This is a genomic window from Rhizobium pisi (assembly GCF_003938655.1).
Classification (GTDB): Bacteria; Pseudomonadota; Alphaproteobacteria; order Rhizobiales; family Rhizobiaceae; genus Rhizobium; species Rhizobium pisi.
The window spans coordinates 1-57,671 of sequence record NZ_RJJT01000031.1; the positions used below are offsets into that span (position 1 = coordinate 1).

Here is a 57,671-nt window from a genome sequence, read left to right on the forward strand (position 1 = left end):
TTCCGCCTGGCGCAACACAGCCATGATTTGGGCTTCGGTAAATCGGCTCTTCTTCATCAAAATCTCCTCGAGCATCTTGCCGAGAAAATTCTACTTTTGAAGCCCCTTATTCGCGGGGAGGACTACCGGGTAAGCTATCGATTAAATTTTGTATGGCGTCATCCATATGTATGAGCCAGACTTCGAACAGATCGTCTTTTTCCAAATTCTTCATTTTGTCATCCTTTACGGATGCCAGAAAAAGGAGCTTCATTCATCGAACTTGCCGCCCAAAACCGCAGTGCTACGTGACAATTTCTATGCCGATCAGCCTGCCATCTTCTCCGCAATCAAGGACAACGTCAGTCTCCCCGAACAGCTGAAGTAAATCCGCTCGATCGAGCTCGGCAGACAAATCTCTCAGCCTCATAGAACTGCGGACCACGCCGGGAATCTCTTTACCGGGGTGATTAGGTAGATAAACGTAGAAAACGTCCTGTTCATCGCCATCCAGGTGAACATAATTGTCTCTCATTTATTCCTCACCTTCTAGTCGATGTAAAACGAGCCTTCATAAAGGAACATCAGTAAAGGCGAAAAAATGTCCGAGAATTCGTCCGGCTTCATTCTCATCACATCGATGATCGCTGTTCCGCGAGCTTCTGCGGCATTCTCGATATAATTGATGACATCCGTCAGGGCGATTGGGAGTTGGTCACTTACGGCCGCTCCATGAAGATGTCGAGCGAGACTTTTAGCGTCATCATCCGACACAAGCTGGCCATCATTCGTATCGTATGCACCTTCCCATTCACCGGGACCATTCCAGCCGACCGGAGCTATCGTGCCAGCCGGCGACCATCCAAAGGTCTCGGCGAGCGTTAGCATCACGGTCCAATGACGTGTGGACAGGTTAATTGTTTTTCCTGATTGCTTTCTCAGATGAATAGCCATGTAGTGAAAACCTTTTAATCCACCTTTTCGCTAGACAAAATCCGGGCGTGGTACGTTTGGCATGTTGTCGTAGGCTTTGAGGATGGTCTCCAGCGGAGTGAGGGTCTGGTCACCGTCCCAATAGACAATTTTCAGCCAGGTCGCCGCCCGTAAGAATTGGCCGCCGCCCAACCAGATTTCTTCGAGGTTGGCCTGCAGCATCCGACAACCCGCCTCAAAGAGTTCATGTTTATCGAACTGGCCACGAGCGCTATGTAGGCAAAGGGCATAGCCGAACTCACGCGGTTTCAGAACCTTCTTGAGTGATAGAGGCTTTTCTCCAATCAAGTGCTCGTACATATCGACGGCGGCTTCAAAGCCGCCATCATGCTCGCCGCTCTGGTAGGCGAAGGCCATGTAGTCGTCCAAGCCTGATTTGATAATTTCGTTTCGCGGCCATGGTCGGCCCTCAAATCGCCAAGCTGCTTCCTCGCGGATGCGTGCGCACGCCCAATGACCTTCATCGTTCCAGCCGTCCTCAAGGAATGTTCCCATCGCACGCGCAGAATGGAGAAGTGCTCGATGAAAATCGTGGTTACTTCCCATTTTTTCATCTTTCTCGATGGCACGGTCCAGCCAAAGATTTGAACGATGCACGATAGGAGCGATTTCTTTATCGAGGCCGACGAGCCAATAACTTATGATGTCACCGATATGATACTGCGCGGCGTTGCCCATAGGCTTTTTTTCATCATATACGGCGTCCAACAGAAAACGGGTTCCAGCGCCGTCCTCCTTGAGTTTGTTATGCCTGCTACGAATGGGATCATATTTCATACTGTACCTTAGCATGGATTGCCGCCGCAGAATCGTACCTGCGTGGAGTTCCGGGCGCTTCCTGAGCCTGCCGTATTTGTTACGAAATTGCCTTCATCAAGGTTTTGGATCACGCGGTTTTTCAATGCAGCTGGGAGATCTTCCACAGCGTTTCTTGCCTGAACGAGCGCATTTCGCAGGGCGTCTGAATCCGGCTCAAAGGTGGGTGACGAGGGAACAGCCTGTGCGCTACTGCGGAACTTGTTATCCCATAGGAATATTTCCCCTGTGTTGATATCGACCGAAACGATGTCAGCTCCATGCGTTCCGACAGCGTCACCGTATCGCAATACCTGCTGCCCTGGCAATTTCGCGACTTGGTTAGCAAGCTCCAATTCGCCAACGTAACCATTAATTTGGGAGTTGGCGATGTTGGGGTTCGTGGAATTCAGCTGCTTGGGAACACAGTTCGTCCCCGCGATCGGCTCAGGCAAACGGGGATCAAGCGGCACCCCATTGCTCATGCGAATAGGCTGCGATTTCTCGACGGCCTGTTGCACTAAAGCCCGCTCCGAGGCGCTCAGGCTTCCGAGCTTTGATGTTGCCGCGAAGCGGAGAACAGCCTCTGTGCCGGCGACTCCGACGGTTACGACGATCACACCGGCGTCGAGATAGCGCTGAAACCGTTCGGCATCCGCTTCTGTATAGCCCGCTTCAATAAGCGACCAGACAAGGGCTGTCTTCGATTGTTTTCCGGTAACCGCCTGCTGAGCACTTGCAACGAGAGCATTGGCGCTTGCCGCGGCGCCGATCAAGCCGAGCGCACAAGCGACGCCGCCCGTTCCGACGCAGACAGCACCTCCGCCCACAACGCCCACCGTATCGAGGAAAGCCTTAATGCCCCCTTCCGTCTGGCCAATCTCAACAAGCGCGTCGGAGATTGCCTGATCGGCAGGCTCGCCGTCCGCCAGGTGTCTTGCCAGGATCGCATCGTAGTTGACGAGTGCGGATTCCTTGGCGGAAAATCCGAGCGCGCTTTGATAGATTCCAGCGCTGTCGAGGTCCTGCGTATTGGCAGCGTCCATCGCCGCGCTGAACTGCTGGAGATCCTTCATCATATCGTGGCATTGAGCGGACGAAGGCTCTCTTGAGCAGGTATCGATAATGGTGACCGTGTTGCTGCGCGACTTCTTCATAAAGCCGTCGTCAATGGCAGCGAGCTTGTTCAATTCCTCTCGCGTGCAGGTCGGATTATTCTGACACGCGACGAGCAGCTTTCTGTTTTCGATTGCAGCCTTCAGATCTCTGTCGTTCAGATAGTTGTACTGATAGTTTGCGGCTGCATAGGCAGCTCCCTCACCGCCGCCCGCGAATGCAGTGAGCCCTGCGACGAGGCTTGTCGCCACCAAATTTGCAAGTCTCTGGCTGTCAGCGCTATCGGACAGTCCTGCATCCTTCATGAGGCCAGCAACGAGTTGGTCGATATAGGGCGCTATGAGGGTTGATACCGCACCCCCGAACGCGCCACGAATCGCACCAGGCACATCGTTAACTCCGCCCAGGATGGCGCCACCGAGCGCGTGTAAGGCTGCGCGTCCGACGCCACCCTCAGCCCAAATCGCTGCATCTTCAGGATGGGGGCCGCTCGCGGCCTGCAACGCTAACCTGTTAGCGATATCAGCTACGAGGCCTGCCATCGTCTTCTGGGCCTCCTGCAGGTCGGCCTGGGTTTTGTATTGGTCACGCAGGATGTTCTGCAGATCCGGGAGGCCGGGCAGCGAGGTGTTGGTATTGTCGGTGTCACGCCGGATCGTGCCGATGTCCTGGGTCTGGTGCTCCGGATCGGTGATGGTGATGCCAATGTTCGGACCGATGGCCGAATACGTCTTACCGGTTTCCTTCTCGCCAGCCTTCACCGGCGGCGACAACGAGAGGCCGCTGGTGCCGATGGAGCCGCCATAGGTTTCGGCCTTCCAGGACGAATGTGTGTCGATGTCGGTGACTTCAAGCGTGCCAGTATTGAACGTGTTAAGGTCGGCTGCCGCCTCGCTGGTGATCAGGCCGCCGACAAGCGAGGTCTGACCACTAACATTAATGTCGAGACCACCTGTCCCGGCATGGATGCCAGATTGCTCGGAGACAACGACGGTATCGCCCTTGGCCTTCTGCGTCACACCGGAGATACCGGAGGAGCCGAAGCCGATCTGGCCCGAGACATCGAGCTGATTCGCGCGGGCCTTGGCGGTATCCACCTGACTTTCGATAGTCAGCGACTTCGCATCAACAGAGACCGAGTCGCCGGTGACCGTCGCGCCTCTCAGTGCCAAGTCATTAGTCACGATGGCGACGTCACCGGTGCCGTTGATATGAGTGTTGGTGTGGGTGAGTTCGCCGGTGTCGGAACCGCCCTTGCCGTACGAGCCGCTGGCGCCGACGCTGGCTTTGCAGCCAGTCTTCGTGGTGCAGCCAAGATTCACACCAACGCCAGCGCTCCAGGAGCTGTTCGAATCGGTTGAATCGGACGTGCCGGTCGCAGCATTGAGATTAATGTCGCCATTTTTTGCCGACAGGAAGATATCGCCTGCCTGAGGGTCGCCGGAGATGGTCGGAAGGCCGAACTTGTCATAACCGGCAATCATTTGCGCGCCGTCGCTGGTGATCGAGCCGTTCTCGGCCTCCATGGCGATAGATCGACCGGCACGAATGGCAGTAACGACAGGCGTCGAGGACGACGATGAGGAATTACTTTCCTGGTGGTTGATGCCGGCGTTGATGCCGATGGTGAAGGAAAGGCCTGTTCCGATTTTCGGATCGGTACTGGTCAGGCCATTATAAACGCCTTTCAGGCCTTGAATACCCTGATAAAAGCTGAGTCCGGCGATTGCACTGTTGGTCAGCCCATTGACTCCACCCGAGTCAGACAGGCGCTCTGCTCCTTTCATGATGCTCTGGGCTGCACTCCCCAACTGGCTGGAAACCGAGAGCGTTACACCGGCAAAGGTCTTTTCGTGCACCTCCTGATAATTGGTGACGTCGTTGGCCGACAATAGATTGATATCGTTGGCGGCGATCAAGCTTACGTCGCGCTCGGCCGAAGCCTGTGTCGCCTGGAGGTTGAGATTGTTACCCGCCGAAATGTTGAGATCGCGGCCGGCGGACAACGCCGACGCTGCGTTGGTGTCGGCGTGCTGCGCCGAGCTGTCCTTGCTCGTCTGCGCACCGATGCCGATGGAAAAGCCACCATTGCCGGCGGAGAAGGACAGACCGAAGCCGGACTTCTTCTCTTGCTCGGACTGCGAGAAGCTTTCCGCGCCGGGCGTGACGTTGACATCACGCTTGGCAGACAGGTTGATGTCGCGCTCGGCATCGAGGGACGAGCCCATGATGTTCAGATCGGTCGCCCGCGCCGTCAGGTTGACGTCCTCGCCGGCGGCGGAAAGCGCCGAGCCGATATTCAGCGTCGAGGCCTGGGCGCCCTTGTTCTGCTGGCTGCCATAGATCGAAATGAAGCCGCCACCGCCGCCGACGCCGAAGCCGGACTTCTTGCGCTGCTCCTCGAGCTCGTGCGTCTCCTGCGCTCCGATAATCGAAACGCTGTCGGCCGCTACATTGATCGAGCCATCGGCATCGACCTTCGAACCGGCAATGATTGCTGCCTTGCCTGCGTCGAGATTGATGTCACCGGTGGCGCTCAGTTGCGAGCCGACCGTCGTCTCATCGTAGCTCTTGTGGCTTGATGAGCCCTTGGACAGGAAGCCGCTGCGCGAGCCTTTGTCGTCCTTGGCGCTGGTGTCCATTCCGGAGGCGATGATGAGGTCGCCGCCCTTGGTGGTGATGTTCAGATCGGCATCGTGGTCCTCGTCGCCGGCTATCACCTTCGAGGCCGATATGACCGTGTCCTTGCCGGAGGTGATGTCGACGCCATCAGCGCCGCTAATCGATGAGCCGACGGCCGTCGTCGTTTCCAGATGGGTGGTCGTCTTCTCGCTCGTGCCGAGGAAACCGCCCTTGGTGCTGAGCTTGGTGTCGAGGGTCGCGGTGTCGGTAGCTTCGGCGATCGTCACGTCGCCGTCGGCCTTGAGAGCCACCTTACCGTCGGCGGCGAGTTTGCTGCCGACGATGTTGAGGTCATGATCGCCGCTGCCGTTGCCGCTGCCTGCGGTGACCGAGAGGTCGCCGACGGCTGATATCTCCGAGCCGACATGGGTGATCGACGAGGCGGACTTCTTGCCGAAAGTGGATGCGGAATGCTCCTGCGCGGCGGTGATGTTGATATCGTCGCCGGCGCTGAGTGCGACATTGCCGCCCGCCGTGACGGAGGAGCCGGAGAGCAGGATGTCGTCGCCTGATTTGATCGTCGCATTGGTGCCGGCGGAAAGCTGCGACCGCTGCTGATCGGTGGAGACGGTCCTGGTGTAGCCGGATTGGTTGTTGCGGGCGACGTCTGTCGACACCACGGCCACCGAGCCCTTGTCGGCGGTCACATCGAGCGTCGTGCCCGCCTTGGCAGAGCTGCCGATGACGTTGACATTGTCGGTTGCCTTGATCGTCAGAGCCTTGCCGCTGGCGACCTGGCTGCCGGTGGCATTCTGCTGGCCTGCATTGTCGACCTTGGCTGCAGCGAGCGTCACGTTTTTGCCGGTGAGCGTGGCGTCGCCTGTGGCATTGACCTTGACGCCCGTCAGCGCCAAATCGCCGCTGCCGCCGGCAAGCTGCAGAGCGCCGCCCGCCGTCACGCCTGCATTGGTATTGACGACGTTCTGGCCGCCGATCGTCATCGTCTGGGCGGCAAGCGTGATGCCGTTGGTGGCATTGAGCGCCGTGTCGCCACGCGACAGGAACGTGCCGCTGCCCTGGATGGAGCTGCCGGAGACGGTAAGGCTGCCATTGGATGCAATCAGGCCGGAATTGTCGAGATTGCTGACCGTCATGTTGACCGAGCCGCCCGCCATGGCGGCGCCGGCGCCGTTCAGCTTCTGCCGGTCGGCGGCGGCGACGTAGACGACGGGCGCGAGCACCTGCACGCCGTCGATCGTCTGCCACTGGTAGAGGACAATCGACTCTTTGAGGGCTGCCGCCTGCTCAGGTGTCAGGCCCTGGCCAACGGCCAGGCCCTTATCTTGGGCATATTTGACGCCATTGTCGAGCAGCGTCTTCATCTGCTTGATGGCGCTGTCGCCGGCGATGAAGGTGCTTCTGCCGAGCCCTTCGCCGACGAGCTGCCGCAGTTGCGTGTCGATTAACTGGTTCTCGAAATAGGCATCGCCCAGAAACGGAACCGTCGTCTCCGGCACGTAGCCGATTTTGTTCATGAAATAGCCGGAGCCATAGAATTGGCCGACATCGAGATAGGCTGCGCGGGTTTCGAACAGGAAGATCTGATGGGGTATGTTCCCGCCGACGCCGCCTGATTGCGGTTTGGCGGCGTCCTCAAGGGCTTTGCCGTCGACGCGGATGCGGTCGGCAATATTGCCGAGCCCGGCAAGCAGGCTGCCGCCATTGGCGGTGACGCCGCCGAGCGCCGAGTTGACGTTGAACAGCGCGCCGCCGGCGGTCAGGCCGGTGAGCGCCGAGAGCGGATCGCCGGGATTGCTGGATGCAGCGACGCTGGCGCCGCCGGCAACCGAGCCGGCTGCGGACGTGTTGTTGACGCTGCCGAAATTGATCGAGAGGGCACCGCCCGCCTTGATGTTGGCCGATACGCCGCCGATCGCCTGGACGGAGCTGACGATCGTCGAGCCGTTGGCGATGTTCTTCGAGGGATTGGCGGTGCCGTTGGCATTATAGGCCGTGCAGGCGCCCTGCGCCTGGCAGGTCGTCGTCGTCGTGCGAAACAGGGTGACGCCGGTATTGGTCAGCGTTGAGCCCTTCAGCGTCGCGTCGCCGCCGGCCTCGATCGAGCTGTAGGAATTGGTCAGATTCGTGGCGTCGATGTTGAGGTTGCCGCCTGCCCGGATCGTCGCTTCCGGGCTGAGCGTGCCGACCAGACGATCTTCGTAGACCGACTGGCTGAGGTGAGACGACCAGTCCCATGTGTAGGTGGTGCTTGTGTCCGAGCCGCTGAAATTCACCTCGTCGACGATGAAGTATCGCGACGGATTGTTGGGATCGACAACGGGATTGCCGTTCGCGTCCCTCGGCACCCGGTCCCTGATCCAGTCGATGATCGGCCCGACCTTTTCGGGTCCATCGGCCGAAATCCAGGTCCATGCATGATAGGTCGTGCCGTCTGCAAGCGTCGCCTTCGACCAGAGCAGCGGCTCATAATCCTGCCACAGCGCCGGATCGACGCCGGCATAGAGCTGGTACATGTTCTGATCTGCGGTCTCGAGATAGCCGAAAGGCAGGCCGGCGGCGACGGGGTTGAGCGTGAAGCCGCTGACGACACCTGAAGATACCAGCGTCCCGGTCGTCCATTGCGGCGTGGCGGCCCGCTTGTTGGTCAGATTGCTGGTCAGGATGGACATGTCGTTTCCGGCCTGGATGAGGCCGGAAATGTTGGTGACGGCGGCGTTCCTTTGTCCCGATGTCAGGCCGGCGATTTCGAGATCGTTGCCAGCTAAGATGGCGCCCTGATTGTTGGTGAGCGTTCCGCCGACGAAGAGGCTGGCATCGTGGCCGGCATAGGCGAGGCCCGTGGCGTTGTTGGTGAAATCCCCGGGAACATTGAATGTGAGATCATTGCCGGCGACCAATTGCCCGGCATTGATCAACGACGGCAGCGTCAGCGTCAGGTCATGGGCGGCCAGCAGCGCCGTGCTGTTCGACGTTGAGAGGCCGGCGGCGTTGATGGCGATGTCGCCCGAACCGCCGGCATTGGTGACGGCGTTGACCCGGGCGCCGCTGAGGTCGGCCGTGCCGGAGAGATTGAGAGCGAGACCGCCCAGAGTGAGGCTGCTGTTGGCAAGGTTGGCGCTATTGGCATTGAGCGTCAGCGTGCCGCCGGTGGCGATGTTGCTGCCCCTGCCGTTGGAAAGGTCGACGGTGGTTGTGGTCAGCGTCAGGTTGTTGGCGGTGCGGGTGGGATTGCCGTAGCTGATCTGGCCCGAAGCCGAAAGTGCGGCGCTATCGAGTGTCTGCAGCTGGGCATAAGCGATATTCTGGCTTGCGCTGGCTGAAAGAGCGCCGCTGCTCAGCAGGGCGTTGCCGGCGGTGATCGAACCACTTGTGGCCGCAAGGCTCATGCTGCCCGTCTGTTGCAGCCTCAACGTGCCATTGGCCGATTGGGCGGTGGCAGCGAAGTCGAGACCAGAGACGAGAGAGTCAAGGGTGATGGATTGCGCCGTGAGGCTGGCGTTGCCGGCGGCGAGCGACTGGCCGGCGAGATCGATCGTGCCGCCGGCAACGATCGTCATGTCCTGATGGGCGACGACATTGGCGCTGACATCACCGGCTGCGCTGGCATCGACGCTTCCGGCGGCAAGCAGGTTGCCGGCGCTGATATCGGTGCCTGTCGCCTTGAGCGTGAGATCGCCGGCCTGCCCAAGGGCGATGTCGCCATTGGCCGACTGGGCGGTGGCGGCAAAATCGACGCCGGAGACGATGGCGCCGGCCTGAATGGCCGGACCCGTGACCGAGACGTCGCCGGCGCCAAGGATTTGGCCGGTGACCGATGTATCGGCGTTGATGGTAACGGCGCCGTGGCCGCTGACATTGTCGGCCTGGAAACGACCGGCATCGATAAGGAGAGCGCCTGCGGCAAGCAGCGTGTCGATATCGACGCTCCCGCTGCTGCCGGCATCAAGCGTCAGGTCACCGGCCGTGCCGACGGCGATGGCGCCACCCGCAGCGGTGGCAGCAAAGTCCATGCCGGCGACGATCGTGCCCGCCGCAATCGAGCCGCCGCTGATCGACACATCGCCGGCGGCGAGAAGCTGTCCGGTGACGTCGGTATTGCCGGAAAGCGTGATCGCGCCATGGCCGGTTACGGTGGCGGCACCGATATTGGCGGCGAAAGCCGAGAGATTGCCGGCCGCAAGCAGGGTGCCGGTATCGATGGCGCCGCTGGAGGCAAGCGAGAGATCGCCGCTCTGCGTCAGCACGATATTACCGCCGGCCGCTTCCGTTCCCGCAAAGTCGATGCCGGCGATGATGGCGTCGGCCGAGATGGCCGAGCCGGTGATGTCGATGTTGCCGGCACTGAGGATCTGACCGCTGACATCTGTGGCCGCGTTGATCGCAATGGCGCCATGCGCGATGACGCTCTGGGCCGTCAGCACCGCTGATGTGACCGACGTATCGCCGGCCGACAGGAGTGCCTCGACATCGACGGCGCCGCTGCTTGCGGCAAGCTGGATGTCGCCGGCGCCTGATAGAACCGTGCTGCCGTTTGCCGCATTGGTCGCAGCGATGTCGAGGCCGGAAACGACCGTATCGGCCGAGATCGAGCGGCCTGACGCCGTGACGTTGCCCTGCGCCAGAATATCGCCGGAGATGCCGATATCGGCGCCGGCGGAAAGCGCGATATTGTTGCTGCTGACGAGCGAGGCAGCCGAGATCGCGCCTGATGTGGCGGTGATGGAGAGCGCGCCGGTGCCCTTGACCGCACCGACAACCGGGATGTCGCCCGACGTAGCGGACAAAGAGAGCGCATTGCCGGCGGTAATGCTGCCGGCGGCAATGCCGGCCGCCGACGACATCAGCACGTTGGCGGCGCTGTTCACCTCGCCGCCGACACTCAACAACCCGCTGCCGCTTGACAGCACGATGTCGCCATCGGCGGCGACCGTATCCAGCGTGATGCCCTGCCCCGCCTGAACGGCGACCTTGGCTTTCGAGGCCACTTTGGCGGCCGTCACCTTCGCCTTCGAGGAGATCGAAACGCCCTGCTGGCCGGAGACATTACCGAGCGAGATCTTGCCGTCGGCCGACAGTGACAGCTCGTTGGTGTTGGCGGCGAGATTGCCGCTCATGCGCACGCCGGCGCCCTTTTCGGTGACGACGATCTTGATGCGGTCGGCCTGCATGGCGCCGAGTGCTGTGCCGTCGATCGCATATTCCGGCGTGCCTGATGTCGCGGCAAGTGCCGTGGCGTTGCCGGTGGCATAATCGAATTGATTGCGGCCAGCCGTGACGCGAAGATCCTTGCCATAGACAGGACCGTTGACGTGGACCGCCCGAGAAACGATGTCGAAGAGGTCGACGGCGCCAGACCCGGCGGAGAAATTGCCGCCGTTCGGCCCGATGGTGACGTCGCCGCCATTGACGGTAAAGCCGTTGAGCTTGCCATCGGCGCCGATTTGAGGCGCGCCCGTCGTCAGCGTCGCATGCGGCGTGTTGATGAAGCCGCAGCCGTCGCAGGTGATGCCGTTCGGGTTGGCGATGATGACATCGGCGCGCCCGCCGAACACCTCGACCGCGCCGTTCAATGCCGAGCGATTGCCGCTGGTGACTTCGTTGAGGATGACCGATGCCGGCCCCGATGTGTTGAGATTGGGATTGCCCGGCGTCAGGCCGCCGAGATTGGAGGTGCCGACCTCGCCCTTGAAATTGTTGAGGATGAGGCCCGGCGTGCCGACGTTGAAATTGTCGTATTTGTTATGCGACAGGCCCTGGCTGTTCGGCGTGACGATGTCGATGAGCGGCACGCCGTTCGGCGCCGTGCCGACGCCCGGCTGATTGGCAACAGGCGCCGTCGTGCTTGCCGAGACCGACTGGGCATTGGCAAGCATCGGCTGAAGCACAAGCAGACCACTCAGCAGAAGAGCGAGGGATTGCCGGCCGAAACGTGCGATCCTGCAAGCAAGCATTCCATCCGCTCCGGCGACACCAATTGTTGCCGTCGTCGACTTACCCAACCCTGCGCCCATTACTGCCTTCCGCGACCTGAACCCATGCAGCGGATAAATCCCGCCGTGGTTGTAATTTTTCAGTAGGACCGAGACCACAATCGTTGGTCACGGTCAACTTCCGCCTGTGCTTGAGGTAAATGCAATCCAAAGAAAACACCGTCATTTATCGCGGTGCAGCAATCTTGGCTGGCTACTACTCCGAACCGCTCGATGCTAATGGAGAGGGGCATCTTCACTTCTTGATTCTCTACCAATGAGCGGATGCGCTGAAATAAAAGAGTCCGCCATCGACGTGGTCGAGGCTGCTTGCAACAATGTCGGAATAGCCGAGGTCGGCGCTGATATTGCCGCCGACGGTCCGGATGCCGGCCGTCCAGCTGGCGAGATCGCCGCCTGATATGTCGAAGTGTTTTTGCGTGTAGATGTGGCCGTAATCGAAGCCGAGATAGGGGCGGAGTTCGCCGAACAGCTTCGCGGTCGCGCCGCCGCTTTCGCTGGATTTGGTTCTCCAGACGATCTCGTTGTGAGTGAACATGCCGTTATTGCCGAAGAGCACGCTTTCGCGCGTGCCGCGGACATTGCTGTAGCCGCCAAGCGAGATCTGCTCGGCGCCGAGGAGATTGTCGGGGGAGTATTGACCGCTGAACAGCGAGGTCAGCTCGAACTGCCGGCCGGCGGCCTGGAATGGCTGCGTCACGCTGACAGTGGCGTTGAATTTCGAAAATCGCGGATCGGCGTTGCCGGCGCCGGGATCCCCCGGCTCCACCGCATCGAAGAGACCGAGCCCCTTGTCATAGCTGGCGTCGAACATCCAGACGCCGCCGAGCATGCGGCGGGAATGGGAAATGCCGATATCGCCGACAGTATAGCGGCGGCTGCCAACCTCGATCAGATTGCCGAGCAGGAAGTTGTTGGTCTGCTTGTAGGTCAGGCCGCTGCGGACGGTGGTGATCGAATCCTTGTCGCGGAAGACGACATGATCGATGCCGAGGCCCACCTGGCCGGAATTGCCCGAGGTTTCGAGCGACCGGAAGTTTCCTTCGACCGCACTTTCATATTGGTACCAGGAGCCGTTCAGCGAAACAGTGGAGTAACCGTAGGGAACGCTGACGCTGCCGGAATAGCTGTTGCCATATCCCCTGCCGTCATCGCTCCACGGATAGTTCGGGCCGCTATGCTCGTAGGAAAAATTCCACTGGTCGTTGATATCAAGCAGATCGTCATAGCCTAGGGATGCCGAGCTTCTGGAAAAGCCGGTGCTTTCCTGCCCCATATTGTTGTTGCCGAGGGAAACATGCCAGGGCCGGCCCGGATGGTTTTCGATGTTCAGGATCGATGTTCCGTCCTTGGGGCCGGGCAGCATGGCGGATTTGGCGTCATTGGCCTGCAGCCGGTTCATCTGGTCGAGCCCCTGCTCGATGTCGCGGATGTTGACGACCCGGCCGATCAGGCCGGGAAAGGCTGTCGCCAGCGACGCGTTGCCGGCGACTTTCTGGCCGTTGAGATAGATGTCCGAGAGCGTGCCCTCGACGACGAGCAGGCGGAGGACCCTGGTCTTGGCGATATCCTGTTGCGGCACGTAGGCACGTGAGGTCACATAGCCATGATCGATATAGAGGTGCGTCACATCCCTGAGAACGGCATTGATCTCCGCCAGGCCGACGCATCGGTTGTCGTAAGACGCCGTCACCTTGCCGATCTCCTGCGCCGATAGCAGATTTGCCCCATCGATCTCGACGCGAGTGATGTCGAAACAGGCCACATTTGCCTGGCTGGTCGGCAAAGAGCCGTCTTCCGTATCCGCACCTCCGCCCGGTGTGGCGCGGCGCAGGGCATCCAGCCGCTGCGTCTGCGACTGTTGCTCCTGGCGGCGGTTGAAATCATCGGCAGGCGACTGCGCGTAAGCGGGTGCAACACCCATCACGAGGACGGCGCCAGCGACCAGGGAGTATCGAATTTCTGTGGTCATGAGTGAAATTCGGCTACTTCGCGGGAATGGACTGAAGTTCGTCGAGGGCCGGTTTCAGCCCTTTCAGCGAGAAGCGGATATTGACATCCTGGCCGTTCATCAGCCGCACCAGCCCTTCGGCGGTCGCGCCCTTCTTCAGCGTCGCAGCCGTCTTGCTATCCAGCGCCAGCTGCGCCCAGCATCCGGTCTGGTTGCAATTGCGGTAATCGAGCCTGGCGACGGGCTTGCCGTCCGCCTTGATCGACAGGCCGGAGGGCAGGAAGACGTTGAGCGGCAGCAGAGCGGTCAGCACCAGCCGCGGCTTGCCCTGAGGCCCGGCCGGCGGCGCCGATATCGCCAGCGTCAGGACATTGACGGGCTTGCCATCTTTGGCAACTTGCGCGACCTGTGCGACTTCGCAGGCCTCGGCGCCTTCAGAACCGGTGCAGCGATAATACCAGTCGTCGAATTTCTGGGATTGTACGGTTGGCGCCGGCTGCACTGCCGGATCAGGAGATTGGGCAGGGGTAGGGTTGGCACCGGCCATCAATATCAGAGCGGGGGCGACGATCCGGAAGCCCCGCTTCATGCCGCCCTTCGAAAATTTGCTCATTGAAATTTCAAAAGTTTCAATCAAGTGGGAAGCCATTTCGCTCCAATTGGCCATTGGATCAGCCTTGACGTGTCGGTCGTCACGACCAACTTTTGCCTGTGCTTGTCGCACACCGCGCGGATTATCGATGTCATGAAAAAGGCTCAGAGAGCGAGGCCACTCATTGGCTTGACGGCTTCATAGCAGATCTCGGCGCGATACATCGACAGGTAGTGTTTACCTTAGCGCGATTCACGCTCGTTTTCGGAGAGTTGTGTAATTTGTGCAACACATGCGCTAACGTTTGTGATCGGCCGCGGCCATGGAAGAGCGTCGCCGTTCCGCAACGGTGGCGCTCAAAGGAGTGGCGCAAGCTGTTATTGCAGCGCCGGGCATCCTTCGGCCCGGTGTAGCATTAGCTTTGACAGCTCCCTGAGCATCCTTGGGATATGCTCGCGTACAATATTCCTCGTTCTACGCGCGTCTCGCGGTCATAGGCTTTCAGGTTGATCGGCTGCCATGAGTGGCGGCCTTCCTAAGCGAACAGCGTGTTCCTATCCATGCCCTGCCCGCTCCGGTCCGTGTTGGGCAGGACAGGTCCCCTCGTCCGCTTTCGTTCGGAATGCGCCATCGGCGCAATCAACCAGCGAAAGCAAAAACTATGACAACAAACCGCACAAAGACCATCCGGATACTGAACGACGCCTTCCGCAGGACCTGGCTCACGGGCGAGGTCCTGATGACCCCAGGCATCGGGAGCCTGTCCATCGAGTCTCAGTCCCGCATTGCGGAGGCCGTTCAGACCTTCGACGCCTTCACGGCCGACAACGACCCGCACGGCGAACATGATTTCGGCGCCGTGACCGTCGACGGGACCAAGGTCTTCTGGAAAATCGACTACTACGCCATGGATATGCTCCATGGCTCCGAAGATCCGGCCGACCCCAAGGTCACCAAACGGGTCCTCACGATCATGTTGGCCGAAGAATACTAGGCCTTGCCGCGGATGCGGGCGAAAGCCCGCATCTTCGCGTGTCGGGCTACCGCGCCCTCCTGCAAACAGAAAACGCACCGTCCCAAACGAACGGTGCGCCCCGGTTTCTACCCGTCCGGAATCTATCACCCCCACCCATTGAAGGAAAGCACCCTTGCCCCTGCGGCTGGCGGCCGGTTCGGCCTCCTCCGCGCGTCAGTAGCTCAAAGGCAGAGCGTCCGGCTTCTACCCGGAGGATGCGGGCTCGAAACCCGTCTGGCGCTCCAAGAGACCTCTCCCCTCGCTTCTGCCATTGTAACCGACCGCGCCTTGGCGCAAGGGATGCTTGATTTAGGAGTAGCGCACCCTTGGGTGATATTCTTCTGACCATCGCGGTTACGAATTGCCATTTAACCCCGCCAAACAGACGAGAAGTTCTCGAAACGCTGAAAATCCGTGACTCGCACTGAACGGTCCCCGGGCCGGGCCAATCTGTGCCGATAACCATTGACGGGCATGATTCGCATTATGAGCGCGATCGAGATTCTTCAGCTTCTTAAAATGCCGTGGCCGGGCGTCGCCGCCTTAGGCGTTTGGGGTGCGACCGAGGTGGTGAAAGCGTGGCTTGCATCCAGGCGCACCCGCCTGCGCATCGGCAACTGCGAAATCGACGCCCCCGAGCCGGCCGCCGCTTTGCGCCTTCTAAAGGAATGTGGGCGGATCGCAGCCTCACGCCCGCAAGCGCAGCTTCCTGCCGCGGATCCGCACAAACCATCGCGGTTGCCTTGACCCTGCTTTCTGCTTGATGGCGAACCTATCGCCACCGATTTGATTGGCAACGCAAGATCGTCGCTCCGGCAACGGCAAGCAGCCGCCGTCCTTGTTGGGCTTGCATTAGTCGGGACGGCGGCTGCAGTATGCACGCACGGCAATTGCGGCGGCGGCAACTGCAATACGATTGGCAGTACGACGCCGCAGGTCACAGGTGTGGCGGTAGAAGCGCGATGTCTCGCCCAGGCGGATGGTAATCCGAGATAGAAGGAGAATGAGTGATGATCGAGGAACCACGCTACGGCGCTCGGAAAGAGCGAGACGACACCTGGACGATATTCGATCGACGCACCGGCGAGATAGCTGAACGGTCGGGCCTCATCATGGCCCGCCTGAACAAGAATGTTGTTTTGGGGCTGGTCCAGATCCTTGAACAGATTGAGGACGCTCCGAAGCGGATCCACTGATGAGCCCGCCTGACACCGCCACCCTCCTCGAGGACGCCGCTGATCGGATTGCGGATATCTCGCGAGCGGACCTGCAGATTATGCTCCGTCGTGCAGCACTGCGGCTGCGCAATGCTGGCGCCGTGTCGATGGAGGATGATATCGAGGAAGCGTTGCGAGACCTCGCCGGCGAGTTCGGCATGACGCGCAACGACACGATCAGGTTTATCGTCCGGGAATGGATGGAGAAGAACACCTATCTGCCGGTGCATAACCTCGACGAAGATGGCGAAGTGGATGGGACGGCTTGATCCCAGCTGCGCCACCGCTTCTAGGCTCAAGCCTTATCACGATTGCGACCGTAGTGGTTGGACATTCAGCCTGATAAACCGCCCCGTTACCTTACCGGTGCAGGTACTTCACTATCTGGTCGAAGCCGCCGGCGCGAGACTGGCACCCAAACGTCGTGCCGCCCATCCACACGGAACGCACGGGCGGGGGCAGTCGGCCCCGCCTCCCTGCCGGCCGCTATGCTGAGGCTCCTGCGGCTGCTCTTGATTCCGCCCTTAGCGTGACGAGATTCCCGAAATCCCGCCTTGCGGCCGCTATGCTGATTTCTCCGATACTCTTCATTGTTTGGTTTGGAACCCGCCCTGCAGCGGATTCCGTTATCGCGTTTCCTTTTTTACCAACGTCCTTGATCACAAACAGCGATTGGTAGAAGCGCTTTGTCGGAGACAACTTTCCTGCCACGCGAACAATTCGCGGAGCTGACGCTCCATGAAAAAAACGCGTATTTGCAGGAAGTTACGCAGCAGTACATGGAGGCGCAGAAGCTTCCTTACATTGTTTTAATAGATATTAGTTTTAAGGGCCAAATCACGCTTATAAATCATGATGTTAACCTATGCTCGTGGCACCGACCATCTTCCCCATGACCTTTATCATGGATATAAAAACCGAGCGCCGAACGCACTTAACGACATGGTATTCCATTATCGTCCAGTTCGGAAACTCAGCGCCATGCAGAACAAAGCGCTAAGTCCCAACTGTCAGGATCAGACAAACGGAACGACAAGTTCGCGCTGAGCGCCCAGTCCATGTGAGATTCCGATCAGATCGGCCGCCCGCCCACCGATGACAACACAGGGCGCCATTGTGTTGCCCGTGGTGATGCGCGGCATAATCGAGGCGTCCGCTATACGAAGACCCTCGATGCCGTAGACCTTGAGCTCATTGTCGACGACCGACATGCTGTCGCGTCCCATCTTGGCGGTGGAGGTTTGATGCCAGTAGGTGACGGCGGAGCGCCGGATGAAATCGATCATGCCTGATCTGTCGCGCGCACCTGGAGCAGTTTCGCCTGTCACCAACGGGGAAAAGCCCTCGCTGTTGCCGAGTTCGCGACACAATTCGACCGCGGCCAATGCGGCAGCCATGTCTTCCGGCTCGCTAAGGGAGTTCGGGTCGATCAGGATAGGATCGTTTATGTTAGGGCCAGAGAGCCGCAAGCGGCCACGGCTTTTCGGCTGTGCGAGACCGTTGAACATTGTCCAGCCGTGCTCCGGCGATTCGAGACCCGTTTCGGCCGAAGAAGGAACTGCAAACTCCAACTGGCACTGGAGAATGTCCGGCTGGGACAGGCGCGCACCACTTCTCCAGTAAATGTTCGCCTCGCAACCGCTACCGCCGATTGCTTCTGGTTTCCGATAAGCCCAGGTACAGCCGAAAGCGAGGTGATCCTGATGATTGCGCCGCCGCGAAATTTCAGGCAGCGCCGGTACGTGCTGAGAGCAATTATAGCTCCTGCCGTTGCGCCTTGGGCTGTCCGATGGAGCCACATTGCAAAGACGCGACAGCGAAGTCGAGTCCGACGCAAATCCACAATCTTCTCGCCCACTATGGGTCGAACGGGGACAACGTCGGCGCCGCGCATCGCCGAAACCCGGCGCAAATCGAGCCGCAATTATTCGTCACCGCTGAGGAAGTGCCCGATGGCGGCAAGCGGCCGAATTCCATCGCAGACGATTTTGGTGATGGCGAGCATTGGCACCGCCAGGATCGCTCCAGGCACACCCCACATCCAAAACCAGAAGATCAGCGCTATAATTACAAGCACAGGATTGAGGGTGAATCGGCGGGCGAGCAGCACAGGCGTGATGATCTCGCCCTCGGCGACATGGATCACAAAATAAAGCGCCGCCGGCAGAAGGGCCAGCCACAACCTATCGATCACCAGTAGGCCGGCGAGCAGAAAAATTCCCACTCCGAGAAGCGGCCCCATGATCGGGACATAATTCAGCAGAAACGCCGCGACACCCCATAGAACCGGATCGCCTAACCCTGTCAGCCACATGGCAATGCCCGTAGCTAAACCAACCGCTCCATTCATGACCGTAATAGTGACCAGATAGGCAGAGATATTTTTCTCGACATCTTGGGACAGCTCGACAACCTGCCGCTTCTCCTTGAAATTGGGCAGTATTTCGACCATCCGTTTTAAGAACGTGCTTCCGGATACGAGCAAAAAGAACAATATGACGATGGTTTCGAAGAAACTGGCTGCAAAGTGGGTCGTTCCAGCGAAAAGCGTTGCGGCGATCGTCGAGCCGGACCCCCCGCTTGTTGCCGATCCTTGCTGCATGAAGCTATCGACCTGATGGAGGAATGTTTGAAGTGCTTTCACCGGTTCATTGAGAAACTTGAGACGCTCCTGCAATCTGGGAATCCCTTCGGGCAGCTTCGCAGCCCACTCTGTCGCTGGGCCAGAGATTGCACCGCCGATACCGACGATGGCGCCGAAAACAAACAAGATTAGCAATAGGGCTGCAAGGGTTCGCGGAAAATGGAGTTTCTCCAGCAATCGCATGGCCGGCTGAAACAGAAGCTTAAGAACGAGCGCCAACACAATCGGCAGCACGATCTCAGCCGCGACGTAGGCAAGGCATAATGTCGCGAGCGCCACCAATATCGAAAGCAGCACGACCACCGGGTTGGTGGGCAAATCCAGCGATTTGACTTGAACGCCGGGAGCGATTTTGGGCTCTGGCATTTTATCGACATTCAGTTCGGTTTTGTCGTCGGCCACCTTCATTTCCTTTGGCCCTGCCAAACTGCTCTGGCGAAGTGAGATAGAAGAGCCCGTTTGTGACGGACCCTTCGTGGTGCGTTTAAGACTTGGTGTTTTTGTGACTTTGCTCACCTGCCTTGACGTGCTGTTCGTGGGTGCCGCCCTGAGCGCTCGATGTTTTCGAGCCACTGCTACCCTTGGACGACGAAGCGCTCTTGCCGGTGCCGGACTTGACGCCCGGCTTTCTTTCGCTGGTTCCGCTTGACGATGGCATGTTTTACTCCTCCATTGACGAGACCGGGTTGGTCTCGATGAGAGAACCAGAATGCCGGTAAAGTGTTCCCGCCCGGTCTGACAGTTCCCAAAACAAGCTCGTGCGATTCCCATATCCGACGTGCGCCACCGCATTGGCGCTGTGGAGCAACACGAAAGGCGGCGTACTCATCCATTCAAGCCGGCGAGGCTAAAACACCGCGAGAATTGTCAGGGAAGCCTTGGTAGGGCGTCAGCCCCTTTTTCCACACAGAGACGACGTGTGATCCGGAAAAGCCGGAGCGATCTTGCCATTGACGATCTGGCTCGAACAGTGCCGGGACTATTGTCCCTGCATCAAGGGTCAAGTCCTTTTCGACAAGGCGCCGAGGTCGGCACCGTCGCGCCGACTACCGGTTGGCCCGCTGGATATTTCAGGCGGTTGCAGAGGAACTAATACCAGCTGCAGAGGTTCTGTCTTCACGGCCGAGTGAACACCGTCCGAGAAAGAGGACATCTCAATGATACATATGGCTCTCGCCGCGGCGTTGGTAGGAGCGTCGGCGCTCACTTCTGTCGCACGACGGACCCCGCGTCCTCTACCGATGCCGGAACTCCGGCGGTCGCGACGCTTGACACAAAGAACTCGGCTGCGCCGGTCGCAGGCGCCAACAGTTTCACCGAGACTCAGGCCAAAAACGGCGTCGAGAAGACCGGCATCGACGACACGCTCGCCCCGTATGGGTGGGTCAACAGGAAGGCGACCGCTACCGCCGCCCGGCGGCCTGATCGCAATGCACGCCTGGCTGTGGCCGTGAACATGACCGGGCATCTGGACCACGACAGAAATCTTTCGAACCCAAGGAGCTAACCATGGCCAAGGAAATCAAAACACTCGACGTTCTCTTTCACGACACTTTGAAGGACGTATATTTCGCCGAAAACAAGATCGTTGCGACGCTGCCGAAGATGCACGACGCGGCTAAGAACAGGCAGCTCAAGGACGCCTTCGTGAAGCACCTCGCCGAGACCAAGGTGCACGTCACCCGTCTCGAGGATGTCTTCAAGATCATCGGTAAGAAGCCGGAGCAGAAGACCTGTGACGCCCTCATGGGCATCGTCAAGGAAGGCGCCGAGATCATGGAAGAGTACGAGGGGATGCCGGCACTCGACGCCGGCCTTCTTGCCGCGGCCCAGGCGGTCGAGCACTACGAGATGTCGCGCTATGGCACCCTGCGGACATGGGCGCTCGAGTTGGGGATGAAGGACGCCGCCAAGCTCCTTCAGACGACGCTCGATGAGGAACAGGCGACCGATCTCGCGCTAACCTCCATTGCGACGAAGGTTGTCAATCAGAATGCCGAGAAAGCCGCCTGACACCGTTGACGTAGCCCGTCACAGCGCAGCCGCGCACGGTCATCGCTGCCATCTTAGCGATGACCAGCCAAGGCAGTCCAGGCCGCCAATGGAGGAGAATTATTCAATGACCGAATTTCAGGATATCAGGATCGTCGAGTTGAACGACAGTGCATCGGGGTCCGTAAAGGGACCGCTCACTTCAATGGTCCTGCAGCTTTCGGCAGATACCCCCACGGCTTGGTCCGATTCCTTTAACGAGACATGGAAAGGCCGCGCATCCGTCATGAGGCGGGCGGCTACTGCTTGCGGGAACAGGATAATGTCGGCATGCATGCCCTACGAGCTGCAGAGTCAGATCACGGAGTTGAACAAGGTTGTCGCCGAGACCAATGCTTCCTATCGAGAAATAGTCGAACAAGCGGCAGCTAGGCAGGAGGCCGAGCTCAAGCATTTGAAGGCCACGCTAAAATATGACTAGGATCACGAGGCGCACCAATTGAGGACACTCTCTGGTTTGGTGTCGTTACCTCATTGTCATTCGGCCTATTCCATATTGAAGTGACTTCCTCGCTCATCGCTGAAGACGGCTTCATGGGAAGCGTCGCCGTCCGATGGCACAGAGCCAGCAGTGTTTCGAAAAGACTCCGTGCGTTGAAGCAGGTGTTCGACAGCCACGGTGGGCTGACTCGCGTTTTTCGAAAATGGCCCGGATCGTGGTGGTATTTGTCATCCGTCATTGGACTGTCTCCTGCTCGAATTATGTCACAGGAAGAGCGCCCTGGAAGACACGAATTGGAAGTCGGTTAAGTCGACGGGCGATCGTTATCCACCTGATGCGACATGGACAAGCTAAGGCATTCTCCTTTCCAGGATTTCTGTATCATTCACAGGTCATGGGAGTAGGCGTCATGGTTGCAGCAAGTTTGGTTCCGGATGCGTTTTACTGGGCGAAGTCGTCGAAGTACTTCAACGGACGAACAACGATCGATCCCGACCGTTTGCATGGATAGCCCCTTTATTCCCCAAAATGCGACGCCCAACATGGATCGACAAAACTTCACCAGGGAGGTTCTGACTGGGAACGGCAACATTGCCAAAACCTCCCTGGTGTCCTTTCAACAAGGATCAGTAAAATTTAAGCCGGGTAGCGCCGAGGGGAAGACGGACCTAAGTCGGACTGGCGACTCCATAACCCGCTTCTCATATTAGGTTTTGTGGTAATCCGAGGGTTCGTGGAGGGCAACGACCCAGAGGACGATATGAAGTTCGGTTCCGACGATGCCAGCCACGAAGAGTGCTGCTTGCAGGGCCATAGTTCGGCCTCGACCATCGCGATGATCAAAGCGGCCCTTTCCGCCGCTCAGGATATAAACATCAGTGCCATCGAGATCAGGATGCTCGGCCCTGTGGTCCGCTCGAAGGCTACATAACGAACGCCGCGGACCGTGATAAAGCCATCTCCCTTGCGGCGATGATCGTCGGTCAGGAGAACGTGCAGGACCGGATGCTGAGCCGTTACCCCATGCAGTAGCCGACAGGGGGCTAGGACTAAGGTGCGATAGCGCGGTCTGAAGTCCTCAAACAGTTCCTCTGTTTTACGGTTTGGCCCCCCGCGGAACCAACCGCATCAAAGGAGGCAACAGATGAATATCAAAGGGGAATTGCCGTTGTTGGCATGACGTTGGCCTGCGCGCAGTCGTCGACGGTAACAGGAGCCGCAGGTGGTGCTGCAATGGGCGCAGTCGAATCCGGGGCCTGCTGACAGACCACGTAACCGTCGTCTTCGAGGACGTCGACCGTGACGAAGCGAATGAGCGGTTCAATCCTCCATTACCAGGACTGCTTTCTGCATGGAGCCGCCTCTCCCTACTTCTGTAAGCGACATGATTCACCGACAGCGAAAGTCAACGACGGATAGATGAGAAAGTGCTAAATTAAGCAGTGGATACCCACGAAGTTTTGATTGACGGCCGCTCCGGACGGATCTTCGGACTTCAGTCGGACGTGACAGGCACGGTCGTTTTCGATAATCTTGCGCTGCCCCAGAAGGGAAAATATGCCTACGATCCTTATCCTTGAAGACGAACCGTTCATCGCGCTCGATATCGAGACGGTTCTGGAGGGATGTGGCCAGCGCAGCTTCGTAACGCTTTCGACCGGTTCGGGCGCCATTTCCTGGCTGAAGGAAAACTCGCCGTCCGCCGCAATCGTCGACCCTCGCCTCTCGGATGGCGTCTGCACTGCCGTCGCGCGGCATCTCGTCGGCTGCGACATTCCATTCATTCTCTATTCGGGCGAGACCGAATCCGCTTCCGAGCTGGAACCCGCGTTCGCAGAAGGTCATCTTCTGATGAAGCCGGCCTCGCCTGAGCAGCTTGTGGAAGCCGTCGAGACGGTCTTGTACGGGTCCGACCGTCGGCGTAAGTCCGGGACATGACGACACGCCACCTCTGGACGCTGGAACGGGAAGGCCGGTCGACCCGCTAGTTCCGGGCGCATTCTATTGGGCCAGACCATTCAAGCAGAGTGACGGTCGCATCACCGTCGTCCAGGTATCGACGGTCTCGGCGCGGAACCGGACTATTGGACTCTGGCGGTGCTGGAGAGCGATCAGCGCCAGATGATCGGGGTTGGCGCGCATCCAATCTTGCAGCCGAGTAGCGGAATGGCGGTGGGTTTTGTTGCCTGCGCTATCCATCGCGACGCTTGGCGCGTGCCCAATCCGCAGGTCGCGGATCATCTCGCGGGTGCGCGATCCGGCGAACATACTCGGCGATAATAGGATCGTCGGTCAAATACCTCTGAAACTGCATCTCGTCCATTCGGCCGGCGCGGTAGGCCTTTACGATCTCTTCTTGTTGGGCGGTTAAGGTTGCCTGACCCTCACGCTCTGGCGGGACGACGCTTAGCCGGTTAGGCATAACGCCCGCAGTGCCTTCTTTTTTCTCACTATCGTCCATCGTACTATCCTCCAAGGCGTGATCGCTCGCAGCATCATCAAGCTAGTATTCTTGATGGAGCGCCCTTGTCGCGATGGAGCACGAATGGATAACATGACCATCGGCCGTTAGTTCCAGCGTCGCTTGCACAAACTTCTCCTCGAAAAGACAATGAATGGCGAAATTTCGTGGACGCCGGTGATAATCCTCACTCGCGGAAAAACTTGAAAATCGAGTTTTACCGAAAGTCTGCTCGGCGAGCCGGCGCGAAATTGTCACCCCGGTCGGCCCCTTCGGCTTGGCCGCCTCGATAGGACTCGAACCGCAGACCGGTGAATTGGTTGGTTTTCAAACTGCTGCGGGAAGAGGATCGGTGCCTTCACTAAGGATCGCGAGATACCGTCTATAGCTGAAAACGCGACCACGCTTGCGGCCGGTCACCTCCTCAACTATGCCGAACCGCTCCAGATCGGTGAGTGCCGCATTGACGGTAGGGGCCGATCGGCCCGTCTTTTGAACAAGCTGATTTGCCGTCAGGAACGGATTTTGCTGAAAAAGATCATGGATGCGAAGCGCTGAACCGGCTCGGTCGCTTTCAGTTGTGATGCGCTCGCGGTCTTCCTTGAACACCTCGACGATCCGAGTGGCGGCGTCAAATGCCTGGTTTGCGGTGTCGGCGACGCCGGCAAGGAAGAAGTCGAGCCAACCTTCCCAACTGCCGTGTTCGCGGACCTCCTGGAGCAGTCGATAGTATTCCGTTCGATGGGTCTTCAGGTAAAGATAGCTCGGAATCAGACATAGGCTGATTATGATTTTCAGCTACTATTTAAGCAAGTGGGCCTTCGCTTAAATAACGAAGCAGCTAAGGTAAGCGCTCTTAAATAAGCGTGCGCCCAGTCGAGCGCCTTGAAAGGATGCGACCCGAAGACCTCATCATGTGAGTTCATGCTGAGAGGCGACTTGCGACCGGCGCACTGGACGAATACCTTGAGAACAAGACCGTCGTGGCGCGGGACTGCTAGCTGTTGAGCGTCAGACAGCTTGAGGAGAAACAGAGCGATGGCAATTGAGAAAAAGACCCTCACCACCTTTCGAAACCGGGCCCGCCGTGTCGTGGAACCAGAAGCCTTAGTTCACACATTTGGCGACAAACGACAGCGACGCGATACCAGTCGTCTAGTAGTTCAGCGACTTCCACGGGACTTCCGTTTGGCGCCTGTACGATCGTCTTCGCATCCCCGTTGGCCGCAGATTTAATCGACGCTATTCCCTTGGGAGTCGCACGAAGCCACTCCGGGCTCGGGGAACTTCGAGCGACGCTTGAGCGGTGGCCGCATTGTCCGCCGGAAGGTTTACGGAGTTTGCGGGAAGCTGGGTTTGGAGAAGATTCGGCGTCTCAGGGGTGAAGGCTACGCTCGGCGACCGACGCGCGGATGGCGAAGTTCACGTTCTGAGCAGTGATACCGATCTCATCCGCAGTCCGCTTGGACAGAGTGGCGCTCGTGATGCCGAGAAGGAGAGTTCCCCGGCTGGATCGGTGTCGAGCTGTTACGTAGCTCGTGTCGTTGCAGATCCCCGCTAGAGAGTTCACGTTGCCTGTGGTGATCTTCAGGGAATCTGCGATCAGCGTGGCCAAAGGGTACCCCACCGCAACAATATCCTCGCCAAGCCTTGTTGCAGACTTTCGGAATGCTAGCGGTTTTAGTGCCTCGCCGGCCGTGATCTTCACGACCGCCAAATCATTGGTCTCAGTTTGTTCCAGGAGAGACGCTCCTTCTGGCCCGGCGGGTGCCGGACTGACGGGCGGTGCGGTGGTCCTGCGATTGATCCGGCGTTGCAGTAGCGCAGGCGCGCTATTGCCGGTTGGCTGGGCTGCGGCCGTAAAGCAAAAGCATGGCGATGATGACGACGCCGTAGATGATCTGCCGCCCTGCCTCCGGCATCTGCATGACGGAGAGGATCGATTGCAGCAGCGTAATCAGGATCACGCCGGCAACGGTGCCGAGATAGGAGCCCTTGCCGCCGAGGATAGAGGTTCCACCGAGGACGACGGCGGCGATCGAAGGCAGGAGATAAGCATCGCCCATGGACTGCGCCGCTTTCGAGGCATACCCAGAAAGCAGGGCACCGCCGAAGGCGCTCAGCGCCCCTGAGGCAATGAAGGCGGTCATGATGATCCGGCGGGTATTGATTCCGGAAAGATAGGCGGCACTCTCCCGATTGCCGATACCATAGACGGACCGGCCGAATGTCGTGCGGTTAAGGACGAAGACCGTTGCGGCGCCGACGACCGCCCAGATGAGAACGGCATTGGGTAGCCCGGGCAGAAGGAAGCCGGTTGCCAGATAGCGCATCGCAAATGTTGCCGAATCCTGCGGCGAGAAGCCGCCAGTATAGACGACCATCAGTCCTTGCGCGACGGCGTTGGTCGCCAGCGTGATGATCATCGAGGGGATGCGCAAATAGGCGACGCCGATCCCGTTGGCGAGCCCGATCGCCATGCCGCAGGCAATGCCGAAGGGAATGGCCAGAGCCTCGCCGAGTGGGCCGTAAGCGGCAGCCGCGCACGCCATCATTCCGCCGACGGCGACAGACCACGGTACGGAAAGATCGATCTGGCCGAGCAGCACGACGATCATCATGCCTGTGGCGATGACGCCAAGAAAGGATGCGACCTTCAACTGCTGCAGGAGATATTCCGGCGACAGGAAACTCGCCGAATAGAAACTGCCGATGATGAGCAGCAGGAAAATGCAGGCGAAGGCGGTGGCGATGGCCGGGTCCAGCCGATGCATGAACTTGGAAATCCGGGTCACTGAGTGTTCGCGCATTAGGTCGTTCATTCGAACCATTCCAGGCGATTGCGCACACGGAACAATGCGAACGCGCCAAGGCTCACCGCGACGAGCAGCACCACACCCTGGAACAGTGGCTGCCACAGCGGATCGAAATCGAAGACGAAGAGGAGGTCGCCGATGGTCCGGAAGGCGAGGGCTCCGAAGATTGCGCCGATCGCGCTGCCTTTGCCGCCGAACAGGGATACGCCGCCGAGCACCACCGAAGCGATTGAGAACAGTGTATAGGCATTGCCGCTCGCAAAGGCTGCCTCGCCGGTGAAGGTGAAGAAGGTGAGGAAGAGCCCGCCAATCGACGCAAGAAGACCGGCGAGCGCATAGGCGGTAAATTTCGCGCGGCGGATGGGCAGCCCGGACATATAAGCCGCGATCTCCGATGAACCGGAGGCATAGGCTGCCCGCCCGATCAGGGAGCGGCTGAACGGCACCCATATGACGAGAACGACGGCGATCAGAGCGACTAGGCTGGCCGGCAAGAGGTCGAAGACCTTGCCGGTCATGACGTCTGCCAGTTCCTCGTTGACCGATCCGCCGGGAAAGGGTCGCAGCAGGAGGGCGATGCCGAAGAACACAGCGCCAGTGGCGATCGTGGCAACGATCGGCTGCAACCGTCCATAGATGACGATCACGCCGTTGAGCGCGCCGCAGGCAAGACCGGTTGCCAGGACGGCCATCACGCCAAGAGCAGTTTCAAGCGGCGAGCCGAGCACGAGCCAGGAAGCCACCGCATTGGTCAGGATGAAGATCATGCCGACCGAGAGGTCGATGCCGGCGGTGATCACCACCAACGTCTGAGCCATTGCGACGAAGGCAAGCAGCACGCCCTTGTTCGCCGCGGTCTGGACGACATTGGCCGTCAGTCCAGCGGGATGATTGGAGACGTAGATTGCAAACATGACGACGAATATGCCGGCTGCCATCACCGCGCCGCGCCGTTCGCCCAACCGGTAACGCCACTCCTTCACGCCGCGCTCCCCACATTCTCGCTACCGACATTCAGTGCGCTCGCCACCAGCGCATGCTCGGTGATGCCGTCGCCCGTCAATTCGCGTCTGATGCTGCCGTTGTACAAGACGAGAACGCGATCACAGCAGCCGATCAACTCGCCGTAATCCGTCGAATAAAAGAGAATGGCTGCTCCTGCTTCGGCCAAGCGCCGCAGCAACTGATAGATCTCCTGCTTGGTGCCGACATCGATGCCGCGTGTCGGATCGTTGAGCAGAATGATCCGCGGCTTGCGCATCAGCCACTTGGCGATGACGACCTTCTGTTGGTTGCCGCCGGAGAGCGCTCCGACCGGAATGTCAAGTCCTGCCGTCTTGATCGCCAGTAGCTGTACCATCTCCTCGATCAGCCGTTCTTCCTTTTCCTGATCTATCACCCCCGCTCTGGACACCCGGTCCAGTACCGCAAAGGATAGATTTTCCCGGACCGTCATCGGCAGCATCAAGCCTTCCGTCTTGCGGTCCTCGGGGATGAGCGCCATGCCGATCTGTCCGGATTTTGCCGCTGCCGGGCTTGCGAGCGTAACCGCCTTGCCGTCGACAAGGACGGAACCTGTGGTCCCGCGCAGGACGCCGAAGAGCGCAAGCAGCAGCTCGCGCTGCCCTTGTCCATCCAGGCCTCCAAGGCCGACGACTTCACCACGACCGACGGTAAGCGAAATGTCGTGCAGCGTATCCGCCCAGCCGAGCTTGCGGCATTCCAGGACCGGACGGACTTCATCCTTCGCAACCCGTTCCGGTTTCGGCGGAAAGGCGCGGCTGTATTCCCGACCGATCATCATTTCGACGATCTCGCCATCGCTGTGCGTGGCTGCCGGGAAACTCGCCACATTGCGGCCGTTGCGCAAGACCGTGCATTGATCCGCCAATTCGGCGATCTCCTGCATGCGATGAGAAATGTAAATGAGTGCCAGCCCTTCGGACCTCAGCCGCCGCAAAACGGAGAAGACCTCGGCGACATCGGCTGCCGTCAGTGCCGACGTTCCTTCGTCAAGAATGAGAATGCGCGGTTTCCAGGCGAGCGCCTTGGCGATCTCCACCAGTTGTCGGCGCGAGAGCGGCAGGTCCTTGACCAGCTCGCGCGGATGAATGTCGCTGGCGCCTGCCCGCGCGAGCATCTCCTCGGCGATGACGCGTTGCGCCTTGCGGTCAATCAGGCCGAAACGGCGCGGCGGAGCGGCGATAGAGATGTTGTCGGCAACGCTGAGGTCCGGGATCAGCGAGAGTTCCTGAAATACGCAGGTGACGCCGGCGGCGGAAGCCTCGGCCGGGGAGCGGAAGGACACCGGATGCCCGTCGAGCAGCATGCGGCCTTCATCCGGCGCGACGACGCCGGCCATGATCTTGATCAGCGTGGATTTCCCCGCGCCGTTCTCGCCGAGAATGGCGTGGATATTCCCGGCTTCCACGGTGAGTTTGGCGTTTTCCAACGCATGCACGCCGCCGTAACGCTTCGATACACCGCTCATCTCAAAGAGCGGGGTTGCCGCCGGTTTTTCTGGTGCCGTCATGAATGTCCTCGGGGCAGGTGTTTCTCGCGCTCCGCGGGCAGAGCCGCGGCGCGCCGATCAAGCGATCCGGCGGGCTCGGCCTATTGGTTTTCCTTCGACTGCCCCATGATCTCCTGTGCGGTGAAATTGATGCCGCAGGTCGGAAAAGCGTTGCCGACGAAGAAATTGTCCGACTGATCCGGATAGAAGTCCTGGCCCTCCTTGAAGTTCGGGTCTTCGACGATTGCCAGCGGCAGCTTGATGGACTGCGGCACGACCTGTCCTTCAAGTGCCGCGATCGCCGTCTTGATGGCAACCGCCACCTGGGCAGGCCCGGTGCCGGCCGAGGAGCATTTCAGGCCTTCGCCAGCATATTTGGCGCAGAACTTGCGGAAGCCGTTTTCCGTTTCGCCACCGAAAGGCACGAACGGATGTTTGGCATCGATCATTGCCTGCACGACGCCGGTATCGCCGCCCTGCGCAGTGATGCCATCGAACTTCTTGTGCACGGCTATCGCGTCGGCGGTGGCTTTCTGTGCCGTCGGGTCGTCCCACTTGCCGAGCACTTCGACGACATCCCACTTCTTGCCGGTGGCATCCAAGGTTTCGTGTATGCCGTTGTGGCGGTCGGTATCGACTGACGTTCCGGCAACCCCGCGCACCTCGAGAACTTTGCCGCCGTCAGGCAGGTGCTTTGCCAGCCAGTTCGCCCACAACACGCCAAGGCCCTTCTGGTCGACGTTGACGTTGATTGCGTCTTGCGTATCCAGAATATTGTCGAAGGCGACCAGGACGACGCCGGCCTGCTTGGCGCGCTTGATGACCGGTCCGAATGCCGTCGGATTCTGGGCATTGACGACGATGGCGTCGTAACCGGAATCGATAAAGTTGTTGATCGCCGAAATCTGCGCCGGCACGTCCTCACCGGTGGAAACGACCTTGAACTCCTTGAGTTTGGCGGCGACATCCGGCTGAGCGGCATAGGCTTTCGCCGTCTGGATCATCTGAATGCGCCAGGTGTTGGCGATATAACCATTGGCGAGCGCGATGCGATAAGGCCCGTCTTTTTTCGGAAATTTGAAGAACTTGGTATCTGCCGTCCACGGCACGAAGCAGTCACCCTCGGCCGCAGGCCCGCTGACAATTTCCGGTTGGGCAAGAGCCATGGAGTGGGAAAGCGTAAATGCAGCCGCGGCGAGAAGGCCGCCGACCAATGTCTTGTACATCGAATCCTCCCATTTGTTGCCATGTTCGGATCGGCATCGAATGGGTGTCGGAATCATCGACTGTCCGCTGCAGTTTGTTCTGCAGTCGGTTGCCGGTCCGGCAGTGCATGTCGATACGCTATCCAAATGACGCCGGATGGGCTCCTCCCGAGGGCGTCACGCAGCCGATGTTAGCGCTGCCAATTATGATTGTAAAGAAGCACGCAATGACCTGATTAACGCGGATTCTCAGGCTCATCCGGAGCAGATAGGTCGCCGGGGCCCGTCTTAAAGCTGCTCTTTTGCCGCCACGAATTGACTTCACACGATGCCGTGGTGCACTGGAACTTGTCGTAGCAACGAAATTGCCCGATGCCCATGCCTCGAGCAGGCTCGAAGGCACCTAAGTCGCCCAAAGCTGCTAGCTTGCGGAATGGCTCGGTCGACTTGGGATACGTGGATTTAGGCTAGACGAACCGACTAAATCCGTTTCTTTTCATTCTCGCTGCAAAAGACTGTCGAGAGCTGAACGCGAGCGAGCTCGTGGAGACGGATTGTCTGGTTGTCGCACCCCAGGAGAACCCCGGCAGGGTGCGCGCCCGGCGCCAGACGGCGCGATAATGACCTGTGAAGTCCAAAAATTAAACGCCAGCCAACACAGATAAGCGACGCCGGCCCATTTGATCGCAATCAAAAGGAAACTAAACGTTTCCGCTATATGGGCGAGGCCTGCCAGCACACTTGCGAGGTAGAGCGCGTCGCCAACCACCATCCCCGCGGTAGCCCAGGCTGCCCGGCTGTATCCCCCCCTTCAGGGCATGAGCGACAATCGCGACGATTTGCGGACCGGGAATAATTGCTGCGACAGCCAGAGCCGTAGAATAGGCGATGAAACCGGATGCCATCATTTAATCAAGCCTTCGCACTTTGAGGTTCTCAGAATCCAATCTAACATTACGAACCCGACGATCCAATTGTTCCCACGGTAACCCCTGATGGGTGCACCCACACTTCGATAAGAACGCCTGTAAAGCGCGCTCATAGAGTGGTCTCCGATTAGGTCGCCACCGTGGTTAGATAAAAGAACTGGTAGCGTGGTTGCCGATGCCCCATGCAACCGTACCGGTCAGCGCAGGAAATCCTGTACCGCCCGCATGAACTCAGCTGGGTATTCGACGTTCGACAGATGAACCGCAGGCAAAACAACCAGCTTCGCGCCGGGGACCGTCGCGGCGATCAGCTCGCTATGGCTGGCCGCCGTCACCGTATCGTGCTCGCCGGCAATTACCAGTGTCGGCCGGTTGATTAGTGCCACGGTGCGGCGAAAGCGGAAAGGGCAACAAGTATCTGCCATCACGCAGAAGAAACAAAGCGCCATCGCGGTTCGACCCCGCTGAATGGATCGAGTTCATAAAGGCGCCAGCGCGCAATGGAGAGCGAAAAAGCCGCTTTCGGGCTCTTCGCTTCGCCTCTCATCTAGCTGCGAAGCAGTCCAAGCCGGATCAAGCTCTCGGCGCAGGAAAGGATTGCCTCCTCCGTTGATCGTGGAGCCCAGCCTAACAGCCGCTCGGCTTTTTTACCCGTCGCACTCATATCGTATCCGAGCAGCGGCACGATCCCCTTGAGCTGCTCGTTCGTCTCACCGGCGATGCGGACCTGTTCGTCGGTCAAAACTTGCGTCGAGACTTTCTCGGCGGCTTTCCCCAGGCGGAGCCGCAGCAGCTCTGCCACCTCGATCATCGGCATGCTTTCGCCAACGGTCGCGAGAAACCGCTCTCCTCTGGCGGCGGGATCGGTCATGGCGCGCAGATGCAGGTCCGCGACATCGCGCACGTCCACGCAGCAGGAGTTGACATTCAGGGATCCCATATGCCCATTCAGCATGTTGGCGATCAGCCGGATGGAATGGGAATAGTCCGCCCCCAAAACCGGCCCATAAACCGCGACCGGATTGACGGCTGCGAGCTCCAGCCCATTGCCTTCCCGCGCGACAAGATCCCAGGCGGCGCGCTCGGCGAGGGTTTTCGACTTTTGATAGGGCGCAACATTGCCGGCGAGGTTGCTCCAGTCGGTCTCGTCGAATGGTCGCCGATGGTCGGGTGCATGGCCGACGCCGATCGCGCCGAAGGCCGAGGTCAGCACGACGCGCCTGACCCCGGCATCCCGCGAAGCCTGCAACACCCTGAGGTTTCCGTTGACGGCGGGCTCGATCCAGTCTTCCTCGCGGGTCTGGTCGCCGGACGGCGTTGGCGAAGCGCCATGCATCACGTAGGCGCATCCGGCGACGGCTTCCGGCCATCCCGGATCAGCATTGAGATCGGCGGGGACAAACGACAGACGGTCCCCTGCATCCACGCCGCCGGTCCTCAGATGCTCGCGCACCTCCGCTTCCCGCTGTGGCGAACGAATTGTCGTGCGCACGCGGTAGCCGTTATTCAGCAGAGCCAGGATGCAATGTTGCGCAATGAAGCCGGTGCCGCCGGTCACGAGTACAAGTTCATCAGTCATATCGTTCCTCTCAGACATCGAGTCCCGCCGCATTCGATTGCGGAACGCGTGATGGCCAGAAGCTAAAACGAAGCTTCCGTACTGTGAATGCTTGAAAGTGCAGCTTACTTGCGCGAGAGTACGAGAATGCGCGTGGATCCCTTTTCCGAAATCCTGAAGCTCACGAATGCAGAGGCCGTGGTTACAGGTGGCTTCACCGCTGGCGGCCCATGGGCGATCCGTTTTCCGGGGCGCGATAAGATCAAGTTCTTTGCAGTGGTCAAGGGTAGCTGCTGGGTCAAGCTCGAGGGCGAAGCGGAGCCCAGGCACTTTGAAACCGGCGACGTGGGACTCCTGGCGGAACGTCGGAGCTTCGTTCTCGCCAGCGACCTGAGCGTTGCGCCGCTTGATGCCATGGACCTGTTTTCCGGCAGCGGCAGGACGATGGCGACGCTCGGCGATGGGGGAGATTTCGCGCATATCGGCGGCCATGTTCTGCTCGATCCGATCCGCGGCAGGATGTTGGCCGACATACTGCCGCCTTGGATTCACACGCGGGCGTCATCGCCCCATGCGACAATATTCCGGTGGCTTCTCGATCGGCTGATCGAAGAGAGGGACGTCGGGCAGCCGGGTGCCCAACTTGCGTCGGCACAGTTGACCCAACTGCTGTTCATCGAGATCCTTCGCTCCCATCTCAACACGTCGAACCGCCTGCCCGCCGGTCGGTTGCGCGCGCTGGCCGATCCGCGAATTGCGCCTGCGCTGCGCCTGATGCATGGCAACCCGGCTCGCGCCTGGCATCTGGAGGAGCTTGCGAAAGCATGCGCGATGTCACGGACATCTTTCGCATTCCACTTCAGAAAGGCAGCAGGTGTCGCACCGCTTGCTTATCTTACAGAGTGGCGGATGCGCCTGGCAGAACGCGCCCTGCGAGCGGAAAAGACGCCCGTATCGGTTGTTGCGCGCTCCCTTGGCTATACGTCCGAGAGCGCCTTCAGCAACGCATTCAAACGCGTGAGCGGCAGCTCTCCGATGGCCTACAGAAGTTCTCTGCACGTTGCGGACGGGGATGCGTCAGGAGAGGCGTTGCCCGGCAAGACTACGAACGCCGTCTAACGAGGTGGGCTTAGCAGGGCACAAGTCCGCTAATTGGCGCATTCCGGCCGACCAAGAAGATTCCAGTGATCTTGGAAGGCAAAAGCGGTATCAATACAACGAATTGGATTCCACTCGATCAGGCCGATCGACAAGCAAGAATCGGGGCAAAGCAGGCTGTCATGGCCGCTGATACCAACCATCTTGGAGCCTCCGTGGCCAAACCCAATACATCACTGACCGCAGTCGAGCGACGCGCCGAAGAGCTCGACACCATCGCCGCCGTCTTGCCGATGGAGCGCCGCGACGAGCTCGCCGAGCTTTTGACGGACAGTGATGTCGAGACGCTGCGCCATCTCGTCAACCAGGGCATGGGTGACAACACGCTGCGGGCACTGACCTCTGATCTTACCTATCTCGAAGCCTGGGGGCTTGCGGCCACCGGACGGTCCCTGCCCTGGCCGGCGCCCGAAGCCCTGCTCCTGAAGTTTGTCGCCCATCACCTGTGGGATCCAGACAAGCGTGCGGCCGATCCCGATCACGGCATGCCGGCCGATGTGGAAGACAACCTCCGGCGCCAAGGCTTCCTGAAATCTCCCGGTCCGCATGCGCCGGCGACCGTGCGCCGCCGGCTGACGAACTGGTCGACCCTGACGAAATGGCGCGGCCTCGATGGTGCTTTCGCCTCCCCTGCCCTCAAATCAGCCATCCGCCTTGCGGTTCGCGCAGACGCCACCGACCGATGCCAACTGTTCGTATTGGCAACCCGCGACGGCTTTATCCATCGGCAAGAGTAGACTATCTCCCGGCGTCCGCTCCCGCGCGAACGCCAGGAAGCACCCTCAGACGGTGCGGATAGTCCCGCCATCGATGATAAACTCGGCGCCGTGGATCGCAGCAGCACGGTCGGAGGCAAGGTAGGCGATAAGGTCGGCCACCTCCTCAGGCTCGGCTCCGCGCCCGATCGAGATCCCGCCCAAGGCATTGAGCACGGACTGCCGCGCGTCCTCGATCGTGCCGCCATTGGCGTTGCGAAGCATTTCGAGAAAGTCTCCAGTGGCGTCAGTCATAATCCAGCCGGGCGAGACGGAATTGACCCGCACGCCCTTGGGACCAAGCTCTTTCGAGATCGACTTGCTGTAGGTTCTCAGCGCGGCTTTCGCGGCGGCGTAGCCTGTCGTGGACTCGGGCAGCGGCAGGACGGACTGAATTGAGGTGATGTGCACCACAGTGCCCTTGCCCCGCTCAAGCATCTGCGGGATCAACAAGCGATCGAGCCGGACGGTCGCCAGCAGGTTAAGGTTCAGTTCGGCGAGCCAGTGGTCGTCCGTCAGCGCGGCGAAGCCACCCGCCGGCGAAGCCGAGCCTCCGATAACATGGGCAAGGATGTCGATGCCGCCGAGCCGCTCGAGCGCCGCCTTGGCGAACGCTTCACCACCTTCTGCCGTGGTCAGGTCTGCCTGGACATATTCAATGCCCTCGATGGGATCCTTGATCGTGCGGGCGGCCGTGACAACACGGGCTCCGCCGGCTAGGAAGCGCTCGACCGTGGCGCGGCCCAGACCCTTGGTGCCACCGCTAACGAGGACGCGCTTGCCAGCGAACTCGTTGGGATCTGCCTGGATGCTCATACCGTGGCCTCCAGAGTCTTGATGGCGTCGTTCGCCAGCGTGAAGCGATAGGTGAAGCGGAGCGGACTCCCTGGAAAATCACCATGCGCAGGACCTTCGACGATGACATCACCGCCTTCTTCCCGAACAGTATCGGGCACGAAGATGGCCTTCACCGGGATCACTTCCTCTTCGAACAGTTGCCGGATTGCCGGTTGCCCCTCGAAATGCTTGCCGTTGTCGATAAAGACGGCGTCGCGCAGGAAGGGCTTCATCATGCCGTCGATATCGAGACGGGCGTTTGCCTCGACATAGTCAGCGATTGGTTTGGGTAGGTCCATTGACATGTTCATCTCCTCGATGGTGACAAGACTTAAATAGCCATAGACTTCTCGCCTGATAATCGACACAAATCGGCATAGCGTGTTACGGAGATCGGGATAATGACTCGCCATTCGCTGATCGAACTTGAAGCGGTTCTCGCCATCGTCCGGTGCGGCTCGTTTCGAGCAGCGGCCCTCGATCTTGGCATGTCGACCACGGCCATCAGCAATGCGGTAGCCAAGCTCGAACGGGAGCTTGCCGTGCGATTATTCAATCGCACAACACGCAGCGTCTCCCTCACCTATGCGGGGCGGATTTTCGTCGCACAGATCAAATCAGCGCTCGAGGACATTCAAAAAGCGATGAACACGGCGCGCTCCCAGCAGGAGACGCCGTCCGGTACCTTGCGCATCAATGCCTTCGCGACCGCGGCGCGCGAGATCATGGCGCCGCTGGTTCTAAGCTATTTGCAGCGCTATCCGCAGGTTCATATCGACATCGTCACCGAGGGGCGGCTTGTTGATGTCGTGGCGGCCGGCTTCGATCTGGGCGTGCGCAGCGCGGATCTCGTGCCCAGCGACGCCATCGCCATACCGCTGGGTAAGATGCGACGCATGGCGGTTGCCGCATCTCCAGCCTTTTTCGAAAACAGGGCTATCCCCCAGGTGCCGCACGAGCTACTCACCTACCCCTGCGTTCGCGTGCGGCTACCGAATGGCGCATTGTTCCGATGGCGGTTCGAGAAGGGCGGCGAAGAATTGCAGCTAGACGTCGAGGGTCCGATAACCCTCGACGAGGCCTCCCTGGCCCGAACCGCGGTAACGAACGGCGTGGGGATCGGCTATTTCATGGAAACCGATGTCCGCGAAGATATCGCAGCGGGAAGGCTCGTGCGCATTCTCGAAGACTGGACGCCTCCGCTCGTGCCGCTGTGCCTCTATTATTCCAATCGGCGCAATTCCTCCGCCGCCTTCCAGGCCTTTATCGCGCTTGCTCGCGACTACGCGGCCGGACGGCTCGCGCAGCATTGAGCCTGCTGCTGCGCTTAACATCACGGTATTCCCAAATGAGACCGCCGATTTTGCCTCCGGTGGAGGGCATCCAACGCATGTAAGGAAAACGACCGTTTACCTGACATCCTTAAACGCTTCCCAAAGAGCGTTATCTTGGCTTGATATTGATGTCCGGTACCCGCGTGCGGTAATCAACTGTCCGGAAATCGCTGTGAAGAGAAATCTGATGACGAAGCTCTTGATGGGAATCGAACCGTAGACTCACTATTTCGATCCGTGAGATAACAGGCACTTGCGGAACCGTGGCTGTAGATGAGAACATTTGCGAAATAGAGTTCCGTCAGCTTTCCGCAGGAATGCCCCCGGCCGCGATGATGGCCTCGGGCGTATCGACGTCGATCTGCGCCGCGTCGCCAATCTCGACCTCAATCACCGACAGCCCGGAGGTTTCGATCAGGTCGCGGGCGCCGATGTCGCCCGTCAGTCGCAAAACGGCATCGTTCAGGGACCGCGGCAGGATGACGGGATTTCCGCGCTTGCCCTGCGAGATGGCACGGACGATCGATACATCCTTGCTATTTTGAAAGACCGTAATCAACCGGTTGAGATCGCTGGTGGTCACACCCGGCATGTCCGCGAGCATGACGAGGACACCGTCAGCACCATTCGCCTCGGCAGCGGCAAAGCCTATCACCAGCGAGCTTGCCATCCCCGACGCGTAATCCGGATTTGCGACGACGTTCAATTGCAGATCTGAGAGTGCCTTTCGGATGTCGTCCTGGCGATGGCCGACGACCACAGTCACGGATTCGGCATGGCTATTGCTCGCCGTCAACGCCGAACGGCGGACGAGCGGCATCCCGTCAAACTCGGCCAGCAGTTTGTGGCCGCCGCTCGAGCCCATGCGCGTCGCCATACCCGCAGCCAGGAGCACGATCGTCACTATTGGCTTCACCGACTTCTCCTCCACGGGCTCACATGGCATCGGCCGCGTCTGGATCTTCGAAGCAAGCCCCCCGACACCCATTCCAATAATATCATCTTCAGCGGGACTTTCACCCGCCAGAATGCGCTCCAATATCCAGTCGAAGCCGCTCGGGGCTGTTGGCACAGCCCGGAGCGCCAAGGACATGACAGGTGCCGATCTGGCCGAGAACCATGAGATTGCAGGGATCGACAGGCATGCCCACCCGTAGGACGTGGCCGCCCGTCTCACGAATGGCCTGCGGGATCAAGTCAGCATCATCGATTACGGCGGACGTACCAAAGACGAGTTGCGGCGCTTCATCCCTAGTCGCCACAACCTGTCGCAATGACGCCGCGAGAGCCCCGGTATTGTGTGTCGCGCGCCGTTCCCGCTTCAGCCGATTGCCACAAGACGGCTTCAAATGTGGAAGCTCCGTTGCAATCAGGCTGACGAACTAGTAGCGCGTTTTCGTGGTTTGAATCATATCAGGCGGCCTCGGCGAACTTGTCGGGCCAGCAGCATGGCTGCCCGCGATACCCGGCTCGCCGACTCGGTTCGAGACCGCGAAGTTGCCGTCAACGTTGCAGAACTGACCGAATTTCATGGTGCTCCATCCCCAGATAACGAAAGAGGGCGCGACCGCAGTGCTTGAATGACCTCGCCCAATATCGCCACAGCGATCTCGGCGGGATTGGAAGCCCCGATATCGAGCCCGACCGGAGCATGAATTGCTGAAAGCGCATCGGGGGTGAAACCTTCCGACGCAAGCCTGTCGATCCTCGCAGCATGCGTCTTTCTGCTGCCGAGCGCGCCGATGTAGAAGCAGCCCGTCCGCAACGCTTCGACCAAGGGAGGATCATCGATCTTCGGATCATGGGTGAGCGCAACCACGGCCGTGTAACGGTCGAGCGGATCGACCAGAAAAGCATCGGAAGGCCAGTCGGTGGAGAGAGGCACACCAGGGAAGCGTTCGATAGTCGCAAAGGCCGTGCGCGGATCAATGATACGCACATCGAAACCAGCAAGTCCTGCCATCGGCGTCAGGTACTGGCTAATGTGCACGGCGCCAATAATGGCGATTCGCGGCGCGGGTAAGTAGACGTTCAGGAACCCTCTGCCCTCGATTGAGTCGAACGCCATCGAGCGGCCGGAGCGAAAGGCATCTTCGATCAAATCTGCACTCGGCCCCTCAAGCGGATCACCCTCTAGAACGATGCGTTCGCCATGACTGTCAAGATCAGCCAGCAAAACCGCAGCGATCCGTTTGCGGCGCGCAGCGTTTAGGCGTTGCAGGCTGGCAAGCTGCATCAGTCGAGCCTCTCGACATAAACGCGGATACGACCGCCACAGGACAGTCCAAGGCGCCAGGCGGTCTCGTCCGTGACACCGAACTCTAGCATCTGCGCCATGCCACCGGCAATCACATCGACCGCGGCCGTGATGACCGCACCTTCGACACAGCCGCCGGAAACAGAGCCTTCGAAATTGCCATCTGCGTCGACGACCAGATGGCTGCCAACCGGACGTGGAGCCGAGCCCCAGGTTTCGATGACCGTTGCGATGGCGACGGATCGGTTTTCGCCAATCCATGCCTCGGCCACGAAAAGCGGATCGTTCGGATAGATGCCCGGCATCAACTTGACGGAGCCTCCCCGTGATGGTCGTTCAATCGCGCGAAGACCCCGGCGATATCGCTCTCCTTGACGCTATCGCCGACATACCAGCTGAGGGTGTCGTAGAAGCCGAGGAAGGACCCTTTCGTTTTGGCGACAAGTGCCGTGGCCTCGGCGCTGGAAATCGAAAGCGCCGCGAAGAAGAAGTCGACAAGGGCAGTCTCTGCTTTCGGATGAGCGAAGACGAGCGCCGTGGGAGAGTTGGGCGAGAGGACGGGCAGCGCGGAAGATTCCGGGCGGCACGACAGGGTGGCGGACAAGCGGATGTCTCGGGAGGATGCCGCGGCCTCGACCACGAAAGCTTCCGCATCCAAGACCCAGGCCGAGCGTGACGTGTCGAAATAGCGGAAATCGCGCTGCGTGAGCGTGAAACTCACCGTCCTTGCCTCGCCGGGCTGCAGATCCAGCTTGGCGAAAGACTTGAGCTCACGGATCGGCCGCTTCAGACCGGGCGCAAGCGGGCGCACGTAGAGCTGGACCACTTCCTTGCCGGCGACCGAGCCGCTGTTGCTGACGGTGACGCGCACCGTGCAACCCGCATCCGCGCCGATCTCGCCCTTGTCGACCTCGATCGTCTCATATGCGAATGTCGTGTAGCTAAGCCCATGCCCGAAGGGGAATGCCGGGGCGATCGCCTTGAGATCGTAGAACCGATAGCCGACGAAAACACCCTCGCTATAGACATGCCGCCCATGCTCGCCGGGATAGGTGTGCCAGCCTGGAATATCCTGCATGCGCGCTGGCATGCTGACGGAAAGCTTGCCGCAAGGGTTCTGTTCGCCGAATAGGATGCGCGCCAGAGCTTCGCCACCGCCCTGCCCGGCATAAAAGCTGGCCAGCACCGCGTCGACATCCCCGATCCACGGCATTTCGACCGTGTCCGGCATCGAGAGTACAACGACGAGCTTGCGACCGGCTGCCGCCAGCGCCGTGATAAGGGCGTCGTGGCTGGCGGCGAGCTTCAGTGTGTCGCGGTCGTTGCCCTCGCCGTGGCGGCTCTTTTCGTTTTCCGCGAACACCACGACAACATCGGCGCCCGATGTGGCCTGGACGATCGCTTTGATCGAGGCCGAGAGGCCCACTTGCGCGGCGGAGGAGAAGGGCAAATGCCGCACGTTGAAACGATCTCCCGCCCGTGCGGCGATCTGAACGAAGGGACTGTCGACGCGATACGGATTGGTGGTGGCCGACCCGGAGCCCTGGATGACCGGGATGACGGCTCCGTCGCCGACGATGAGAAGCTCGCGCAGGCGCTCCGGATCAAGCGGAAGCGTCTTGCCGTCGTTGCGCAGCAGCACGATCGATTCCGCCGCGATTTCACGTGACAGCGCGTGGTGCGCGTCGAGATCCGCCGGCGCGCCCCGCCGCTCGTGCATCTTGCATTTTCGCACTAAGGCCAGAACCCTGCCGCAGGCGGCATCGACCACCTCGGGCGCCAGATCACCAGCCTCGATCGCCGCCCGCAGGCGGGCCTTGCGTGGCTGGCTTTCCGGCATGTCGAGATCCGTCCCGGCAGCGAGCGCCGCACCACGGTCCTTAATCGCGTGCCAATCGGAGACGACCAGCCCGTCATAGCCCCATTCCTCGCGCAACACCGTGCTGAGCAACCAGTGATGTTCTGCTGCCTGGATGCCGTTCAGCCGGTTGTAAGCGCTCATTACAGTCCAGGGCGCGCTCTTTCCGATCACCCGTTCGAAGCCCGCCAGATAGATTTCGCGAAGAGCCCGCTCGTTGACATCGGAGCTGGTCGTGGTCCGTTCGATCTCGGAATTGTTGCAGGCAAAATGCTTCAACGAGGCGCCGACGCCATTGTCTTGTAGGCCCGAGATGACAGCTGCGGCAATGTCCCCGCTGATGAGAGGGTCCTCGGAGTAGTATTCATAGGCGCGGCCGGCAAGCGGTGTGCGGCGGATATTAATGCCTGGCCCAAGCAGGAGATGAACGCCAAAATCCTGGCATTCCGCCGCCAGCGCCTCACCCATGCGGTAGGCCAGATCGACGTCCCAGGAACAGCCAAGCAGATTGCCGTTTGGAAAGCAGGTTGCAGGACGTGTCGTGCCGAACATGCCGCCTGATGCATCGGCCTGTTGGCCGACAACCGCCAGAAACGCCTGGAGGCTGTCTTCGTCATTGTCGCCGGCGTCGATCTGGGTTGTGGAGTAGCGAACGCCATGGGCACCATCGGTCATGACAATCGATGGAATACCGAGCCGTTGGATCGATGCCGTCTTCCACAGCCCGCGCCCGCTCAGAAGATCGACCTTCTCAGCAACCGTCATCTGGCCGACAAGCGACTGGATTTCGTCTTCGTTGGGCTGGAACATAGGTACTCTCCGACGTTACGGGACGGGCGTCGCTCAACAGATCTTTTGAAGGAGTTCCATCAACATCATCCGCTCGGCAAGCGTCAGGGTGCTCAATGTTTCCTGTGAAATCTGCAGCGCGATTGACAGATTTCGCGCGACTGTCGCCTCCCCTTCTGCAGTCAGCGTCAAAACAAGACGCCGCGCGTCTGTCGCATCCGGCGCGGTGTGAACAAACCCGCGCTTGACGAGGCGGTCGACGACGCCCTTGATGGTCGCCATATCCATCGCCGTCTCACGGCCGAGATTGCCCTGGGAACAGGGCTGCAACTCCTTGAGCTTGACCAGCGCTGCCCATTGGGTCGTGGTCAGCTTCTCCGCCATCAGGCCCGCAAAGATCGCCACGTGCCGCTGGTTGGCCTGCCGCAGATAGAAGCCGATCTGTTCGCCAAGTGCATACTGAGTCTGCTGGCCGTGAACCTCGGGCACTACTGCCTTCCTGCGGCCGCCTTTGTTTTTGAACGGAACGTCCATCGGATCCCTCAAATCTGCCTGTTCGTCGTGATGACCGGCAATCGCATTGCCGAATTCAGTCTCGCCATAAATTCAGGATGGCTTCTGTCGATAAAATTTCAATCTGCTCCGAAAGCCTCGGCGCCAAGGTCTCGATTACCATGGCGTGTGACTTCATGTCGCCGCTTGCCAGCGCATCCGCGGCCAGAATGACCCGGTAGCCGGCATCCACCGCATCGAGAACGCTGGCGTAGACGCAAACGTCGGTCTCGACGCCCGAGAAAATCAACGTATCCGTTCCTGATCCCTGCAAGCGCGCGCTGAAGTCGGGCGAACCAAAGACCGAGTAAGTCTCCTTGTCGACGATGGAGCCTGGACCGGCGATCGCCGCGAGGGGCGCGACCAGATCCAGCATGGCGACATCGAGTTCATCCAGCGTCACCGATGACCAGCGGCGATAGTAGTTCTTCCAGCGGCCTTTGGCGTCTTCCGCGCTCTGCGGAACTACGAACCGGACAAAGACCGTGTCGAACGGCCGCGCTTGGCTGAGCGCCAGCACGTTCGGAAGAATATTGGCGATTGCCGGCGTATGCCACGCCGTTTCCTCGGCAAACAGACGTTGCATGTCGATGATGACGTGCAACGTATTCTTGGAGAACGACGCGGTTGTCATGATCAATCCGCAACCGGGACCGTATGTTCCGGAGCCCAACTCAAGGTAATGCTTTCGCCATCGCTTAGCACCGTGCCGTCACGGTTCTGCGCGAACAGCTTCAGCGGCAGACCGTCGGGGGTTTCCAACAGGTAGGAGAGCACGGGGCCGGCATAGATGACAGTCGTGATGCGTGCCGTCAGGCTGTTGCCGTCCATCGGACCGGATGCGATCGACATCTTTTCCGGACGCACGGCAAGCGTGACCTTCGAGCCGCTGGTTGGTAGTGTTCCTGTGGTTCTCACCAGCGTACCGTCGGCCAGCCGCACGGCACCGTCATCGACCGTACCGACCAGGAAGTTGGAATCGCCGAGGAATTCGGCCGCAAAGCGGGTCAGCGGCCGTTCATAGACCGTGTCCGGCTCGCCGATCTGGACGATGCGACCCCTATCGAGGATGGCGACCTTGTCGGACAGCGTCAACGCTTCTTCCTGGTCGTGGGTGACGAAGATCGTCGTAAGGCCGCTCTCGCGCTGGATGCGCAGCAGTTCGACCTGCATCTCTTGGCGAAGGCGACGATCGAGCGCCGACAGCGGCTCGTCGAGGAGAAGCACGCTGGGCTTGATGACGATGGCGCGCGCCAGCGCCACCCGCTGCTGCTGACCACCTGACAGTTGCTTGGGCGTGCGGTCGCCAAAGCCGGGAAGGCGGACCATTTCCAATGCGCGATCGACCTCCTTGCGGGCGGACGCACCCTTGATGCCGCGGCGTTCGAGGCCGAAGGCGACGTTCTGGGCGATCGTCATGTGCGGGAACAGCGCGTAGGACTGGAACATCATGCCAATGTTGCGGCCCCAGACCGGAATGTCGGTGACATCGTTGTTGCCGATCGTGACGACGCCCTGTTCCGGCTTGATGAAGCCCGCGATGATGCGCAGCAGCGTGGTCTTGCCGGAGCCGGATGGGCCGAGGAGGCTGGTGAAGGAACCTTCCGGAAACTCGGTGGTGATATTGGACAGGACCGGCGTCGTGCCATATGTCTTGGCTACGGAATTGACTTTAACGTTTGTCACGGGTGTCTCCAGGCTTTGCGAAACGCGCAAAAATCAGGATGATCGTCATCGAGCCGAGCAGAAGCACGGTCGAGATCGCATTGATTTCAGGGGTGAAGCCCTTGCGGATCGAGGAGTAGATCTGCACCGGTAGCGTGGTGTAGCCGGGCGTTGCGAGAAAATAGGAAATCACGAACTGGTCGAGCGACACGGCGAAGGCGAACAGTGCAGCACCGAGAATGCTCGGATAAAGAAGCGGCAGTGTTATAGAAAAGAAGGCGTGAACCGGCGTCGAACCAAGGCTCATGGCCGCTTCTTCGAGATCGGCCCGAATGGTTCGGAAACCGGTCCCGACCACCAACACCACATAGGGAATGGCAAGGGCAACGTGGCCGATCAGCAGGGCATGCATGCCGCGCCCGATGCCGCTCCAATAGAAGAAGATCAGCATGGCAGTGCCGGTGATCAACCACGGGATGGCGATCGGCGGCAGCAGCATCAGTTGCAACAGGCTCTTGCCGCGAAATGTCCGTCGTGAAAGAGCCACTGAGGCCATTGTCCCAAGTGCTGTCGAAAGCACGGCGGTGATTGTGGCGATGATGATACTGTTCAGGCCGGCGGTCAGTAGTACGGTGTTGTTCCACAGCGCCTGATACCATTGCAGCGAGAAGCTAAACGGCAGCTCGTAAAGCGGCGATGCGTTGAACCCCATCGCCATCATCACGAGAATAGGCGTGTAGAGAAAGATAAGGATCACGATGAGATAGATACGTCCAAGCGGTTTCATGATCCTCTCCTTACGCTGCCGCGCCACGGCGAAGAACGCCGGAGAAGGTTGCGAAAATGGCGAGAACGACAGCCAGAAGCATAAAGGACAGAGATGCGCCCAGCGGCCAGTTGAAGGCCTGCGTGAACTGGTCCTCGATCACCGTTCCCATGGTGACGCCGACACGGCCGCCCAGGATGCGGGGCTCCATGAACGAACCGATGACCGGAATGAAGATCAGGACAGAGCCGGAAATCAGGCCAGGTGCGGCGAGCGGCACCAAAATCTTGAACAGAATGGTCCACCAGCGTGCGCCGAGGCTAGAAGCAGCCTCAATGATCGCGTCGTCGATAGCCACCAGGGCGATGTAGCAAGTCAGGATCATGTAGGGCAGATAGCCGTGAACAAGACCGATCACGATGGCATAGCGCGTATAAAGAAAGCCGATCGATCCGGCCTCGGGCGCAATCATGTGCAGGAGATTGTCAAGGAAGCCGTTTTCCCGGAGCACCATTGTCCAAGAGAAGACGCGCACTAGACCATTGGTCCAGAAGGGAAGAAGGATCAGGATCAGGAGCATTTCGCGCGTCTTGCCGAACGTCGAGCGGACCAGCGCGACGGCGGCCAGAAAGCCGAGCACAGCACAAAACAGCGTTGTCCAAAAGCCGATGAGCAGCGACGTTATACCGATTCCGACCAGATATGGTTGATCGATGAAGGCGCGATACTGCTTCAGTGTAAAGACGATAGGGGCCTTGCCCATTGGTGTCGCCGACATGAAGCTGAACACGAACATGGTCAGCAACGGCAGGAAGACGGCAAGCGTCAGCCAGCCATAGGTCGGAAGCAACAGGGCCGTCGTCGAAACCCATGACGGGAGCGTGCGCCAATTGCGCGGACCCGAAGGTCCGCGCTCCAACGCAAGTGTGAGTTGGTCATTCTGCATAGAACGCTTTCACTTCCTGCCACAGGTTGTTGAAGGCTTCACGACGATCGTCCGGCAGCGCCGACATGATGCCCATCGTCTTCAGGTATTCGGGCTTGTGGACCTGGCGGCTTAGGTCGTCGGCCGGCAGTGCGGAAAGAGCAGCCGAGTTCGACGACGCCGGGGCCCCAACCTTGGTTGCCCATTCGACGTAGAATGCCGGGTCGATCATCCAATTGGCGAACGCAAGCGCTCCTTCGGCATTCGGCGCCGAGGCCGGGATGGCGAGGCCGTCGACCCAACCGATACCGCCTTCCTTGGGAACGACGAACTGAACCGGAAGCTTCGAGTTACGCTTGGAGCGCACCGAACCACCCGACCAGAAGAGCGAAAGGTCGAATTCCTTGGCAGCGAACGACTTGTTCCACTGATCTTCCGTGGACCAGAGAAGCTTGACGTTCGGTTTGATCGACTTCAGCGCAGCCGTGACCGCGGCCAGATCCTTCGGATCGTTGATGTCCTGGCCGCTCATCAGGGCGCCGACAGCGACATTGATGATTGCATCGTCGTCCATTGCGACGCGGCCCTTGTAGGCGGCATCTGCCAGAACGGCATAGCTGTCTGGAACCGGCAGGCCTTCACGAATGGCAAGCGAGGTCATGCCCCACACCCACGGAACTGCAAAGCTCTTGCCGTCCTTGCTGAAGTTCGGGTTGGAGCGCAGGTTCTCATCGACCGCCCCGACGTTTGGTACCTTGCTGAAATCGATCGGCTGTAGCAGGTCTTCAGCAACGGCCTGGGCGCAACGTGCAGCATTGATAATAACAAGATCATAGGCGCCGGGATTGGTGCGAAGCTTAGTCAGCATTTCCGATTCCGAGCTATAGTAGTCGTGAACGACAGTAATGCCGGTCTTTTCGGTGAAAGCCTTGACGGACCATTTTTCGTCCGTGCCATAGCCTTGCCAATTCAGGACCGTGATGGAGCCGCCCGAAAAGGCCTTGCGTGGCAGGCTGGAGAAGCTGACACCAGCGACAAGCGCTGCGGACATCAACTTCATCGTGTTGCGTCTGGTGAGTTCAGTCATTGTGGCACCCCTGTTGAACATACACAGTTATGGACGATCGTGACCGCGGTCAGCGACCTCGACGGATCGGCAGGGCCGAAAACAGAAGACGTGCCGAGCGCACATCAAATCATTTGTATGCAAACTATAACCAGAGAAAATCGGTTGCTCGAAGCGCCCTATCTCAGGGCAAACGAAAGCCTTGCCGCCAGAGAGCGAAACATCACTTCGCAGCGGAGACAGCATTACCTGACTTCGATAAGGATCAACCTAAATCAATCGATTGTCGGCGGACCTTCAGTTCAAACCCTCTGATTTTAGCAATCAGTCTTTTATTTTTTATTTTGCATACAAACTATTAATGACGAATTGATATGTGTCAAGCGCTACCTTGCGTCAGCCTGTGTCCGCAGCAGAAAAATAGATGTCGAGCCGGCGGTCCTCAGCGTTTTGGGCAATCGTGAGGCGCACTCCGTCGGCGCTTGCAACATAGCCGATGTCCTGCCCATCGAGACGGACAGCAAGGACGCCGCCGACGTCTAGGCCGGGCAGGTCGATATAGCCGGCTGCGGCAACCGGCGCGATGGTGCAGCTCAGCCGTCCATCGGTCATGATGATGCGCGACAGCGTCGTTTGCAGGTCCGTCCGCAACATCACGTGACCGTTGAGCGTCATCGACAGGGCGGCGGCCTCGACCCGCAGATGCAATGTTCCCGACGGTGACAGCATGGGGCCGACCGCCACGTCCCGGCCGGTATTGTGCACCGTCCAGCCCGTCCATGGATCGAACTCGACAATCTCGCCGGTTGCCATCAATGGCAACATGGCGGCCCAGATGTAGAACGGATCGGTGTCGCCTTGGTCCATCGCCTCGCCGGTGACGGCGTTGTAGTTTTCAGCGGCGATGCGATCCTCGCGCCAGTTCTTCATGAACAGGTCGTAGCTCTGGCTGGCGAGCTTGCTCGCTTCCCCCATGAAGCCGTAGCGTCGCAGGCCGAGCCAGACCATGTAGTTGACGTTCGGCCAGATACGACCGCGCCAATAGACGTTGTCGGCGAAGGCCGGGTCATCACGCGTCGCGTTCGGCAACACGAAATCACCGCCGAAGGTGGTCTCGTCGCTCAGATGTTCGAGCAGACGCGCCGCCTGCGCCGGCGTCGCGGCGCCGCAAAGCAGCGGATAGAAGCTGGTCGGCGACAGCGACCGGACAAAACCGCCGCGCCGCTGGCGATTGGCGAAGATACCGCGGCTCTCGTCCCAGAGCGTTTCCGAGATCAACGTCCGGTGGCGCTCTGCCAAAGCGGCGAATTCGCGGGAATCCTCATGCTTGCCGAGCACGGTGGCCATTTTCGAGAGCATTTCGGCGTCGAGAGCAGCCGCGCAGTTGAGGCCCAGATCGAAGGTCGACAGCGTACGCGTGATGGGATCGTAGACAGCCTCGTCATGGGTCGCGGAATTGTCCATGCCGGTTTCGTTGCGCGCGCCAAAGGCTGTGCCCTTGTAGAGGCCCTCGCCGACATCCGATGTTCCGCACGAGAGCAGACCGAAGCGGTCGGGATCGCGATTTTCCTGCCACCAACGCCGATTGCGCACCAGCGCATCGTAGCTTGCCTGGATCATCGAACGTTCGCCAGTGCGCTGGTAGAGCTGCCAGACAACGAGCGCGCCGAACGGCAGTTGGCTGCGATCGACCCATGCATCGTTGGAGGTGACGATGCAAGCGATGTTGCCCTGCGGCGTCGCACCCGCCATTGCCGTTGCCATGTTTTCGCGCGCCAGGTCGGCGTCGAAAACGCCGGCGAGAAGCGCCGCAAAAATCTGGTCGTTGAACCAGACGGCAAATTTCCCGAGGTTCCAGATCCGCGTCACCGCCGTGTACGGACGCGCGTTGGTTTCGTCCCAAATGGTGTTCCATGCGACCACATCGCGCACGGCGTCGAGTGCACCCTCGAACACGCCGGTCTGCGCATTAGCGATATCGGCGGATGCTCCGGCGGCAAGACAGGCCTGCGCCTTGGCAATCGCAAGCTCCGCGCTGTCTGCGACGCCTGCAGCATAGGCCCCTTTGCGCATCATCTCGAGATTGAAGCGCAAGGCGATCACCGGTGCCTCGTTCTTTCGGGTGGCGGTGTAGAAGTAGCCGTTTTCCTCGAAGTCCGCCCGCAGCGCGTCGATCGTGTCGTGACCGGTCACGTGCACTGGCGCGTCGGCTGTCGCGACCGCCACGAATCGCGTGCCGACCTTCAGCAGCGTGATGTTGCGGCCCGTATCATAGGCCGCCACTTCGCCGCCATCGGACGAGATCGCCAGCGTCAACCAGAAGCGCAGCCCCCACTCGGCCGACACCTTGCCGTTCCAGCTGCCGCGTATGGCGAAGGGATCGGTCTTCGTCGTCGAAAAGGCGACCGTCGTACCGCTGTGATCGGTCTCCAGCTCGATCAGCGAGCCGTCGATCGCGTGACGGCCGAGGCGAACCGTGTCGCGCCGCGGCTCGATCGCGGAAGTCGTCTTGCTGCGGGTCGAGTACAGCACCGGCGTGATCCGCACGCCGAGCGGCAGGAAGACCATTTCGGCCGGCCGACTGGACCAGCTGTTCCAGGCACGCATCAGGGGAATTGTCGAATATTGTGGCATGATTCTGGGCTTCCGGTCAGGTTTTAAGCGGGATGAGTGTCGGAGCTGCGGTCAACCCGCTCTTGTCGAGGTTCTCGCCGAGATAGGGTGTATTGTTGTAGTAGCGATTTGCCGCCGTGTTCGCGACGCGAAGTTCCAACGAATGGACACCGGGGATCAGCCGCCCCAAAGCAAAACGGTAGGGCCGCCAGCCCCGCCGATCGATCTGCCGGCCATCGAGGCAGGCGACGACCACGGTCGCGACCTCCGGCAATTCGAGAAACCACTCGGCCTCGTCGCCGATCTCGAGCGTCAGCCGGTAGATACCGGTGCCCGAGAAATCGGCAAATCCCTGCGTCTCCCATCCGCTCTCGACCGAGATCGGCACGAATGCTGCATCGGCGCCTGGCGCAAAACTCCAACCGACGACAAGCGGTACGGCGCGCGCGGCGTCGAGCGGCGGCTGGGCCGTGAGACGGCCCTCTCTTGCTATCCCCTGCGCCGTCTCGCGCAGCCGCATGCAGCGCACTTCCTGCGGGTCGAGCCTGACCGTCAGGCGGCTGAAGGCACCGGCCTCCTCCACCTTGCCTGTCGTGGCGGACCAGATCTCGGAGTCGAAGCCGTCACCGAAGGAAATTTCGCTCACCAGCGGCGTTGCGCCATCGTTGAAGAGAACAATCCGCCACCAGCCATCGGCCTCGTTTCCGACCCATTGCCAAGGACGATCCGGCGAATGGCAAACTACCGCCGGACCAGATAACGGCAGCGACGACAGGAGCGCAGTGATATCTCGCCTTCCAGGCATGTGATCGATGTGCGTGGAAGCTATCGGGTTCAGCGGCTCGCCGCCATCGCAAACGGTAGACAAGCGATCTCCTGACGACCAGACAACTCCGCCAGCAGCCTTGAAGGCGTCTAGCGCGCGCAACGTCTTTGCCATCTCGAACACCGTGACCGATGGTAGGACCACAGCATCGAAGGAGAGCCCGGATGCCAGCAGGCGGCTGTTCTCGATCCTTGCCGTTGCGAGATCGACTTCGCTGACGAACATGAAGTCGCAGCCTTCAGCCAGAAGCCCTCCGCACCATGCACCGATGTGGGTGGCATGGTTGTGGCGTGGGCCTTCTGCAAAGGCGGTATGAAGCGGATAGAGGATCGCAACCGGCGTGCGCGGGGTGGCCGGTTCGATGAAGGCAGAAATGCGCGCGGTCTCCTGCGCGAACAGATCATGGTAGCTCCACCACGGCTCGAAATTGATGCCCGGCCCAAAATCGAAACGCGGGTTGGCAAAGGGCGTCGGATCGTCGTCATGACCGTCAGTTTGATATACGCCGTGCCACAGAAACTGCCGGCTGCCTAGGCAATAGAGCCGGATTGCCTGCGCCCGCATCGTCTCCAGCGTCAACTCCCATTGCCCTGCAGCGCGCACCGGCGTTCGCTCGGCACTGGCATATGTTTCGACAACGCAGCGGCTGCGGCCATTCGATCGGGCGACGGAATCGCCTAGCTTCGGCGCAAGCTGCGCAACGAAGTTGTTGGAATCGACTGCCGTTTCATGCCTCAAAGCGTCGATGCCGAAGAAATCCACCGCAAGCGCCACCCTGGGGTCGATGCTGGCGAAGCCGCCGTTTAACGACCACGAACTGATATGCGGCAGGATCTCGTGTCCGGTGAGCACAATCCCCCTGCCCTGGGCCCATCTGCGCAAAGTGCCGGAAAAGGCCTCGTTCATCAGCGCCGAATAGACGGCATAGAACCGCGCCCGAAGCCGCAAGGTCTCAGGCCCGACGTCACGCAGCAATGCCAGCAGCGTTTTAGCGAAAGGTCCCCCCGTGCCGCCCGAAACGGCGTCCGGCAGGCTTGGCGCGAACAGCAGGCTGTTCCCGAGGCAACCGGAGATCTGATCCCATTTGTAAAAACCCGCCGCGGGTTGGTCGTAGAACACGAAGCCGACGGGATCGGGCACGAGATCGCCAAGCGCCTCGACCAGCGGATCAAGCCCGACCCCGATGAACCGCTCCGCGGCCTCCGGCAGCAGGTAGTTGATCAGCCGCGATGTGGTCGACCGGGCGCTGACGAACACCGTCAGCATCTGACCGTCCCCGGCCGCGCCGTCGAAAGCGTAGGTGCAGGACACGCCGTCACTGTCGACGATCGATGTCCGCGCCGTCACATCGACGATCTGATCGAGGCCGTCGATGCCGGCCGACGAATGCAGCAACGCCGCTTCAACCGTCCACTCACACCATTCGACCACGCTTCCTTCATACTGCCACTCGACGATATCGGCGCCCATTGTCTGGGTGAATGGCGGGTGGATGCCGCTGATCTGCCCTCGCCCATGCCCTGATGACGACCAAAACAGGTGACGCTCGCGCAAGTCGTCGCGGCCCGCAACCGTTCGGCCGCCGGCATGGCCGCTGATCCAGTTGTAATCGTCGTAGATGCCAAGCTTCAGCCCCAGCTTGCCGGCGATCCCGGCCGCGACGCGATAGGCTTCCAGATAGGCCGGCGACAGATAGTCGTCGCGCGACATCACAAGCCGGGCCTGGATCAGGATCGTGCCGATCCCCTTCAGTTTGAAATCGCTGAGTTGGGTGTGGCAAACCTCCTGCGTCGGGATCGAATGCCAGAACCAGTAAGCCGACGGGCGAAACGCGGCTGTCGGGTTCTCGAACAGGTTGCGGGGGTCGATATCCTGTCCGGTTCGGATCTGGTCCAAATCGTCTGCTCCCTAGTGGCTTGCTGCCGTCACCCGTTGCATGGCTTTCGTCGTTTCCGTCCAGGCCGGCTTGTCGGGCGCGAAACGCGCTCGCAGATAATCGGCGAGGTCCTTGATCTGGCCTTCGTTCAACGTCTCGCGGAACGCCGGCATCGACATCACCTCGGGGGCTTCCCGGCCGGTGGTCTGCGCAAGGATCGCCGGCGCCTCGACACCGTTCAGGATCGCCTGGATGAGATTATCAGGCGCCGCGGCATGCAGGTTGCTGTTGAGGGCCAGCGACGACAAAATCGAATTGCCGGTATGACAAGTCGCGCAGGCACCATTGAAAATGCGCTCGCCCTTCGGTGAAATCCGCGCGGCCGAAGCCCTGGCCGCTTCACTCGCGGCAACGGCCGCCTCGCTCTGCGCCTTGGTCCCGGCGGGGACCTCGTTGAGGCTTGCGAGATAGGTCGCCATGGCGCGGATATCGCTATCCGGCAGCGGCTGCATCACCTCGACGACATGCGCCATCGGACCGGCGGCACTGCCATGATCGCGCGAGTGTCCGGTGCGCAGGTAATCGTAGAAGGAATCGGCCGTCCAGCCGACCGGACCCCTGGCGAACGTATTCAGGGCCGGCGCCTCCCACCCGTCGGCAAAACCGCCGGAAAGCCGGGCGCTGCCGCTCTTCTCCGCGCCGAGCACATTGCGGTCGGTGTGGCAGGCCGAACAGTGACCCAGTGTCTCGACGAGATAGGCGCCCCTGTTCCATTGCGCATCGCGGGTCTCGACATATTTGAACGGCTGCGCTTTCAGGAACAGCGCGTTCCAGCCCGCCATCATCGCGCGGATGCTGTAGGGAAATTTGAGCTTCGTCTCCGGCACCTTTTCCGCGGCCGGCGCCTGCGTCATCATGTAGGCGTAAAGCGCCTGAAGATCGGCATCCTCGGCGCCCGCGAACGAGGTGTAGGGATGGGCGGGATAGAGGTGGTGGCCATCACGGCTCACGCCCTCCCGCATGGCACGCTCGAAGGCCGGGTAGGACCAAGCGCCGATGCCGCTTTGCGTGTCCGGGGTGATGTTGGTGGCATAGACGGCGCCGAACGGCGTGTCGAAGCGCCGTCCGCCGGCAAAGGGTGTGCCGTCATTGCCGACATGACAGACATTGCAGGCGCCGGCCGCCGCCGCCAGCCGGCCGCGCTCGATGGTGGCGGCGCTGTAGACGTTCGCGTCCGGGCGCTGGATGGTGCCGATCGCCGGGCGCCATGGCGAGGCCATGGTGACGATACCGGACAGAGCCGCGACGGCACCGACGGCCGAAAGACCTATGTTCCACCAGTTCCGCTTCTTCGTGACCGGGGCAGCCGGCGTTTCGTCGGTCTTGCCGTTCAGCGCGGCCAGCACCAGTTCCGGCGTCAGCGGCAGTTCGCGGAAGCGAATACCGATAGCGTCATAGACGGCGTTGGCAATGGCCGAGGCGCTGGGAACGGAGGCGGACTCTCCGACGCCGAGTGGCGGTTCGTCCTGCCGCGGCACCATCAGCACGTCGATGGCGGGCACCTCGGGGAAGGTGATCAGCGGATAGCCACCCCACTCCCTCGACTGCACGGCGGTCGATGAGAATTCGACCTTTTCCTTCAGCACCCGGCTGGTGGATTGAATGATATTGCCGTGGATCTGGTGGCGCACGCCATCGGGATTGATCATCATCCCGGAATCCTGCGCGCACGTCACCTTGGTGACCGCGATCTCGCCGGTCTTCTTATTGACCGCGACATCGGCGACCCAGGCGGCCCAGGCTGCGGCTTTGCCAGGAAACGGCCCATGGATGTAGACGGCATAGGCGAACCCGCGCCCATAGAGCAGGTCGCCCTCGCCGCCGAGCGTGCCCCATGTCGTATGCGGTACCCAATTTGCCCGTTCGGCCAGCGCATTCACTAGATCGATGGCGCGCGGATCGTGGAGGTAGCGAAGCCTGTACTCGACCGGATCGACGCCGGCGGCGGCGGCCAGTTCATCGACATAGCATTCGTGCGCAAACGTGTTGGGCATCGCCGACACGCCGCGGAACCAAGAGGCGCGCGCGATCGGCGGCATGTCGTGCACGGTGACGCGGAGGTTCCCGTAGGCATAGGGCGGGATGGCGGTGCGATCGCCCATCTGCACGACGTCAGAGACTGGCGGCACCTTGCCGGTGAGGATCAACGGAAGGGTCGGCGCCAGATTGGAGGGATAGCGAGTTTCGAAATCATAGGCGGACGGACCGCCTTCCAGATCGAGACCGCCGCGCACGTCCATGATCTGGGCGGCGCCCTTCGGCTCCCAGGCGTGCTCCTGTTCGCGCGTCAGCTGGACACGGACGGGCGCCTTGACCGCGCGCGACAGCAGGGCAGCATCCGCAGTGACGTCATCGGCGCAATTGCGGCCATAGCAGCCGGCGGCTTCCAGTCGCTCGACCCGGATCAGCTCTTCCGGCATGTCGAGAAGCAGCGCCAGATCGCGGCGCATGGGAAACGGGTTCTGCGTTCCCGACCAGACCGTCAGCCCGCCTTCGTTGTAATCGGCCACCGCGCAGGATGGCCCGATCGAGCCGTGCATCTGGTAGGGCCAGACATAGGTGCGGTTCATCGGCTGGGCGCTGCCGGCCAGGGCCATATCGACATTGCCGAGATCGGCAAGCTTGCGCGCGGTCGACGGATTGGCACGCAGCGCCTTTTCCGGCGCGTTGAGATCCGGCCACTCGGGCGGCGCCCGCCACACGACCTTCAGGCTCTTCGCCGCCTCGACGGCGATTTCCTCGCGGGTCGCGACCACGCCGACGAAATCGCCGATGGCGACGACGCCGACAAGCCCGCGAATATGCGCGACCGATGCCTCGTCGATCGAAATCAGGCTGTTTCCGACATGGTCGCCGTGATCGAAACCGGCATAGGGCGGCCGTACGACGCGGCCATGCAGCATGCCCGGCACGCGAACATCATGCACGTAGGTCCAGCGCCCCGTGGCCTTCTCGGGAATATCGACGCGCGGACGCGACGAACCGACCAGCTTGTAGTCCGAGGCCGGTTTCAGGACCGCGTACTTGTCGATCGACAGCCTGGTGTGGCTGCCGGCGACAATGTCGCCGAAGCTCAACTGCCAGTTCTCGCCGCCGTCGGCGCGGATGATACCGTCTTCCAGCCTCAGCCGCTCAAGCGGCACGCCGACCTTCTCGGCTGCCTTGGCCAGCAGATGATGGCGGGCGGTGGCGGCGGCCTGCCGCAGCGGCACCGCGGTGATCTGGATCGTTTCGCTGGCGATGGTCGCGCCCTGGTTGGGTGCGGCGGAGGTGGTGCCGAGCACCATGTCCACATGCTCGAACGGCACGCTGAGTTCCTCGGCGACGATTTGCGCCAGGGAAGTGCGGATGCCTGTCCCGAGATCGACGTGGCCGTTGAAGGCGGTCACACAGCTATCGGCGTCCACCGCGATATAGAGTTCCGCGGCATCGCCGAGCAGTGCATCGTTGACGATCAGCAGCGTGTCGGCGGCCGACATATAGGCCGATTTCGGCATTTGGCGGTTATCGGTCACGGGGAGACCTCCTTCGCGGCTTTTGGCGAGACACCGTCGAGAGTGGAACGGCGCGCCCGCTCGACCTTGGCATAGGCGACGGCCCGCCTGACTGCGGCGAGTATTTCCATATGCGTTCCGCAACGGCAGAGGTGATGGCGCAGCGCCTCGCGAATCGCGTCTTCGTCGGGATCGGTATTGCGATTGAGCAGGGCTGCGGTGGCGATGATCATGCCGTTCAGGCAATATCCGCATTGAGCCGCGGCCTCGTCGATAAAGGCCGCCTGGACCGGATGCAGACGCTCGGGTGTCCCAAGGCCTTCAAGTGTGATGACACGTCGCGCGCCGACCGCACCGAGCGGCACCGTGCAGGACCGGACGGCACGGCCGTCTATGAGAACGGCGCAAGCACCGCATTCGCCGAGCCCGCAACCGTATTTCGGACCATTCAGGGAGAGATCGTTTCTGAGGATATAGAGAAGTGGTGTTTCCGGGCTTGCTTCGACGCTCTCGACGGCGTCGTTCACATTCAAACTGAAGCAAACTGGCAGTGTCAAAGCAGGCCCTCCGCGCCGGAGAACGAAACACAGACCACGCCTTTTTCTATCGGCCGAACCGCTACGCAGCAGACATCGCGCGGACGCCCACAAACCATAACGATGCGACAGTCACCGACCCTTCGCATCTATTGCCCCTTTTATTTTATTAAGAAGTGTATACGCTTCATAATGACCAATGACAAGTCGGATTTCGCCGTTGTGATTTTGCTAGTATATTCAATTGCCGGGCAAATTTCTCCGCAATTTTGACGAAAATCAGGGCGTCGCTATTGCTATTTAAAGCGTATGCGCTAGAATTTTGGCAAGCGTCCAATCGTGGGAACAATGCGTCGAAAGACAGCTAAGAAGGATCGCCATGTCTAACGGAAAAGAAAAGATCGCGATTATCGGCGCCGGCCTCGGTGGCGCCGTCGCGGGTGCGCTGCTCCAGCACGCGGGTTTTGAGGTCAACGTCTACGAACAAGCGCCGAGCTTCTCGCGCCTGGGCGCCGGCATCCATATGGGGCCGAACGTCCTGAAGATTTTCGAGCGCATCGGCGTCGACAAGAAGGTCATCAGCATCAGCAGCACACCGAGCCATTGGTTCAGCCGCGACGGCATTACCGGCGAATACACCGCGCGGGTTCCGCTTGTGGGCTACGGCCAGACCTATTGCACCGTTCACCGTGGCGACTTGCAGGCCATTCAGTGCGATGCGCTGCAGCCGGGCACCTTGCACTTCGGCAAAAAGCTGGCCCGCCTCGACGACAACGGCACCGATGTGCTGATCGAATTCGAAGATGGAACCTCGGTGCGCGCAGATATCGTGATCGGCGCCGACGGTATCAATTCGCGCGTTCGCGAAACGCTGCTCGGCGCAGAAAAGCCGAATTACAGCGGCTGGGTCGGCCATCGCGCCCTAATCTCGTCCGACAAACTGAAGAAATACGACCTGACGTTTGAGGATTGCGTCAAGTGGTGGGGTCCGGACCGTCACATGATGGTCTACTACACGACGGCCCGCCGCGACGAATATTACTATGTCACCGGCGTTCCGCATCCGGCCTGGGAATTCGATTCGGCCTTCGTCGGCAGCAGCCGCGACGAGATGGCGGCGGCGTTTAAGGGTTATCATCCGATCATCCAGGCGCTGATCGAAAGCACCGATGAGGTGACGAAGTGGCCGCTGTTCAACCGTAACCCGCTGCCGCTCTGGAGCAAGGGCCGCCTCGTGCTGCTGGGCGATGCCTGCCATCCGATGAAGCCGCACATGGCGCAGGGTGCCGCCATGGCGATCGAAGACGCCGCGATGCTGACCCGCTGCCTGCAGGAAACCGGCATCAACGATTTCCGCACCGCTTTCGGACTTTATGAGACCAATCGCCGCGACC

42 protein-coding genes, 1 tRNA gene and 6 pseudogenes (1 of these 49 running past the window's edge) are annotated in these 57,671 nt (G+C 60.2%); 13 read left to right on the top strand and 36 right to left on the bottom strand.

Annotation, left to right across the window (positions count from 1 at the left end; all coding sequences use genetic code 11):
* Window positions 1–283 precede the first annotated feature (283 nt).
* The 6 genes from EFD55_RS29470 to EFD55_RS29495 form a co-directional block, all read right to left on the bottom strand.
* Complete coding sequence (locus tag EFD55_RS29470) at window positions 284–514, bottom strand: DUF2283 domain-containing protein (RefSeq protein WP_125850157.1); 231 nt, start codon at window positions 512–514, stop codon at window positions 284–286.
* 14 nt (window positions 515–528) lie between these two features.
* Complete coding sequence (locus EFD55_RS29475; protein WP_125850159.1) at window positions 529–933, bottom strand: hypothetical protein; 405 nt, start codon at window positions 931–933, stop codon at window positions 529–531.
* Between the two features lie 30 nt (window positions 934–963).
* The gene (locus EFD55_RS29480) at window positions 964–1,749 is read right to left on the bottom strand and encodes a hypothetical protein (RefSeq protein WP_125850161.1); all 786 of its coding nucleotides are present in this window, start codon (window positions 1,747–1,749) and stop codon (window positions 964–966) included.
* 8 nt (window positions 1,750–1,757) lie between these two features.
* A complete protein-coding gene (locus tag EFD55_RS29485) occupies window positions 1,758–11,477 on the bottom strand; it encodes a hemagglutinin repeat-containing protein (RefSeq protein ID WP_376774115.1) in 9,720 nt (3,239 codons plus the stop codon).
* Window positions 11,478–11,766: 289 nt separating this feature from the next.
* On the bottom strand, window positions 11,767–13,488 hold the full coding sequence (locus EFD55_RS29490; protein WP_125850163.1) for a ShlB/FhaC/HecB family hemolysin secretion/activation protein: 1,722 nt from the start codon (window positions 13,486–13,488) through the stop codon (window positions 11,767–11,769).
* 13 nt (window positions 13,489–13,501) lie between these two features.
* Window positions 13,502–14,080, bottom strand: a complete 579-nt coding sequence (locus EFD55_RS29495) for an invasion associated locus B family protein (RefSeq protein ID WP_125850165.1) — start codon at window positions 14,078–14,080, stop codon at window positions 13,502–13,504.
* Window positions 14,081–14,720: 640 nt separating this feature from the next.
* Here EFD55_RS29495 and EFD55_RS29500 point away from each other — a divergent pair.
* From EFD55_RS29500 to EFD55_RS29520, 5 genes are all read left to right on the top strand, one after another.
* A complete protein-coding gene (locus tag EFD55_RS29500) occupies window positions 14,721–15,053 on the top strand; it encodes a DUF3768 domain-containing protein (protein ID WP_125850167.1) in 333 nt (110 codons plus the stop codon).
* A 192-nt stretch (window positions 15,054–15,245) separates the two neighbouring features.
* Window positions 15,246–15,319, top strand: a tRNA-Arg gene (locus tag EFD55_RS29505).
* Window positions 15,320–15,560: 241 nt separating this feature from the next.
* Window positions 15,561–15,821: a hypothetical protein gene (locus EFD55_RS29510; RefSeq protein ID WP_125850169.1), complete on the top strand. Its 261-nt coding sequence runs from the start codon at window positions 15,561–15,563 to the stop codon at window positions 15,819–15,821.
* A 263-nt stretch (window positions 15,822–16,084) separates the two neighbouring features.
* Entirely contained in the window at window positions 16,085–16,270 is a 186-nt protein-coding gene (locus EFD55_RS29515; RefSeq protein ID WP_125850172.1) for a hypothetical protein, read from the top strand.
* The gene (locus EFD55_RS29520) at window positions 16,270–16,560 is read left to right on the top strand and encodes a CopG family transcriptional regulator (protein WP_125850174.1); all 291 of its coding nucleotides are present in this window, start codon (window positions 16,270–16,272) and stop codon (window positions 16,558–16,560) included. The genes EFD55_RS29515 and EFD55_RS29520 overlap by 1 nt, the downstream gene beginning before the upstream one ends.
* A 747-nt stretch (window positions 16,561–17,307) precedes the next feature.
* On the opposite strand, the pseudogene EFD55_RS29530 reads toward EFD55_RS29520, so the two are convergent.
* From EFD55_RS29530 to EFD55_RS33375, 3 genes and pseudogenes are all read right to left on the bottom strand, one after another.
* A pseudogene (locus EFD55_RS29530) lies at window positions 17,308–18,006 on the bottom strand (GMC oxidoreductase); the annotation flags it as partial.
* A gap of 209 nt (window positions 18,007–18,215) precedes the next feature.
* Window positions 18,216–19,337, bottom strand: a complete 1,122-nt coding sequence (locus EFD55_RS29535) for an AI-2E family transporter (RefSeq protein ID WP_245438616.1) — start codon at window positions 19,335–19,337, stop codon at window positions 18,216–18,218.
* An 82-nt stretch (window positions 19,338–19,419) separates the two neighbouring features.
* Window positions 19,420–19,593 carry a hypothetical protein gene (locus EFD55_RS33375; RefSeq protein ID WP_165504899.1) on the bottom strand — a complete coding sequence of 58 codons (174 nt, stop codon included), beginning with the start codon at window positions 19,591–19,593 and terminating at the stop codon, window positions 19,420–19,422.
* An 851-nt stretch (window positions 19,594–20,444) separates the two neighbouring features.
* Between EFD55_RS33375 and EFD55_RS29540 the strand changes: the two genes are divergently transcribed.
* The 4 genes and pseudogenes from EFD55_RS29540 to EFD55_RS29560 all read left to right on the top strand — a co-directional run bounded on the left by EFD55_RS29540 (window position 20,445) and on the right by EFD55_RS29560 (window position 23,367).
* The gene (locus EFD55_RS29540) at window positions 20,445–20,948 is read left to right on the top strand and encodes a YciE/YciF ferroxidase family protein (protein ID WP_125850176.1); all 504 of its coding nucleotides are present in this window, start codon (window positions 20,445–20,447) and stop codon (window positions 20,946–20,948) included.
* Between the two features lie 106 nt (window positions 20,949–21,054).
* Entirely contained in the window at window positions 21,055–21,408 is a 354-nt protein-coding gene (locus EFD55_RS29545) for a hypothetical protein (protein WP_125850178.1), read from the top strand.
* A 781-nt stretch (window positions 21,409–22,189) separates the two neighbouring features.
* Window positions 22,190–22,461: pseudogene (locus EFD55_RS29555) on the top strand (BON domain-containing protein).
* A gap of 525 nt (window positions 22,462–22,986) precedes the next feature.
* The gene (locus EFD55_RS29560) at window positions 22,987–23,367 is read left to right on the top strand and encodes a response regulator (protein ID WP_125850182.1); all 381 of its coding nucleotides are present in this window, start codon (window positions 22,987–22,989) and stop codon (window positions 23,365–23,367) included.
* Between the two features lie 253 nt (window positions 23,368–23,620).
* Here the strand turns inward: EFD55_RS29560 and EFD55_RS33380 are convergent, their stop codons facing one another.
* From EFD55_RS33380 to EFD55_RS29605, 10 genes and pseudogenes are all read right to left on the bottom strand, one after another.
* On the bottom strand, window positions 23,621–23,890 hold the full coding sequence (locus EFD55_RS33380; RefSeq protein ID WP_165504898.1) for a hypothetical protein: 270 nt from the start codon (window positions 23,888–23,890) through the stop codon (window positions 23,621–23,623).
* Between the two features lie 327 nt (window positions 23,891–24,217).
* Window positions 24,218–24,649: pseudogene (locus EFD55_RS29565) on the bottom strand (Fic family protein); the annotation flags it as partial.
* A 634-nt stretch (window positions 24,650–25,283) separates the two neighbouring features.
* A pseudogene (locus EFD55_RS29570) lies at window positions 25,284–25,631 on the bottom strand (trypsin-like peptidase domain-containing protein); the annotation flags it as partial.
* Between the two features lie 91 nt (window positions 25,632–25,722).
* Window positions 25,723–26,712 carry an ABC transporter permease gene (locus EFD55_RS29575; protein ID WP_125850184.1) on the bottom strand — a complete coding sequence of 330 codons (990 nt, stop codon included), beginning with the start codon at window positions 26,710–26,712 and terminating at the stop codon, window positions 25,723–25,725.
* Window positions 26,709–27,689 (bottom strand): ABC transporter permease, encoded by a 981-nt coding sequence (locus EFD55_RS29580; RefSeq protein ID WP_125850186.1) that lies wholly within the window; start codon window positions 27,687–27,689, stop codon window positions 26,709–26,711. The genes EFD55_RS29575 and EFD55_RS29580 overlap by 4 nt, the downstream gene beginning before the upstream one ends.
* Complete coding sequence (locus EFD55_RS29585) at window positions 27,686–29,239, bottom strand: sugar ABC transporter ATP-binding protein (protein WP_125850188.1); 1,554 nt, start codon at window positions 29,237–29,239, stop codon at window positions 27,686–27,688. Before EFD55_RS29585 ends, EFD55_RS29580 begins: the two co-directional genes overlap by 4 nt.
* Window positions 29,240–29,319: 80 nt before the next feature.
* Window positions 29,320–30,444 (bottom strand): sugar ABC transporter substrate-binding protein, encoded by a 1,125-nt coding sequence (locus EFD55_RS29590; protein ID WP_125850190.1) that lies wholly within the window; start codon window positions 30,442–30,444, stop codon window positions 29,320–29,322.
* Between the two features lie 475 nt (window positions 30,445–30,919).
* Window positions 30,920–31,195, bottom strand: coding sequence for a LysE family transporter (locus EFD55_RS29595; protein ID WP_245438619.1), 276 nt, complete (start codon window positions 31,193–31,195; stop codon window positions 30,920–30,922).
* A 354-nt stretch (window positions 31,196–31,549) separates the two neighbouring features.
* Window positions 31,550–31,747 (bottom strand): annotated as a pseudogene (locus EFD55_RS29600) (alpha/beta fold hydrolase); the annotation flags it as partial.
* Window positions 31,748–31,899: 152 nt separating this feature from the next.
* Entirely contained in the window at window positions 31,900–32,931 is a 1,032-nt protein-coding gene (locus EFD55_RS29605; protein ID WP_125850192.1) for an SDR family oxidoreductase, read from the bottom strand.
* A 126-nt stretch (window positions 32,932–33,057) separates the two neighbouring features.
* Between EFD55_RS29605 and EFD55_RS29610 the strand changes: the two genes are divergently transcribed.
* Window positions 33,058–34,029: an AraC family transcriptional regulator gene (locus EFD55_RS29610; protein WP_205909807.1), complete on the top strand. Its 972-nt coding sequence runs from the start codon at window positions 33,058–33,060 to the stop codon at window positions 34,027–34,029.
* A gap of 29 nt (window positions 34,030–34,058) precedes the next feature.
* Here EFD55_RS29610 and EFD55_RS33385 read toward each other — a convergent pair whose 3' ends face one another.
* Window positions 34,059–34,211, bottom strand: a complete 153-nt coding sequence (locus EFD55_RS33385) for a hypothetical protein (protein WP_164737635.1) — start codon at window positions 34,209–34,211, stop codon at window positions 34,059–34,061.
* A 12-nt stretch (window positions 34,212–34,223) separates the two neighbouring features.
* Between EFD55_RS33385 and EFD55_RS29615 the strand changes: the two are divergent.
* A pseudogene (locus EFD55_RS29615) lies at window positions 34,224–34,736 on the top strand (integrase); the annotation flags it as partial.
* A 114-nt stretch (window positions 34,737–34,850) separates the two neighbouring features.
* Here EFD55_RS29615 and EFD55_RS29620 read toward each other — a convergent pair.
* Complete coding sequence (locus tag EFD55_RS29620; protein ID WP_125850196.1) at window positions 34,851–35,639, bottom strand: SDR family oxidoreductase; 789 nt, start codon at window positions 35,637–35,639, stop codon at window positions 34,851–34,853.
* Complete coding sequence (locus EFD55_RS29625; RefSeq protein ID WP_245438625.1) at window positions 35,636–36,073, bottom strand: nuclear transport factor 2 family protein; 438 nt, start codon at window positions 36,071–36,073, stop codon at window positions 35,636–35,638. Before EFD55_RS29625 ends, EFD55_RS29620 begins: the two co-directional genes overlap by 4 nt.
* On the opposite strand from EFD55_RS29625, the gene EFD55_RS29630 reads away from it, so the two are divergent.
* Entirely contained in the window at window positions 36,062–36,973 is a 912-nt protein-coding gene (locus tag EFD55_RS29630; protein ID WP_125850198.1) for a LysR family transcriptional regulator, read from the top strand. The genes EFD55_RS29625 and EFD55_RS29630 overlap by 12 nt on opposite strands.
* 322 nt (window positions 36,974–37,295) lie before the next feature.
* Here EFD55_RS29630 and EFD55_RS29635 read toward each other — a convergent pair whose 3' ends face one another.
* From EFD55_RS29635 to EFD55_RS29700, 14 genes are all read right to left on the bottom strand, one after another.
* Entirely contained in the window at window positions 37,296–38,087 is a 792-nt protein-coding gene (locus EFD55_RS29635) for a nucleotidyltransferase family protein (RefSeq protein WP_245438621.1), read from the bottom strand.
* A gap of 435 nt (window positions 38,088–38,522) precedes the next feature.
* A complete protein-coding gene (locus EFD55_RS29640) occupies window positions 38,523–39,230 on the bottom strand; it encodes an XdhC family protein (protein ID WP_125850200.1) in 708 nt (235 codons plus the stop codon).
* Window positions 39,230–39,556: an XdhC family protein gene (locus EFD55_RS29645; RefSeq protein WP_125850202.1), complete on the bottom strand. Its 327-nt coding sequence runs from the start codon at window positions 39,554–39,556 to the stop codon at window positions 39,230–39,232. Before EFD55_RS29645 ends, EFD55_RS29640 begins: the two co-directional genes overlap by 1 nt.
* Window positions 39,556–41,919, bottom strand: a complete 2,364-nt coding sequence (locus tag EFD55_RS29650; protein WP_125850204.1) for a beta-glucosidase family protein — start codon at window positions 41,917–41,919, stop codon at window positions 39,556–39,558. The genes EFD55_RS29645 and EFD55_RS29650 overlap by 1 nt, the downstream gene beginning before the upstream one ends.
* A gap of 33 nt (window positions 41,920–41,952) precedes the next feature.
* The gene (locus EFD55_RS29655) at window positions 41,953–42,432 is read right to left on the bottom strand and encodes a MarR family winged helix-turn-helix transcriptional regulator (protein WP_125850206.1); all 480 of its coding nucleotides are present in this window, start codon (window positions 42,430–42,432) and stop codon (window positions 41,953–41,955) included.
* 55 nt (window positions 42,433–42,487) lie between these two features.
* Window positions 42,488–43,084 (bottom strand): cysteine hydrolase family protein, encoded by a 597-nt coding sequence (locus EFD55_RS29660; RefSeq protein ID WP_125850208.1) that lies wholly within the window; start codon window positions 43,082–43,084, stop codon window positions 42,488–42,490.
* 2 nt (window positions 43,085–43,086) lie between these two features.
* Complete coding sequence (locus EFD55_RS29665; RefSeq protein ID WP_125850210.1) at window positions 43,087–44,136, bottom strand: ABC transporter ATP-binding protein; 1,050 nt, start codon at window positions 44,134–44,136, stop codon at window positions 43,087–43,089.
* Entirely contained in the window at window positions 44,123–44,902 is a 780-nt protein-coding gene (locus EFD55_RS29670) for an ABC transporter permease (RefSeq protein ID WP_125850212.1), read from the bottom strand. The genes EFD55_RS29665 and EFD55_RS29670 overlap by 14 nt, the downstream gene beginning before the upstream one ends.
* Window positions 44,903–44,912: 10 nt before the next feature.
* Window positions 44,913–45,827, bottom strand: coding sequence for an ABC transporter permease (locus tag EFD55_RS29675; RefSeq protein WP_125850214.1), 915 nt, complete (start codon window positions 45,825–45,827; stop codon window positions 44,913–44,915).
* On the bottom strand, window positions 45,817–46,893 hold the full coding sequence (locus EFD55_RS29680; RefSeq protein ID WP_125850216.1) for an ABC transporter substrate-binding protein: 1,077 nt from the start codon (window positions 46,891–46,893) through the stop codon (window positions 45,817–45,819). The genes EFD55_RS29675 and EFD55_RS29680 overlap by 11 nt, the downstream gene beginning before the upstream one ends.
* A gap of 375 nt (window positions 46,894–47,268) precedes the next feature.
* Window positions 47,269–49,506, bottom strand: a complete 2,238-nt coding sequence (locus EFD55_RS29685; protein ID WP_125850218.1) for an MGH1-like glycoside hydrolase domain-containing protein — start codon at window positions 49,504–49,506, stop codon at window positions 47,269–47,271.
* A 16-nt stretch (window positions 49,507–49,522) separates the two neighbouring features.
* The gene (locus EFD55_RS29690; RefSeq protein ID WP_125850220.1) at window positions 49,523–52,207 is read right to left on the bottom strand and encodes a carbohydrate-binding protein; all 2,685 of its coding nucleotides are present in this window, start codon (window positions 52,205–52,207) and stop codon (window positions 49,523–49,525) included.
* 12 nt (window positions 52,208–52,219) lie between these two features.
* Window positions 52,220–55,762: a molybdopterin cofactor-binding domain-containing protein gene (locus EFD55_RS29695; RefSeq protein ID WP_125850222.1), complete on the bottom strand. Its 3,543-nt coding sequence runs from the start codon at window positions 55,760–55,762 to the stop codon at window positions 52,220–52,222.
* Window positions 55,759–56,298 (bottom strand): (2Fe-2S)-binding protein, encoded by a 540-nt coding sequence (locus EFD55_RS29700; protein WP_245438623.1) that lies wholly within the window; start codon window positions 56,296–56,298, stop codon window positions 55,759–55,761. The genes EFD55_RS29695 and EFD55_RS29700 overlap by 4 nt, the downstream gene beginning before the upstream one ends.
* 358 nt (window positions 56,299–56,656) lie before the next feature.
* On the opposite strand from EFD55_RS29700, the gene EFD55_RS29705 reads away from it, so the two are divergent.
* Window positions 56,657–57,671: the 5' portion of an FAD-dependent monooxygenase gene (locus EFD55_RS29705; protein ID WP_125850224.1), read on the top strand. Its footprint extends 122 nt past the window's final position; 1,015 of the gene's 1,137 nt are visible here — the first part of the coding sequence; the start codon lies at window positions 56,657–56,659; the stop codon falls past the right edge of the window.

Bases quoted from the DNA above. Each gene is read 5' to 3' on its own strand.
- EFD55_RS29515 (WP_125850172.1), top strand. From the start codon at position 16,085: ATGATCGAGGAACCACGCTACGGCGCTCGGAAAGAGCGAGACGACACC.
- EFD55_RS29595 (WP_245438619.1), bottom strand. From the start codon at position 31,195: ATGGTGGTTGGCGACGCGCTCTACCTCGCAAGTGTGCTGGCAGGCCTC.
- EFD55_RS29605 (WP_125850192.1), bottom strand. From the start codon at position 32,931: ATGACTGATGAACTTGTACTCGTGACCGGCGGCACCGGCTTCATTGCG.
- EFD55_RS29660 (WP_125850208.1), bottom strand. From the start codon at position 43,084: ATGACAACCGCGTCGTTCTCCAAGAATACGTTGCACGTCATCATCGAC.
- EFD55_RS29490 (WP_125850163.1), bottom strand. From the start codon at position 13,488: ATGACCACAGAAATTCGATACTCCCTGGTCGCTGGCGCCGTCCTCGTG.
- EFD55_RS29635 (WP_245438621.1), bottom strand. From the start codon at position 38,087: ATGTCCTTGGCGCTCCGGGCTGTGCCAACAGCCCCGAGCGGCTTCGAC.
- EFD55_RS29655 (WP_125850206.1), bottom strand. From the start codon at position 42,432: ATGGACGTTCCGTTCAAAAACAAAGGCGGCCGCAGGAAGGCAGTAGTG.
- EFD55_RS29585 (WP_125850188.1), bottom strand. From the start codon at position 29,239: ATGACGGCACCAGAAAAACCGGCGGCAACCCCGCTCTTTGAGATGAGC.
- EFD55_RS29560 (WP_125850182.1), top strand. From the start codon at position 22,987: ATGCCTACGATCCTTATCCTTGAAGACGAACCGTTCATCGCGCTCGAT.
- EFD55_RS29500 (WP_125850167.1), top strand. From the start codon at position 14,721: ATGACAACAAACCGCACAAAGACCATCCGGATACTGAACGACGCCTTC.
- EFD55_RS29670 (WP_125850212.1), bottom strand. From the start codon at position 44,902: ATGAAACCGCTTGGACGTATCTATCTCATCGTGATCCTTATCTTTCTC.
- EFD55_RS29480 (WP_125850161.1), bottom strand. From the start codon at position 1,749: ATGAAATATGATCCCATTCGTAGCAGGCATAACAAACTCAAGGAGGAC.
- EFD55_RS29685 (WP_125850218.1), bottom strand. From the start codon at position 49,506: ATGCCACAATATTCGACAATTCCCCTGATGCGTGCCTGGAACAGCTGG.
- EFD55_RS29510 (WP_125850169.1), top strand. From the start codon at position 15,561: ATGAGCGCGATCGAGATTCTTCAGCTTCTTAAAATGCCGTGGCCGGGC.
- EFD55_RS29610 (WP_205909807.1), top strand. From the start codon at position 33,058: ATGCGCGTGGATCCCTTTTCCGAAATCCTGAAGCTCACGAATGCAGAG.
- EFD55_RS29475 (WP_125850159.1), bottom strand. From the start codon at position 933: ATGGCTATTCATCTGAGAAAGCAATCAGGAAAAACAATTAACCTGTCC.
- EFD55_RS29470 (WP_125850157.1), bottom strand. From the start codon at position 514: ATGAGAGACAATTATGTTCACCTGGATGGCGATGAACAGGACGTTTTC.
- EFD55_RS29545 (WP_125850178.1), top strand. From the start codon at position 21,055: ATGACCGAATTTCAGGATATCAGGATCGTCGAGTTGAACGACAGTGCA.
- EFD55_RS29640 (WP_125850200.1), bottom strand. From the start codon at position 39,230: ATGCAGCTTGCCAGCCTGCAACGCCTAAACGCTGCGCGCCGCAAACGG.
- EFD55_RS29540 (WP_125850176.1), top strand. From the start codon at position 20,445: ATGGCCAAGGAAATCAAAACACTCGACGTTCTCTTTCACGACACTTTG.
- EFD55_RS29645 (WP_125850202.1), bottom strand. From the start codon at position 39,556: ATGCCGGGCATCTATCCGAACGATCCGCTTTTCGTGGCCGAGGCATGG.
- EFD55_RS29680 (WP_125850216.1), bottom strand. From the start codon at position 46,893: ATGACTGAACTCACCAGACGCAACACGATGAAGTTGATGTCCGCAGCG.
- EFD55_RS29520 (WP_125850174.1), top strand. From the start codon at position 16,270: ATGAGCCCGCCTGACACCGCCACCCTCCTCGAGGACGCCGCTGATCGG.
- EFD55_RS33375 (WP_165504899.1), bottom strand. From the start codon at position 19,593: ATGCCATCGTCAAGCGGAACCAGCGAAAGAAAGCCGGGCGTCAAGTCC.
- EFD55_RS29620 (WP_125850196.1), bottom strand. From the start codon at position 35,639: ATGAGCATCCAGGCAGATCCCAACGAGTTCGCTGGCAAGCGCGTCCTC.
- EFD55_RS29625 (WP_245438625.1), bottom strand. From the start codon at position 36,073: ATGGCGAGTCATTATCCCGATCTCCGTAACACGCTATGCCGATTTGTG.
- EFD55_RS29630 (WP_125850198.1), top strand. From the start codon at position 36,062: ATGACTCGCCATTCGCTGATCGAACTTGAAGCGGTTCTCGCCATCGTC.
- EFD55_RS29575 (WP_125850184.1), bottom strand. From the start codon at position 26,712: ATGAACGACCTAATGCGCGAACACTCAGTGACCCGGATTTCCAAGTTC.
- EFD55_RS29650 (WP_125850204.1), bottom strand. From the start codon at position 41,919: ATGTTCCAGCCCAACGAAGACGAAATCCAGTCGCTTGTCGGCCAGATG.
- EFD55_RS33385 (WP_164737635.1), bottom strand. From the start codon at position 34,211: ATGGTTGGTATCAGCGGCCATGACAGCCTGCTTTGCCCCGATTCTTGC.
- EFD55_RS29485 (WP_376774115.1), bottom strand. From the start codon at position 11,477: ATGCTTGCTTGCAGGATCGCACGTTTCGGCCGGCAATCCCTCGCTCTT.
- EFD55_RS29495 (WP_125850165.1), bottom strand. From the start codon at position 14,080: ATGAGCAAATTTTCGAAGGGCGGCATGAAGCGGGGCTTCCGGATCGTC.
- EFD55_RS29675 (WP_125850214.1), bottom strand. From the start codon at position 45,827: ATGCAGAATGACCAACTCACACTTGCGTTGGAGCGCGGACCTTCGGGT.
- EFD55_RS29590 (WP_125850190.1), bottom strand. From the start codon at position 30,444: ATGTACAAGACATTGGTCGGCGGCCTTCTCGCCGCGGCTGCATTTACG.
- EFD55_RS33380 (WP_165504898.1), bottom strand. From the start codon at position 23,890: ATGGACGATAGTGAGAAAAAAGAAGGCACTGCGGGCGTTATGCCTAAC.